This is a genomic window from Leucobacter sp. NPDC058333, from assembly GCF_042726155.1.
In the GTDB taxonomy this organism is placed as follows: domain Bacteria; phylum Actinomycetota; class Actinomycetes; order Actinomycetales; family Microbacteriaceae; genus Leucobacter.
This window is the reverse complement of the sequence record NZ_JBHXHV010000003.1, coordinates 1-57,671: the sequence shown is the minus strand read 5'-3', so window position 1 is coordinate 57,671 and position 57,671 is coordinate 1. Positions and strand designations below refer to the sequence as shown.

Below are 57,671 nucleotides of genomic sequence, written 5' to 3'. Positions count from 1 at the left end.
CGGCTTCGCCGCCTCGGCCCCGAGCCGCTCGATCTTATTCGCCTCGTACGCTTCGAAGTTGCCCTCGAACCAGTACCAGTTCGCCGGGTTCTCCTCGGTGCCCTCGTACGCAAGGATGTGCGTCGCGATGCGGTCGAGGAACCACCGGTCGTGAGTGATGACCACTGCGCAACCGGGGAACTCAAGTAGCGCGTTCTCAAGGCTCGAGAGCGTCTCGACATCGAGGTCGTTCGTGGGCTCGTCGAGCAGCAGCAGGTTGCCGCCCTGTTTCAGGGTCAGCGCCAGATTCAGTCGGTTGCGCTCGCCACCGGAGAGCACACCCGCTGGCTTCTGCTGATCCGGGCCCTTGAACCCGAACGTCGACACGTAGGCGCGGGACGGGATCTCCACGTTGCCGACCTTCATGTAGTCGAGTCCGTCGGAGACGACCTCCCACACGGTCTTCTTCGGGTCGATACCACCGCGGGTCTGGTCGACGTAACTGAGCTTGACGGTGTCGCCGATCTTCAGCTCACCACCGTCGAGCGGTTCGATACCGACGATCGTCTTGAAGAGCGTTGTCTTGCCGACGCCGTTCGGTCCAATGATGCCAACAATGCCGTTGCGCGGCAGCGAGAACGATAGGTCGTCGATGAGCGTGCGGCCGTCGAAGCCCTTGTTGAGCTTCTTCGCCTCGAGCACGACGTTCCCGAGGCGAGGGCCCGCGGGAATCTGGATCTCTTCGAAATCAAGCTTCCGCGTGCGCTCTGCCTCGGTTGCCATTTCTTCGTAACGAGCCAGACGCGCCTTAGACTTCGCCTGACGACCCTTGGCGTTCGTGCGCACCCACTCGAGCTCCTCTTTGAGGCGCTTCTGCAGCTTCTGATCCTTCTTGCCTTGAACCTCGAGGCGCGTCGCCTTCTGTTCAAGATACATCGAGTAGTTGCCCTCGTATGCGTAGAGGCGGCCGCGGTCGACCTCACAGATCCAGGTCGCGACGTGGTCGAGGAAGTACCGGTCGTGCGTCACAGCCATGACGGCGCCCGGGTACTTCGCGAGGTGCTGCTCGAGCCAGAGCACGCTCTCGGCGTCGAGGTGGTTGGTGGGCTCGTCAAGCAGCAGCAAATCGGGCTTCTCGAGCAGCAGCTTGCAGAGCGCGACGCGGCGCTTCTCGCCGCCAGAGAGGTTCGAGACAATGGCGTCGGCTGGCGGGCATCGCAGCGCGTCCATCGCCTGTTCGAGCTGGTTGTCGAGGTCCCAGCCGTCGACGGCGTCGATCGCTTCCTGCAGCTCACCCATCTCGGGAAGCAGCTTGTCGTAGTCGGCGTCGGGGCTCGCCATCTCGAGCGAGATTTCGTTGAAGCGATCAAGCTTCCCCTTGATCTCAGCGACGCCCTGCTGCACGTTCGCGAGCACCGTCGCGTCTTCGTCAAGCTCGGGCTCCTGCATCAGGATGCCGACGCTAAAGCCCGGAGTCAGCAGCGCCTCACCGTTCGACGGCGTATCGAGGCCCGCCATGATCTTCAGGATCGTCGACTTGCCGGCGCCGTTAGGACCGACCACGCCGATCTTTGCGCCCGGCAGGAACGCCATGGTCACATCATCGAGGATCACCTTGTCGCCGTGCGCCTTGCGCGCGCGAACCATTTGGTAAATGTACTCAGCCATAGACACACTCGGGCGCGAAGGCGCCCAGAACTCCCTTATTGGAACGATGGGTTGCGGATCGCCACCACTCTACCGCCCGGGAAGCCGCTTAGCTGATGGGCGCGGTTTTGCCGATAATGCAGATGTCTTTGTTCGGGCCAACGGCGGGCATATTTTTCGCCACAAACGTGCGGTCGGCTGCGACGACCTGGCCGACCAGGCAGTCGGCGCCAATGCGCACGGAAACAAAGATGTTGTCGGCTGGCAGGTTCGTCTTGCTCTCGTCAAAACTGACCTGCATCATCGACTTGTCAAACCCGGCCTCGGAGACAGCCTGGACGACGGGCGCACCCTGCACTGGCGACGTACCTTTGCTGAACTTGCGCAGTACCTCGGTGAAGTACGGCAGATTGTCGGCAGCGCTTCCGTCGGGCACGAACTCGGGTGCGACCTCGGGCTTGGGTGTCTCCGAGCGCTCAGGAGTCTGCGGCGTTGGCCCTTCGAGCAAGGCACACCCGTTCAGCAGGACTGCCCCGAGTGCGAGGGCGGCGACGGCAACGATCGGCGATTGGCGACGGGATGTCAGAGCAGCGGGCACCCGCCCAGTGTACGCATCCTGACCCTCAGCAATCTGTTCATTACCTGGAACGCGGCGCGACCAGGAGCGCGGCGATCTTCGCGCACATTTTCGGCGGCGACAGAAACGCTGCTTAACCGTCCACAGATCCCGACGGCAGCATCGGCGCGCGAGCGCCGTGACACAGGCTTTCTGTGAGCGGACGGTTCGGACCCCGCACGGCACGGCCGTCCGCTCGCCAATCACTCAATTCGCAAAAAACTTGCCCATCTCGGGCACGATCAGAGGAGTCAATTATGTCCACCACTGTTTGCGTCGTCGGCACTATCGCGACCGACCCGCGCACCATCACGTTCGCTGGGCGCGCAACGTTCAGCACGTTCCGGCTCGCCGCGACCGAGCGACGTTACGACCGCGACCGGGCTCAGTGGCTTGACGGCGATACCAACTGGTTCACGATCAACAGCTTTCGCGGGCTCGCCGAGCACGCGGGCGAGTCTTTCATGAAGGGTGATCGCGTCATCGTGCACGGCAGGCTCCGCATTCGCGCATGGGAGAACGAAGGCAAGTCCGGCACCGCGGTCGAGATCGAGGCCGACTCATTCGGACATGACCTCCGCTGGGGAACCTCGTCATTCACCAAGGATGCCTCGCGCGCTGCCGAACCGGTCGACGCTGGGTCGGTTGACACCGAGTCGACCGGTTCGGAGCCAAGCGAACCGGAACTGCATGGAACAGAGAGCGATCAGGCCGATGACGCCGAAGACACCGATGACGAACAGCTTGGCGCCGGCGATCACGATCTCGCGGGCATCAAGTTCTCATCCGGAGCTCTACTTCCGTCAGCGGCCTAGCGCAGGTACTGCGAGAAAGAGGCGCGCACCTTATTCACCTTGGGAACCGCTACGGCGAGGCAGTAGCCCTGGGTGGGGTTCTTCGCGAAGAAGTCCTGATGGTACTCCTCCGCGGGGAACACCTGCCCGAGCGGTTCGATCGTCGTGACGACCTCTGCCGGCCACAGCTCCCCCGCCCGCTCGCGGGCAGCCTCGAATATCTCCCGCTGCGCATCGTCTGCGGGGAACATGGCGGAGCGATATTGCGTTCCGACGTCGTTACCCTGGCGGTTGAGCTGAGTCGGGTCGTGCATGGTGAAGAACGCGTCCAAGATCACGTCGGACGGAATGGTCTCTGGATCGAAGGTGACGGCGACCGCTTCCGCGTGACCCGTAGACCCGGTGCACACCTGCTCATAGCTGGGGTGCGGCGCGTCACCTCCGGTGTAGCACGAGACGACATCGGTAACGCCGTTGAGTGCGCGGTAGGCGGCGTCGAGGCACCAAAAGCATCCTCCGGCAAGCACGTAAGTGGTGGTCATTTTTCTCCCTCTGCCGATTTCCACCAGGTGTCCCCCGGCGTGACGGGCGACCGTCGCTTGTGCTCGGTTGCCCGGTATCGGCGCTCAAGGTTCTCAACGGACTTCGGGTCGATCGTGTTCCCGGTCAAGTACGCGTCAATCTCGGTGTACGTTACGCCAAGGCTCGACTCGTCAGACTGGCCGGGCTGATCATCGAGCAAATCGGCAGTCGGCACCTTCTCCCAGAGCCGGGTCGGGGCGCCCAGTTCTCGAAGCATGGCAGCACCCTGGCTTTTTGTGAGTCCGGCGAGTGGCACCACGTCAGCGGCGCCATCACCGAACTTGGTGAAGAAGCCCGTCACCGCCTCGGCGGCGTGGTCCGTTCCCACGACGAGCAGACCACGGTCGCCCGCTATGGCGTATTGGGCAATCATGCGCATGCGGGCCTTCACGTTGCCGCGGTTGAAGTCCGTAATGGGCGCCCCCGCAGCCGCCACGGCGTCAGCGAGCGCGGATGTCGCGGGCTTGATGTCTACGGACAGCGACTCGTCTGGTGCGATGAACGACAGCGCGAGCTGCGCATCGGCCTCGTCCTGCTGCACACCGTGAGGCAGTCGTACAGCCACGAATGTCGCATCCCGTCCCTCGCTGCGCAACCGCTCCACGGCGAGTTGCACGAGGCGGCCGGCAAGCGACGAATCTTGACCTCCGGAGATGCCGAGCACAAAGCCCTTCACCCCCGGAATCGCTCTCGCGTAGTCCGCGAGGAATGTAACTCGACGTTCAATCTCAACGTCGGGGGTCGTATCGGCGGTCACGCCAAGGGCACTGATGATCTGCTGCTGCGTCTCACTCATACGCACACCCTACTCCGCACGGATTGCGTCCCGGTTACACCAGATCTTCAACCGGCAGCAGGCACCTCGGTCCGAGCAACCCTTTGAGTTCGCCAAAGAGGTCGGCGGTAATGCGCACCTGCAGAGGCAGCTCAAACACGCGAATCGAGGTGGCAGTCATGAGGTTCAGTCGCACTTCGCTGTCGCCGCGATGGCGACGCAACGTGTCACGCAGCTCCTCCATGAGTTTTTCCGTCGCACGGGAATCCGCAAACGAGATCATCAGCGTCGACGCGTCCTCCTGCGCCGAGACATCAATCGGTTTCACCCCGTAGGCGTGCATGGACATCCCGTCATCACGGGAGTTCATTTTGCCGCGCAGGGCGACGACGCTGTCGGGCTGCAGCAGGCTGCCGAACTCCTGGTAAGACCTGCCCATGAACAGCGCCTGCACCTCGCCAGTGAAGTCCTCAATGGTGACCATGCCGTAGAGGTTGCCCGATTTCGCGGTGCGGTGCTGCACGCTCGTGAGGAGGCCAGCGAGCGTCACGACCTCACCGTCGAAACTGGGGCTCGCGTCTGGGTTCGTGACCTGCTGCACGGTCGCGCTCGCCTCCTTGGCCAGCGCCGCGTCGAGTCCGCGAAGCGGGTGATCAGAGACATACAGCCCAAGCATCTCGCGCTCAAACGCGAGTTTGTCTTTCTTGGTCCACTCCGGTCGATCCGGCACCTGCGACACCGTCTCGGTACTGTTGCCCTGCGCCTCGGCGGCTTCAGCAAACAGGCTGTCGAAGTCGAAGCCGACGTTGCCGTTTTCGGCGTCACGCTTCTCTTTCACCGCGCTTTCAATGGCCGGTTCGTGGATCTCGAGCAGAGCGCGTCGCGTGCCGCCGAGTCCGTCGAACGCGCCCGCTTTGATGAGCGACTCCGTCGTGCGTTTGTTCAACGCGACAATGCCGACTTTTTTGAGGTAGTCGTGGAAGGTCTCGAACCGCCCCTTCGATTCGCGTGCCTCGCGCACGGCCTCGACGACGTTCGTGCCGACGTTGCGAATGGCGCCGAGCCCGAAGCGAATGTCAGAGCCGACCGCCGAGAAGTTCACGAATGACTCGTTCACGGCGGGCGGGAGCACCTTGATGCCCATGCGACGACACTCATTCAGGTAGATCGCGAGCTTATCTTTTGAATCGCCGACGCTCGTGAGCAACGCAGCCATGTACTCGGCCGGGTAGTGCTCCTTAAGGTACGCCGTCCAGTAGCTCACCACGCCATAAGCGGCGGAGTGAGCCTTGTTGAACGCGTAGTCAGAGAACGGCAGCAGAATGTCCCAGAGCGCTTTCACTGCCGCTTCTGAGTAACCCCGCTCTTTCATGCCGCCAGAGAAGCCGGCGTACTGCTTGTCGAGCTCCGACTTCTTTTTCTTACCCATTGCGCGCCGAAGAATGTCGGCCTGGCCGAGCGAGAACCCCGCGACCCGCTGAGCAATCGACATCACCTGCTCTTGATAGATGATGAGGCCATAGGTCGTTGACAGAATCTCGGCGAGCGGCTCTTCCAACTCGGGGTGAATCGGGGTGATCGGCTGCAGGCCGTTTTTGCGCAGCGCGTAGTTCGTGTGTGAATCAGCGCCCATCGGGCCCGGGCGGTAGAGGGCCAGCACCGCCGAAATGTCTTCGAAGTTGTCAGGCTTCATGAGTCGCAGCAGACCGCGCATGGGGCCGCCATCGAGCTGGAACACGCCGAGCGTGTCGCCACGCGCGAGCAACTCATACGACGGCGCGTCATCGAGTTCGAGGCGTTCAAGATCGAGCTCTTCCCCGCGGTTGAGACGAATGTTCTCGAGCGCATCGGAGATAATCGTGAGATTTCGAAGCCCCAAGAAGTCCATCTTGATGAGGCCGAGGCCCTCGCACGTCGGGTAATCGAACTGCGTGACGATCTGCCCGTCTTGCTCGCGCTTCTGCAGCGGAATGATGTCGATGAGCGGGTCGCTCGACATGATCACGCCAGCGGCGTGCACACCCCACTGACGCTTCAAGCCTTCGAGACCGAGTGCGGTTTCGTACACCGTCTTCGCGTCTGGATCTTCTTGGAGCACCGCGCGGAACTCGGCCGCTTCCTTGTACCGAGGGTGCTTCGCATCGGTGATACCCGCGAGCGGAATGTCTTTCGCCATCACGGCCGGAGGCATCGCCTTCGTGAGCTTTTCACCCATCCCGAATGGGAAGCCCAGCACGCGAGACGCGTCTTTCAGCGCCTGCTTTGACTTGATTGTGCCGTACGTCACAATCTGCGCGACGCGCTCATCGCCGTATTTTTCGGTCACGTACCGGATAACCTCGCCGCGACGACGATCATCGAAGTCGACATCGAAGTCGGGCATCGAGACGCGGTCGGGGTTCAGAAAGCGCTCGAAGATGAGGCCGTGCTGCAACGGGTCAAGATCGGTGATGCGCATGGCATACGCCACCATCGATCCAGCACCCGAGCCACGCCCCGGCCCCACTCGAATGCCGTTGTTCTTCGACCAGTTGATGAAGTCGGCGACCACAAGGAAGTAGCCGGGGAACCCCATCTGAGTGATGACGCCGATCTCGTATTCTGCCTGCTTTCGCACCGCGTCGGGAATACCGGCCGGATACCGGTACTGCAGGCCGACCTCGACCTCTTTCACAAACCAGCTGTCTTCGGTTTCGCCGTCGGGCACCGGGTACCGCGGCATGTAGTTAGCCGAGGTATTGAACTCAACATTGCAGCGCTCAGCGATGAGCAGTGTGTTGTCGCACGCCTCCGGGAAATCTCGGAAGATGTGCCGCATCTCGGCGGCGGTCTTGAGATAGTACCCCGAACCGTTGAACTGGAACCGATTCGGATCATCGAGCCGGGATCCTGACTGCACACAGAGCAGCGCGGAGTGCGCCTCCGCGTCGGCCTCGTGCACGTAGTGCAGGTCGTTCGTTGCGACCAGTGGGATCGAGAGGTCTCGGGCGATCTTCACGAGGTCAGTTTGCACGCGGCGCTCGATCTCGAGACCGTGGTCCATGAGCTCGCAGAAGAAGTTCTCTTTGCCGAAGATGTCTTGGAACTCGGCGGCGGCCTGGCGCGCCTCCTCGTACTGGCCAAGCCGCAGACGCGTCTGGATCTCGCCAGACGGGCAACCCGTCGTTGTGATGAGCCCCTTGCCGTAGGTCTGCAGCAGCTCACGGTCCATGCGCGGCTTAAAGTAGTACCCCTCGAGCGAGGCGTAACTCGACATGCGAAACAGGTTGTGCATGCCCTGCGTCGTCTCGGACAGCATCGTCATGTGGGTGTACGCACCTGACCCCGAGACGTCATCGCCGCCGCCATCACCCCACCGGATACGGGTCTTGTCCGTGCGATGCGTGCCCGGCGTCAAGTACGCCTCAATGCCGATGATGGGATTAAGCCCGTGATCCTTCGCCTGTTTCCAGAAATCGAAGGCGCCAAACGTATTGCCGTGGTCCGTCACCGCGATGGCCGGCATCCCCTGCGCCGCCGCGGCCTCCATCAGCGGCCCCACGCGGGCCGCGCCGTCGAGCATCGAGTACTCACTGTGCACGTGCAGGTGTACGAACCCGTCAGAATCTGCCACGGATGAAGCCCCTTTCGCCGCCCATCCAGGGTACCCCCCGCGACCGACAACGAGCTACGCGAGCACTCCGCGCACCCGCGGGCTTCGGCGCAACATCCACGATGCGCCCAGACTGAGCAAGCATGTGATCACGGTCAGCGCTGGCACGGTCACCCACAGCGGGGCGATCTCGGTTGTGATGCCGAATTGCCGGAGCGCCCAGAGAAACAGTGGGTGCACGAGGTAAATACCGAAGGATGCACCGCCGACGATTTCGATTACGCGACGCCACCGGTCCGAGAGACGATGCGCATCACCCCAGGACTTCGCGAGGGCGAACACGGCGACGGCGACCACAGCCACATTCAACGTGGTGAAGTCAAAGAACCGTTCATCAGTGTGCCCCGCGGCGCGCGACACGGCACTTGTACCGATGAACGTTACGACAACGCCAGCGATTGCAGCGAAGGTCCAGGCCACGAGGGCACGGCGCGAGAGCCTCATTGTGTGCAACAGATATCCGAGGACGAAGTACCCGGAGTATCCGAGCACCAGGTCGAAGCGCATCGTGCCCAGCACTGTGCCGAGCATCTCCCCCGCGAACGGCACCGCGACAAGCAACGGGAACACGGTGGCGAAGGGAACAGCGAGTGCGACGAAATACCAAGCGACGCGGCGCTCCGCCGTGACCAGCCGCAGAATCGGCGTGGCGAGGTTCAGGCCAATTAAGGCCAGGAGAAACCACAGATGGAAGTGCCCGGTAACGGTCGCCGAAATGAACTCGAGCGGGTCGCCCGAGCCGCCCGGACCGTAGACGGTGAGCGCTGCGTAGATGAGTGACCAGGTCAGATAGGCGATTGCAAGACGCGGGATACGCTTACGCAGCAGTGAGCCCACGCTGACCGGTCGATCAGGATCAAGAAACAGGGCTCCCGAAATCATGAAGAAGATCGGCACCGAGAAACGTAGTGCGCTGTTCACCCATGTCAGCGCCTCCCATCGCGATGCATCAACCGAAATTTCGTGCCATTCCGTGATCGCGACGTGAATCATCACGACCGCGACGATCGCGACGCAGCGCAGCACATCAAAGTACTCGACACGCCCGCCCGCACGCTGCGGCGAAGACACCTCGGCGTTCGCTGCGCTTCCCATGCCTGGAAATGCTAACAACCCCGACTGGGCCGCGTGCTCAGCGAGGGCCGGGCAGCTTCCTTTATGGTGCCCCGGATAGTGTGACAACTCCGCACCGCCCTGAGCCGCACAATCCAGAGCCGCACACACTGCGTCGCATCAATCAGCAGAGGAGAGCCGCCGTGACAGAGACCGCGCCCGTCGTAAGCATCGTAATCCCCGTGTACAACTCGATGCCGTATCTCACCGGCACCGTTGCATCGCTGCTTGCGCAGGAACTCACTAACTTTGAGATCATCGCGGTCAACGACGGATCCACGGATGGCTCAGGCGACGAACTTGACCGCGCCGCTGCCGACGACCCACGCATCACGGTGGTCCACCAGCCCAACAGTGGCTGGCCGGGGATGCCGCGCAATCGCGGACTCGACCTAGCGCGCGGCAAGTATGTGCTCTTCATGGATGCTGACGACACTGTCGCGCCTACGGCCCTAGCCGCAATGGTGCACCAGGCGGACGAGCACGACGCCGATGTGATCATTCCTAGGTTTGAGGGCGTGGGCGGACGTCACGTGCAAGCGCTCTTCGAGCGACACCCTGAGGGTCCCATAGAGCTCTCGCGCGCCATGGAGTCGCTTTCTCCGCAGAAGCTGTTTCGACGGGAAATGCTCGAAAACAACGGGCTCCGATTTCCCGAGGGTCGAGTACGTCTTGAAGACGGCATCTTCGTCACTCGCGCCTATGTGCTCGCACGCCGCATCATGTTCTGCGGCGCAACTCCGCTGTACTTTATCGCGTTGCGTGATGACGGGCAGAACATCTCGGGGCAGCGCATTGATCCCGACAACTACGTCGACTCGTGCCGACGCATTGCGGAGACGCTGATCGATGGCGTGAATGATCCCGTCCTGGCCCAGTTACTGGTGCGCCAATTCTTCGGAAGAAAAGGACTGCGCTTTTACACGCAGAAGCGCTGGGGACAGATGGATGACGCAGCGCGCCAGCGATGGGTCGATCTGCACCGTGCCTTTCTGCGTGATCTCATCGACCCCAACGGGGATGCCGACATTGTGCATCCGTCTGATCGGCGCAAGGTTGAACTCATTCGAGCTGGCGATGTCGCGGGGCTCGATCAGCTGATCACGAGCGCTGCCGCCCTCGAGCATGTTGCGCGCGTGAGTGATGTACGCAAGGTAGCCGGCGGCCTCGAGGTGACCGTTGAAGTGCGGCCGGCATCCCCGGATTCGAGTGCGCTCACGGCCGGCGACGGCATCCGCGTTCGCGTGGCGGATCGCCTCTATCGCACGCTCCGACCGCGACTCGACCAGCGCTTCGTGCGCGGCGCAAGCCGGCGCGCGGCGAGCGTGTTTGTCGGGCGTCGCACCGAGGCGACGCTACTGCTCGCTGGCCGGAAACGCGGTCGCGGCGTTGCAATTCCCGGCAGGATCGCGCCCCCGGCACCGAACTCCGACGCGTCCACCCGCGACAAGCAGCCGCGCTATAGGTTTGTCCTGCCGCACAGCCTGCTCAAGCGCTATCGAGGTGAGCGAGTCGATGCGTGGACGGTGCTTGAGGCCGGCCATCGATTCAGCGGTGACCGTTCGCGCGTAACCTGGCAGTGCGACGCTGACCGTCGCGTCGACGGAGTGCGGGTGTACGCCACCGACCGCGGCAACTTCAGCATGCAGTTCCGCGCGAAGTAGCGCCGCTCTCCAGGAACCTGCTCAGCTCAGTCCAGAGTGCTCAGCTCAACGCGGGTGAGGTCACTCACCGAGGACGTCGAGAGCGTGTTGCAACTCGCTCGGATACGAGCTCTCGAACATCACCGGCTCCCCTGTGCCCGGGTGGCGGAACCCAAGCCGCATGGCGTGCAACCACTGACGGGTCAGCTCAAGTCGATCTGACAGCTTCGGATCAGCCCCGTACATGCTGTCGCCCACGCACGGATGACGCTGCGCGGACATGTGTACGCGAATCTGATGCGTCCGCCCCGTTTCCAGTCGCACCTCGAGCAGGCTGGCGTACGGAAACGCCTCGAGCGTCGCATAGTGCGTGACTGAGGGCTTTCCGTCGTGGGTAACAGCAAACTTCCAGTCGTGCCCTGGATGGCGGCCGATCGGCCCCTCGATGGTTCCGGCGAGCGGATCCGGGTGCCCCTGTACGACCGCGTGGTAGATCTTTTCGACCTCGCGTTCCTTGAAGGCTCGCTTGAGCTCGGAGTACGCGTGTTCACTTTTCGCCACTACCATCAGGCCGCTCGTCCCGGCGTCGAGACGGTGCACGACCCCCTGCCGTTCCTGAGGGCCCGAGGTTGCGATCCGGTATCCGGCCCCGGCAAGTGCACCGAGCACGGTCGGCCCCTGCCAGCCGAGTGATGGATGGGCAGCGACCCCCGCGGGCTTGTCAACGACCACGAAGTCGTCGTCGTCGTACACGATTCCCAGGTCGGGGAGCACGACCGGAATAACCTCCGGCCCGCGCTTCTCCTCCCAGGAAACCTCGAGCCAGCCACCGGCGTTCAGGCGATCGGATTTGCCGAGCTGACGGCCGTCAAGTTGCACGCCACCCGCGCTCGCGATGTCGGCCGCGAAGCTCCGGGAAAACCCGAGCAGCTTTGCGAGCGCGGCGTCTACCCGTTCGCCGGCCAGGCCCTCGGGAACCGGAAAACTACGCTGTGGCATCGGAGTCCGTCTCAGGATCGGGATCGGGACTCGTCCGAGTCTGCGTACCCCGCGAGCGGGGGCTGGCATCAATGTTCACGCCCAACAGGGTGATGAGGATGAACAGCACCATCCCCGACACAATCGCGATGTCAGCGATATTGTAAATCGCTTCGTTGAACCCGAGCCACATCCACGGTGTCGAAATGAAGTCGATGACGTGGCCCTGCGGAAAACCGGGTTCGCGGGTGAGGCGGTCCGTCAGATTCCCGAGCACGCCGCCGAGCAGCAGGCCGAGGAACAGCGCCCACGGAATTGACCGTAGACGGCGAATCTGCCAGAGCACGACGAACACTACGACGACGGCGAGGATCGTGAAGATCCAGGTCGACCCGGTCGCAAACGAAAACGCGGCGCCAGGATTGCGCACGAAGTGCCAGCGCAGAAACTCGCCCCACACGGGCACGGTTTGACCCTCAACCAGATGGTCAACCACCCAGTTTTTCACGAGTTGGTCCGCCGCGAACACTACTGCCGCCACTCCCAGAAGGAGCAGCGGCACGAGTGCTCGACGGCGCGATCCCGAAGCGACTGGCGCGTTCGGTGAAGGAGCGTCGATCACGCTCCCGACTACTGCAGACCGTCGGGTGCGCCGGCGGGCTCAGGTGACCCGTCGAGACCGCGCAGCTGCGACTGGATGTAGGAGCGCAGGGTCGAGCGGTATTCGCTCTCGAACTGGCGGAGATCCTTGATCTTGAACTGCAGATCGCTGCGTTCTTCGCCCAGCAGACGCAGCTCCTCGGAGCGCTGCTTCTGAGCCTCATCGACGAGCTGCTTTGCGGTGCGCTCAGCGTCCTGGATCATCTGATCGCGCTTGGCTTCGGCCTCGGAGATCAGCTTGTCGCGGGTCGCTTCACCCTCGTGCACGTGCTTGTCGTGCAGCTCGAGCGCGAGCTGGAGCATGGCGCTGGACTTGACTGCGTCGGGCTGCGGAACAGCGTTGTTCTCAGCGACGACCTGGCTCGGAGCCTGTGTGGGCGCGACGACCTGCTGCGGGGCCGGAGCCTCAACAACGATGGTCTGCTCGGACGCGGCACCCTCGTCTTCATCTGCGTCAGCCGCGGCCGCGTTCGACGACGACGAAGCGCCTGCCTCAGCAGCGGCGAGCTTCGCGGTGAGATCTTCGATCTGCGCGCGCAGCTCCGCCTTCTCCTGCTCGTGCTGACGGAGCTCCTCGACGATTGTGTCCAGGAAATCATCGACTTGGTCGAGATCGTATCCGTCGCGGAACTTGGTGATCGTGAACTTCTGGTTCACGACATCTTCGGGAGTCAGGGCCATCGTTACGTCTCTTTCGCTTCGGGACCACTGACGTGGTCTAGAACAACGCTAGCAAATAAATTCAGGTTCGCGCAGTCGAGTCGGGGTCGGTTACCACGCTGACAATATCGCGATAAGGATCCAACAGGCGATCATTGTCAGCATCCAGCCAAGATCCAATGCGACTTGCCCGAGCCGGATGGGCGGGAAAACCTTACGGAACATACGGATAGGAGGGTCTGTGATGGTGTACACGAACTCCACCAAAACGGCCCAGAATCCCCGCGGGCGGAAATTCCGATTGAGCACCGTGATCCAGTCGAGCACGAACCGGGCCCAGAGCACAAACGTGTAGATCCTGAGAGCCAGCCGGAGGATGAAGGCGATCGCTGCGACGATCTCCACACTCAGGCCGACGGAGCGACGAAGAACGAACCGCTGTCGTTCTTCTGAGAGTTATCGCTACCCGACTCGATGTGCTCGGGTGACAGCAGGAATACCTTGCTGGTGACGCGCTCGATACGACCGTTCAGGCCCATGGTGAGGCCGCTCGCGAAATCAATCAATCGCTTCGCGTCGCTATCGGTCATGCGAGAAACATTCACGATGACGGGGATACCGTCACGGAAACTCTCAGCGATCACCCGCGCGTCAGAGTACGCGGTTGGGTGTACCGTCAAAATCTCATTCATCGGCTGGGCCGAAGGCTGACGCGTCGGGGTTACCCGGCGCAACGGTGTGACCGGTGCACGCTGGGCGGTTGCCCGCGCGGCTTCCGGCTTCGGTGCCGGTGCGGACTGCGCAGCACGCGGGGCTGCCGGCTGCGCCGACTCGGTGTTCTGGGCGTCGAGGTCTTCCTCGGCGAGGCCCAGGAACACCATGGTCTTCTTCAGCGGGTTGCTCATGTTTTCTCCCAACGGTGCGGTGGTTCGAGACTACCGGGGCTCCGGGCGTTTCCCGGTGATTGCGCTGCCGATTCTGAGGTGTGTCGCGCCCGCAGCAATGGCTTCTCGGTAGTCGTGGGTCATGCCAGCGGAGATCGCGACGGCGTCCGGCGCGATCGCGCGGACGCGGTCAGAGTAGGTGGCTAAGCGAGCGAAGGCGGCGGCTGGCGGTTCCTCGAGAGGCGCGACCGCCATCACGCCGCGCAACCGCAGCGAGGGGGCGGCGAGCGCGTGTTCCGCGAGACGCTCAAGCTCGGCGGGCGCAACTCCACCACGGGCGGGATCGTCGGTCATGTTGACCTGCAGAAACACGTCAACCGGTCTGTCAACGTCGGCAATAGCGTCGACCAATCGCTCGCGATCAATCGAGTGAATCGCGTGCGAATAGCGAGCTGCCTGCCGAGCTTTCTTCGTCTGTAGCTGGCCGATAAAGTGCCACCTGAGCTCGAGCGCCGCCAGCTCCTCGGCCTTGTGCTGCGCCTCCTGATGCCGGTTCTCCCCCACGTCGCGCACCCCGAGCTCAGCGAGAGCTGCGACGAGGCTTGCGGGGTGGAACTTCGTGACGACAATCAGGGTGACGTCCGTTGAGCTGCGACCGGCATCGCGGCACGCATCCGCAACGCCGGACTTCACGAGTTCGAGCCGTTCACCGAGCCCGGGATACGCCGGCGCCACTGACGCACTCGATTCGCGCGACTCTGACACGGAAATTACCTCAGGAATTCGGGAATGTCGAGATCATCGTCATCGTCACCGTCGAAGGCGGGATCCGAAATCTGCGCCTCGACGGGCGGGTTCGACAGCACCTCGCCGAACTGGCCGGTAGCCGGGTTCTTCGATCCTGCCTCGCTCGCCGAACCGAATCCGCCGTAGCCTGATCCCGTATTAGCGGCCGCACCGGCACCGACAGCAGCAGCTCCGGCCGCTGGCTCAGCAACCTGGTCGAGGCTCTCGACGTGGCTGCCGCGGCGGCCACGCTCGGGCGAGACCACGGGAGCCGGGGTCTCGTCGTCGAATCCGGCCGCGATCACCGTGACGCGCACCTCGTCGCCGAGGGTGTCATCGATCACGGTACCGAAGATGATGTTTGCCTCTGGGTGCACGACATCCTGCACGAGGGTCGAAGCCTCGTAGATCTCACTCAGCGCGAGGTTTGACGAACCCTGGATCGAGAGCAGCACGCCGTGCGCGCCCTCGACGGAGGCCTCGAGCAGCGGCGACGCGACAGCAAGCTCTGCTGCCTTGATGGCGCGATCGGCGCCGCGAGCGGAACCAATGCCCATCAGCGCGGCTCCAGCGCCCTGCATCACGGATTTCACGTCGGCAAAGTCGAGGTTAATGAGGCCGGGGGTAGTGATCAGGTCAGTGATACCCGAAACACCCGCGAGCAACACCTGATCGGCTGCCGCAAACGCCTCGATCATGCTGATGCCCGGCTCGCTGATATCGAGGAGGCGGTCGTTCGGAACGACGATGAGCGTGTCGACGGCCTCGCGCAGGGTGTGCACACCCGAGTCGGCCTGTGCGGCGCGGCGCTTGCCCTCGAAGCTGAACGGCCGGGTCACAACGCCGATGGTCAGCGCACCGATCGACTTTGCAATGCGTGCCACCACAGGGGCAGCGCCGGTGCCGGTGCCGCCACCCTCGCCCGCGGTCACGAAGACCATATCCGCGCCAGCGAGGGCTTCTTCAATCTCTTCTGCGTGATCTTCGGCAGCTCGGCGACCGACCTCGGGATCAGCGCCAGCGCCCAGGCCCCTGGTCAGTTCGCGTCCCACGTCCAGCTTGACGTCAGCGTCGCTGAGCAGCAACGCCTGCGCATCGGTATTGACGGCGATGAATTCGACACCGCGCAACCCGAGCTCAATCATGCGGTTGACGGCGTTTACGCCGCCGCCGCCGACGCCGACGACCTTGATCACTGCAAGGTAGTTCTGGTTCGCTGACACGTGGTTCCTCCGCCCCTAACCTTCAACCTCTAGTTCAAGTTAAAAGTTAGTATTGCCGTATACATTTCCTGCGCCCAACCGTATGGTGCGCACGGGCATCGCCGGGCCAGACACGCCGCGACGCGGGCGAAAGTTCGCTGCGCGAACGCGAACTTCGGCCTCGCGGCTACTCGTAGACCGGGGCCTCGGTCGACGAAACATCAATGCGGGTGATGGGCTGGCCTGCGAGGGAGGTCAAAATCGATTGCAGCACGACGGCCTTTCGTCGGCTGTCGTCCGCCTCCCCCCAGAGCACGGTAATGCCGCTGTCAAGCGTGAAGGTGACATCCTGCGCACTCGTCGCCGTTGCGGTGGTGATCTGCTTGCGCAGATCAACGGGCATGTCACGCAGCGCGCGGGACGCGGATCGGAACGCCGCGGAACCCAGGTCGGTGAGCGCACCTTCTCCGGTCGGCACCCCCGCGGGGGCATCCTTCACGGAGCCGAGCAATACACCCGCTGCGTCATAGAGCGAAACGCCGTCGGCTCCCGGCACAGAGATCACGGGCACCCGCTCTTCAATCTTGACCACGAGCGTGTGCGGCGGCACGCGCTCGACGGCATAGCGCTGAATCAGAGGGAACGGCTCAAGTGCGCGGTGCACCTCAGCATCGTCAACGAGAGCAAGAGGCGTCCCGTCAAACCGATTGAGCGCTGCCTGCACAGCAGCGGCGTCCACGCTCTTCGCTCCAACCACCTGAACCTCGCGCACCGCCATGAGCGGTGTGAACACGCCAGCTCCGACGAACAGCATCAGCGCCGCAACGGCCGAGATCACAATGATCCACTGCCGTCTGCGCCCGCGAGACTCAGCCGAGAATCTCCGCCGCTCACGGCGCTCCTGTTGTTTCCGCTGCTTCGCCGCCTTCGCCAAGCGGCGCTCGGCGACACGCACTGCATCTTCGTCATCGCCTCGAAAGCGGTCGAGCACGGAAGACTTTCGCTGTTCAAGAGCACTCAAGTCGACGGTCGGGTGCTCGTCGGCGGGAGAGACCCCCTCGACGCTCGATCCGCGCGCTGCTCGCACGTCACTCAGATCAACCGTCGGAGCAAGCGGGGCATCATCTGCTGTGTCGTCAATTGCGTCGGCCTGCTGCGCATCCAAGGTCTCAGCCTCGTCACCGTCTGCCGTGCTCCCGGCAGGCGACGTGCGCCGCGTCGCCCGGCTCAGCCGGGCACGCCACACTGAGTCGTCGCCGAGTGCGTTCTCCGCTGCCTGCGCGCCTCGATCGCCGACTGGCGTCGCATTTTGGCCACGCGGAAGTGGCTCCGGCTCCGGGCGAGGCGGCTCAGCACCCCGGTCGAAACCGTTCGGGCGTTTCACCGCGCCTCTGGCTCGAACCGGCCGCGCAGCGCTTCGACCACCTGCGGAATGATGCGATACACCGTACCGCAGCTCATCGTCACCATCACGTCACCCGGTCGGGCAATACCCGCGAGATACGCGGCGGCATCTTCCCACTCAGGCACGTACGCCACGTGATCGGCGTCGACAAAGTCGTTCGACACAAGCGCGCCGGTCACCTCGGGCACGGGGTCCTCACGCGCACCGTCGACGGCGAGCACCACAGTGTGATCGGCTCCCCGTTCAAGCACCTCCGCGAACTCACGATGAAACATGCGCGTCCGGCTGTATAGGTGCGGTTGGTGAATGGCAATGAGTCGCCCCTCTCCGACCACCGCGCGCGCCGAGTCGAGCAGTGCCGCGACCTCGGTCGGATGATGCGCATAGTCGTCATAGACGCGCACTCCCCCTACCTCGGCGTGGAACTCGAAGCGCCGCTTCGTGCCGCCGAACTCTGCGATTGCGGCCAGCGCGGCCGCTGGCTCGAATCCGAGGCCGGTCAGCACGGCGAGCGCGCCGACGGCGTTCACCGCGTTGTGCGTACCGTACACAGCAAGCTGCGCGTCGTACCGCGCACCGTCGATCTCAACGGCGAACCGCACGGGACCGGAGTCATCAATGTCAACGATGCGGACGTCTGCGTCAGCGCCCACCCCGAAGGTGCGCACCGGTGCGTGATCGCCGCGCTGCCGCAGCGACGCCAATACCTCGCGCGCGCCGGGGTCGTCGACAGAGATCACAATCTGCTCACGGGCACCAGCCATGAAGTCGACGAACGCCTCCATGAATGCCTCACGCGAGCCGTAGAAATCAAGGTGTTCGGGGTCGACGTTCGTGACGAGCGCGACCGCCGTGTCATAGAGCAAGAAAGACTTGTCAGACTCGTCCGCTTCGATCACGAAGAGATCATCGGCCCCGGGTCCCGAACTCACGCCGAGAGACTCAATGATGCCGCCGTTCACGAACGACGGATCAGCACCGAGCCCGAGCAGTCCGGTCACGATCATGCCTGTCGACGTTGTCTTGCCGTGTGCCCCGGCGACGGAGACGACACGCTTGCCCCGGGCGAGCCACGCGAGCGCCTGCGAGCGATGCAACACGGGCAACCCGCGCTCGAGTGCCAGCTGATACTCCGGGTTGTCTGTCCAGAGTGCCCCGGTCACTACGAGCGTGTCGGCGTCACCAACGTTGGCAGCGTCGTGCCCAATGCTGACGCGAATACCAAGCTCAGTCAGTGCTTCGGTGGAGTAGTTTGCGCTGCGATCAGAGCCGGTCACTGTCACGCCGGCCTGGTGCATCATGCGCGCGATACCGCTCATGCCCGAGCCGCCGATACCGACGAAATGGACCTGCCCGAGTTCCTCGGGGATCTCCAGTTCGAGATCGGGATAAATCATGGCGCCTCCTCAGCACGAATCGACAGTCAAGCGTACCGCGAGTTACCGCAGCGCCTCCCGCACAAAGTCCAGCAGTCGCTCGGTCCCGTCGAGCGAACCAGCTGACCGCGCTCGTTCACCCATGTCACGCAAGCGAGCATCATCGGTGAGCAATGGAATGAGCGTCTGGCGCACCCACTCCGGCGTGAGATCCTGGTCAGCAACGAGCACGGCGCCGCCCGCCTCCACGACTCCAGCGGCATTGAACCGCTGTTCCCCATTGCCTACCGCGTACGGCACGAGCACTGCGGGAATGCCCAGACCAGCAAGCTCGCTGACCGTCGTTGACCCAGCGCGAGACACCGCAAGATCGCACGCTGCGAACGCGAGATCCATCCGGTCGCAGTAGGGAAGGACGATGTATCCGGGCACGCCCGGATCTTCGAGCTCGGTGAGCCCTCCCCAGACGTGCAACACCTGCAGGCCCGCATCGACGAGTTCGCGGGCGGAGCCCGAAATACCTCGGTTGAGCGCGCGGGCTCCGAGCGATCCGCCAGTGACGAGCAGCGTACGGCGGGCCGGGTCAAGCCCAAAGTGCGTGCGTGCGTCGGCGCGTAGCGCTGCGCGATCTAGACCGGTGATTTCGGGACGCAGCGGCATCCCGGTCACGCGGGCACCCGCGATGGGGGTGCCAGCGAACGTCACGGCGACGTGCGGCGTGCTCCGCGCCCCGAGACGGTTCGCCATGCCAGGCTTCGCGTTCGCCTCATGAATCACCACGGGGATGCCCTGCTTCGCTCCTGCACGATAGGCAGGAGCCGAGGCGTAGCCTCCGAAGCCGACGACGACGTCGATGTTCCGATCCACAATTAACGTGCGTCCCTGGCGCACGGCCCGGGCGAAGCGCGCCGGAAACCGGAGTGCCGCGAGGTTCGGCCTGCGTGGGAAGGGCAAGCGTTCAATGTGCACGAGTTCGTATCCGCGTTCTGGCACCAGGCGCGCCTCGAGCCCCTCACGGGTGCCGAGCACAACGATTGACGCGTCGGGCTCCTCTTGGCGGATCAGGTCAGCCAGCGCGATCAGTGGATTCACATGGCCGGCGGTTCCCCCGCCAGCGAGCAAGTAGTTCGTCATGCCTGTCCGATTTCTTCCTGATACTTCGCCGCATCGCGCGCGATTGAAATGACGACGCCGATCGCGACGAGACACGCGATGAGGGCAGTGCCGCCCGAGCTGATGAGCGGCAGCGGGACGCCGAGAACCGGAAGCACGCCCACCACCACACCGATGTTCACGAATGCCTGGCCCACGATCCAGACCAGAATGCCACCGACGACCGCCCGCGCGAATCGATCGCGAGCGCGCGTAATGAGGCGCAGCATGACGACGGTGAGCACGATGAACAACACGACGACGAGCATTGCCCCAATGAGGCCAAGCTCCTCGCCAATGATCGCAAAGATGTAGTCATTGTCGGCCGCGGGCAACCACGACCACTTCGCCTTCGAGTTACCGAGCCCCACGCCGAAGAAACCGCCGCCGGCGAGCGCCCAAAGGCCATGAGTGGCTTGCCAGTCGATGCCGCTGTAGTCATCGGTACCACCAGCGTGGCTGAGCAAGCGAGCCATTCGGTTCGGGCTCGAAATCACGAAGAATGCAACGGCGAGGGCCGCCCCGAGCGCAGTTACGCCCAGGGTCTTCCAACTGATTCCCCCGAAGAACATTGCGCCGAACACGAGGGCGGCCATGATGAGCACGGTGCCGAGGTCGCGACCGAGCAACACAACGCCGAGCGCGATCAGCGAGCCAGGGATGATGATCGGGATGAGCTCGTGACGCATCTGCCCGAGCAGCGGCTCCTTGCGCTGCAGCACGGCGCCCACCCACACCACGAGCGCGAGCTTCAAGGCCTCCGATGGCTGGGCCGTAATAGATCCGAGCTGAATCCAGTTGCGGTTGCCGTAAATTTCGACGCCGAGCGGGGTGAACACGAGTAGCTGCAACACGATGCCAACGAAGAAGAACACCCAGGCGTAACGCTTCCAGAACGCCACCGGCATCGCCGCGGCAACGAGCATCAGCGGGATGCCGATGACGGCGAAGATGACCTGCCGCCAGAAGCCGCCAAAGAACCCCTCGTCAGCGAGATACGACGTGATCGACGACGACGAAAGCACCATGATCAGGCCGAAGCCGACGAGCAGCAGCGTCACGGTGTAGAGAGCGACGACCGTGCGATCTGAGCCAGGGCGCAGCATGCCACCCAGGCGAATCAACGCCTGAACGGGCGCCCTGCCTGGCTCGCGTTCACCTGTGCGCGCAGCCATCACTCCAGCTCTCGAACGGCGGCCTGGAAGCGCCGGCCGCGGTCACCGTAGCCCGTGAACTGGTCGAGGGACGCAGCCGCTGGCGACAGCAGCACGGTGTCGCCCGCCTGCCCGATTTCGAGGGCGCGGGCAACTGCCGCGGGCATCACTCCGTCGACCCCGACGGCCGCGTGGTCGATCTCGACCACCGGTCGCTCGCCGAGGTGTTCACGGAGCGCAGCGAGCACCGGCTCACGGTCGATCCCGATCACGACAGCGCCGCGCAGGCGGATGGCGTGGGCGCGCACGAGCTCGTCAATGTCGACACCCTTGAGCTGCCCACCCAGTATCCATACCACGTCGTGCATGGCTCGCAGTGATGCGTCAGCCGCGTGCGCGTTCGTCGCCTTTGAGTCGTCGATCCACACGAGACCACGCACGTCGCCGAGCAACTGGGCGCGGTGCGGATCGGGCTGAAAGCTCAGAATCGCGCGGGCAATCTCTGCGGGCTCCACGCCGCGCGAGCGCGCGAGGGCGCTGGCAGCGAGCACATTTTGCACCATGTGCGGAGCCGCAAGACCACGCTCGGCGAGCTCGTCGACGGTCACGAGTTCGTAGGCTTCCGTGCCCCGCTCAGCATGGAAGCCGCGGTCGACGAGGATTCCCTCGACGATGCCGAATCCGCTCGGCGGCGGGGTGTCGAGACCGAAGCTGATGGCACGGGCGCCCTCGACTACATCAGCCTCCTCGACCATTCGCTCGGTGGCCGAGTCGGCGCGGTTATAGACGCACGCGACCTGCGTGTGCTCGTACACCTTCGCCTTCGCGGCACGGTACGCTTCTGCGCTCCCGTGCCAATCAAGATGGTCATCTGCGATGTTCAGGCAGGCGCTCGCATACGGAGAGATCTCGCCCAGTCGATCGAGCTGAAAACTCGACAGCTCGACCACGACGGCGTCGTACCCCTGCGGATCGCGCATCGCGTCGAGAATCGGTGTGCCGATGTTGCCTGCGGGCGTCACTCGCAACCCGCCAGCGGTCAGCATGTGCGCGGTGAGCTGCGTCGTCGTGGTCTTGCCGTTGGTGCCGGTGATGCAGATCCAGTCGGCGATCCGACCCGTCTTGTCTCGCAACCGCCATCCGAGCTCAATATCACCCCAGACCGTGATGCCCCGCCCCTTGGCCCACGTGGTGAGTGGGTGGTCCGGCCGGTATCCGGGTGAGACGACGACCAGTTCAGGATCAAACTCTTCGAGGTCGGCGAGTTGCGCTGCGTTGTCCGCCGCGGCGAACCGCTCGGCGCCGATGACGTCGAGCAGTTGTTCACGCTCCTCGTCGGGCGCGCCGTAAATCACGCGTACCCGTGACCCCAGCTCCACGAGCGTGTCGGCGACAGAAAATCCGGTGACGCCGAGTCCCAGCACAGCGACGCGCAGGCCAGTCCAGTCGTGGTGCCAACTGGTGAGCGCGTCGACACGGTCTGCGACGAGCTTTGCGTAAATTGCGGCCTCTGCGCCGGTGCCGTTCACGTCTGCTCCCATCACGGCTGCTGCAGCAACCATTCGCCGTAGAAGGCACCCACACCGGCAATCACGAAGAGTGCGGCAATAATCCAGAACCGCACCACCACAGTGACCTCGGCCCAACCCTTGAGCTCGAAGTGGTGATGAATGGGACTCATCAGGAAGATTCGCTTGCCATGCGTGACCTTGAAGTACAGCCGCTGCACGATCACAGAGCCGGTCTCGATGATGAAGAGCCCGCCGATCAAAATGAGGAGAACTTCGGTGCGGCTGAGAATCGCGAGGGCGGCGATCGCGCCGCCGATACCCATCGAACCGGTATCGCCCATGAAAACGTGAGCGGGGTTGGTGTTCCACCACAGAAACCCACCGACGCCGCCGAGGAAGGCCGCCGCAATCACCGCGAGATCCATCGGATCACGCACCTCGTAGCAGCCGGCCTCGGACGCAGTGCTGACGCAGCTCTGCGCTGCCTGCCAGAATCCGATGACGAGATACGCGCCGAACGCAAAGATTGCGGCGCCGGCCGCCAGGCCGTCCAAGCCGTCGGTGACGTTGACGGCGTTCGTCGTGGCCGTCACGATGACCATCACCCAAATGACAACGAGGCCGATGCCGATGATCGGACCGAAGGTCATGAAATCGAACGGGAGGTCCCTGAACACCGAGATGTGCGTCGACACGGGCGTGATACCTGCCGCGTTGGCGAACTGGATACCCAGCAGCGCGAACGACACCGCGATGACCACCTGGCCGACGATCTTCGCCCAGCCGCCGAGACCGGCCGAGGCCTGCTGGCGGGTCTTCATGAAGTCGTCGATGAAGCCGACGAGGCCAGCGCCCACAGCCATCAGAATGACGAGGAGGGCCGAAGGCGACGGCTGCTCCCCCATCACGAGCTTGCCGACGAAGTAGGCAATGACCGAACCGGAAAGGAAGATCAGGCCACCCATGGTGGGGGTGCCGCGTTTCACCTCGTGCTCTTTCGGGCCGTCGACGCGAATGGGCTGCCCCCACCGCAGACGGTTGAAGCCACGCACAAAGAGCGGCGTCAGCAGCAGCGAGTACAGCAGCGAAAAGCCACCCGCGATCAACAGCGCGATCATGCGTGCGCCTCCCCGAGCCGGTCGCCGAGTCGTTGCAGACCGGCGGCGTTCGACGACTTCACGAGCACTGTATCGTCAGGCTGGAGGGTCTCGCTCAGGTACTCGAACGCTTCGTCCTGGGTCTCGAAGAACTTACTCTCGCCATCCCAGGCGCCCTCGTTGATCGCGCTGATGTGCAGCTGCCGGGCTTCGGTCCCGACTACGACGAGCTCGGAAATACGCAGGCGCACGGCCTGCAGGCCGATGCGACGATGCTCTTCAATTGAATACTCACCGAGTTCGCTCATTGCGCCAAGCACGGCGACCGAGCGGCCGTTGGGTTTGCGAATCTGGGCGAGAGTCCGCAGCGCGGCGCTCATCGAATCGGGGCTCGCATTGTAGGCATCGTTAATGATGGTGATGCCGTCGCGACCGCCCAGCACCTCCATGCGGCCGGGGGCCGCGAGCGTCGCGGCTTCGAGCGTCTCGACGATTTCGCTGAGCGGCAACCCGAGCGCGCGGCCAATGGCGGCAGCGGCGAGAGCGTTCATCACGTGGTGTTCGCCCAGCACGTGGAAGCTGACGGGAAGCGATTCGCCATCTGCATGGATCGTGAAGCGAGTGTCGGTGGCCGACGATTCGATGTCGGTGGCGCGCACGTCGGCCGAGTCGCTCAGGCCGAACCAGTGCACCTGGGCGCGTGTCAGCTCCTGCATCTTCGCCACGCGCGGATCATCGCGGTTCAGTACCGCAATAGCGGTCTCGGGTAAGTCCCGCACCATTTCGCTCTTCGTGCGGAACGTGGTCTCTATCCCGCCGAACTCACCGGCGTGGGCGAGCCCTACGGTCAGCACGACGCCAATGTGCGGCGGGGCCATCGCGGTCAATCGGGCGATCTCGCCCTCGGCGCTCGCGCCCATCTCTGCGACGAGCGTGCGGGTATCGGCTGCAACCCGCAGCATCGTCAGCGGTCCGCCGACCTCGTTGTTGAATGATTTTGCCGAAGCGACGGTGGCACCGATACGCTCCGCCATCGCGGCGACGAGATTCTTCGTGGTTGTCTTGCCGTTCGAGCCGGTGATTCCGACGATCGTCAGGTTGCCCGCGTCGCGTACACGGCGAACGACCTCGGTCGCGAGGGCACCGAGCGCGACAGTGCTGTCGTCGACAACGATCTGCGCGACGCGGTCATCGACCTTGCGCTCGACGACCAGCGCTGCGGCACCGGCGTCAACCGCGCGGTCGGCAAAGTTGTGGCCGTCCGTCTCTTCTCCTTCGCGAGCGAAGAAGATCTGGCCGGGTGCGACCTCGCGGGAGTCCGTCTGCGACTCTCCAGCGACAATCGTCTCGGGCCCCGATCCGTCGGCCCCAGGAATCAAGCGACCGCGGATGGCGGTCGCGATTTCGGCCAGTGTTAGTGCAATCACGGGAGCAATCCTGCCTCGCGGAGGGCACCGCGCACTTCGTCACGCGCCGAGTACGGAAGAAACTGTCCGGCGACTTCTTGGTGATCCTCGTGTCCGGGACCGGCATACAGAATAACGTCACCGGGACCCGCCAGTGAAATAGCGCGGCGAACCGCGGCGCGCGGGTCTGCCTCCTCGATGACCTCGGCGTGGTTGGCCGAGCGCGCGCCCGCGAGCAGTTGCGCGCGAATCGCCTCCGGGGGTTCTGAGCGCGGGTGGTAGTCGCAAATAATGACGGTGTCTGCACCCGCCCCCGCGATCCTGCCCATTTCTTCACGCTTCGTCGTGTCGCGATCGCCGTCGGCGCCAAACATAAAAATGATCTTGCCGGGCGCGACCTCGCCGAGAGCGTCAAGCATCGCCTCAAATGCGCCGGGCGTGTGACCGTAATCGACGTAGAAGCGGGGTCCAGCGCTGCCCGGCTCGGTGATCTGCTCGAGCCGTCCGGGAATGAACACCGGAATACGTCCGCGATCGAGCCCGGCCGACACCTGATCCAGAGAGATACCGGCCTCGTGCAGCATGATGAGCGAGAGCGCAGCGTTCTCTGCCATGAACTTGCCGAACAGCGGAACGCTGCCTCGGAAGTGCGCGCCAGCGGGCCCCTGCAACACGAACGATACCCCGTCGAGCCCCTGATGCGTCACTGCGAGGTGCCAATCGGCGCCCTGCCCGTACTCCGTTGCGAGACGGGTAACGGGAATGCGCGACTCGCGCGCAATGCGCTGACCCCAGGAAGAATCAACCACGACGACACCGCGCTCTGCGTGCTCTGGCGCGAACAACGCGAGCTTCGCGGCGAAGTACGTTTCGAGGTCCCCGAACTCGTCGAGATGATCCTGCGAGAAGTTGTTGAACGCCACCACGTCGAAGTGCAGACCGTCCAGACGATGGCGCACGACCGCTTGAGCGGAGACCTCGATGGCAACACCCTCAACGCCGACCTCGGCCATGCGCGCGAGCAGACCGTGCAACTCTGAGGCCTCGGGGCTCGTGAGGTTGCTCACAATCACCTCGTCGCCGATGCGGCGCTCGGCGGTAGAGCTCAGCCCCGCGGTGATGCCGGCGGCCCGCAGCAGCTCGGCGATGATGTAAACGATGCTCGTCTTGCCGTTCGTCCCTGTGACTCCGAACGTCTTCGCGGTGAAGTCGGCGGTGCCGTACACGACAGATGCGACATCGCCGAGGATCTCGCGGGGGTGCTTCTCAGACACGAGTACCGGAAGGGCAACGCCCGCCTCTGCGGCGATCCGTTCACCGGCGGCATCGGTCAGCATGGCAACCGCGCCGAGCGCGGCCGCCTGCGCCGCGAAATCCGCGCCGTGGCGCTTCGCACCTGGCACGCCGAAGTACAGATCTCCTGGGCGCACATCGCGAGAGTCCAGAGACACACCGGTGGCAGACAGGCCCGGGGGAACCGCGGCCGCGCGCACTGCGAACCGCTCGACGAGCACATCAAGCGGAACGGGAACGGGCTGGTGCGGGCGAATGCTCAAGGCATCTCCGGTACTCACGACTGTGGGCCTCCTGGGCGTGTTTAGTATTCGGTGGGGAGCGGCTGGAACTCCCCCGTGGACGGCGGTATGTGGAATGTGCGGATCGTCGCTTCCGCGACTGACCGGAATGCGGTGAGCGCTGCGACGCCGCCATCTCCCGACGTCGGGAACGCAATCGATGCTACCGCGACGTACTGGGGATCGTCGGCCGGGAAGATCCCCGCGAACGAGTGCACGTAGTCGGTGCGATAGAGCCCGGTCGCCGGGTCGACCTGCTCGGCGGTACCGGTCTTCCCGGCGATGCGGTAACCGGGAATCGCGATGAGGTCCTTGAACCAACCCTCGGTGGTCACCGTTTCGAGCATCGCCATGACCTCTGCGGAGGTCTCCTTCGAGACGGCCTTCACCTTGTCGCCGTGGTCGGGAGTCGTTTTCGTGCCGTCGGCGGCAACGCAGTCTTTCACGATGCTCGGCGGCACGCGCACACCCTGATTCGCGATCGTCTGGTAGACCCCAGCGGTCTGCACAACCGTTGACGACAGCCCCTGGCCGAACATCGTGTTGTACGAGGTCTGGCGGTCCCACTGGTCCGGCGGGTACAGCAAGCCGGCATCTTCTGCGGGCATGCCAGCTTCCGTCGCCGTGCCGATGCCGAACTTCCGCAGGTAGTCGTAGCGAACCTCGGGGCTGAGCTGGTTGCCGAGCATCGACGTGCCGACGTTGGACGACTGGGTGAGGATACCCGTGAGCGTCCACGGCATATCGGGGTGGTTGAACGCGTCACCGAACCGCACGCCCGGCTCCGGCTCAAGGTAATCGGGGGTCAGATTCTGCGACAGCGGCGTCGACACCCCTTGATCAATGAGCGCAGATGCCGTGATGGTCTTGAAGGTCGAGCCGGGCTCGTAGGGCGATGTGAAGGATCGCGCTTCGCGCTTGGCGGGGTCAGACGCGTCCACATCATTGGGGTCGACCGAACCGTCCTCGGCAACGGCGACGAGTTCGCCGGTCTTGGCGTTTATCACGGTCAGGTATCCGTAGGCGGCGCCCACAGACTGCACCTGCTGATTAATGGCCTGCTGCGCCTCCCACTGCAGGTCGCGGTCGATGGTGAGTTCAACGGTGCCGCCGTCTTTCACCTTGCGCGTGACAACGACACTGCCGGGAAGTGGCACGCCGTCTTCGCTGCGCTCGTAGGTCTCGGTGCCGTCGACGCCGGTGAGGCACGTGTCTTGCGACAGTTCAACGCCGGCCTGCGGCACGTCGTCTTGCCCGGAGAAGCCGATGATGTTGCCGCCGACGGCGCCGTTCGGGTATGTGCGCGTGTGCTTGCTCTCGAACGTGAGCCACGGGATCTCGAGCGCTTTCAGCGCGTTGAGCTGAGTCAGGTCGATCGAGCGCTTGACGTACGCGAAGTCGGACTTCGGATTGTCTGCGAGCGCGTCGTCGACCAGCTTTTGAATGTCTTCGGCGCTCTGGCCGGTGATCTCGCCGATCTCGCCGAACGCCTGCTTCGCGGTCACCTCTACAGTTCCCACCCCGCGGTCGAGGTCGGCTCGATAGAAGACTCCCTTATTCAGCTTCGTGTTTTTCGGAGAGAGCTGCACGTCGTAGCGCTCATCCGTCGTGGCGAGCACCTCGCCGTCGCGGTCGACGATGTCGCCGCGCACGCTCGGAATCGCGACGGGCACCGCGCGCTTGTCTTTGGCGTCCTCGTTCAGCGCGGCGGCCGACACAACCTGCACATCAACGAGCCGAACCAGGAAGACGATCGAGGCGATAATGATGATGCCGAGCGCGATAGCTCGGCGCAGCGACGAGCCGCGCAAACTGATCATCCGATTCCTCCCGGAGCTTCGCAGCCGCCTAGTGCGTGTCGGGGGCCGGCAGCTTGCCCGTCCACCGTACCGGCGGTTTCATGTCTGCGGCCTGAGCCCCCGCGGCCTGTCCGGTGTTCCGCGGCACCAACAGGCCAGCGGCGTCGACGACGGGCATGCTCTCGAGGGTCGCGTTGGGAATCAGGTTGCCCGAGGCTGCCGTGGTCTCCGACTGCAACGCGCCGAGCACGGCGCCGTCGCTGAGCCTCAGTGTCGCCGGTCGCGAGTTCTGCACCATGCCGAGAGCCGCGGCATTTTCCGCGAGGTTCTGAGGCGATGCGAGCTTGTCGACGTTTTGTGACAGCACACGTTCCACGCGCCCGAGGTCGCGCTGCTCGACCTCGAGGGCGCGAGACTCGTACGCGCCCTGCGAGATCGCGATGCTGAGCCCGAGCTGAGTCGCGAAAATCGCGAGTACGACGCCGACCGCGATGAGCGCCCCCATCAGAGGGCTGCGCTTCGCGCGCTGCGCCGGTCGCGCGTTCGGGACCGGGCGCAGGTGACGGTCGGGCTGCGAGACATCAGGCAGGCCCGCGGGCGCTCCCCGAAGCGCCGATGCGTCAAAATTCATCGGAAGCGTGGTGCTCATCGCACGTCCCTCACTCGTTCGGCGGCGCGGAGCCGCACAGGGATCGCCCGCGGATTGCGGGCGCGTTCAGCATCGTCAGCGAGTTCGGCGCCGCGGGTCAGCAGGCGGAACTCGGGGCGGTGCTCGGGAAGCTCGACTGGCAAGCCAGCCGGGGCAGTCGAAGCGACGCGGCGCGCGAATTCACGCTTCACGAAGCGATCTTCGAGCGATTGGTACGACATGATGACGGCGCGGCCGTCGACCTTCAGTAGATCGAGCGCCGCCGGAATCGCGCGTTCAAGAACGGCCAGCTCAGCGTTGACCTCGATACGCAGGGCCTGAAAGACGCGCTTGGCCGGGTGCCGCTGATCGCGCACGGCGGCCGGCGTCGCCGTTTGCAGCACGTCGACGAGCTGACCGCTGCGCAGAATTGGCTCCTCGGCGCGGGCGGCGACAATAGCGCGAGCGTATCGCCCGGCCAGCGGTTCCTCGCCGTAGCGCTCGAAGATGGCCCGCAGGCGCCCTTCGGGTGCGACCGCAATCACATCCGCTGCCGTCTCACCGCTGCTCTGGTCCATGCGCATGTCGAGCGGCGCGTCTTTCGCGTAGGCAAATCCGCGGTCTGCCTCGTCGAGCTGCAACGATGACACGCCGAGGTCAAAGAGCACACCATCGATGCGCGAGAAACCGCTCTCGGTGACGGCGCGTTCGATGTCGTCGTAGACCGCGTGCACGCGAATGGCGCGGTCGCCGAAGCGGGCCAGGCGCGATCCGGCGAGTTCAAGCGCCTCGGTATCGCGGTCAAGACCAATGATCGTGAGATTCGGGAACCGCTCAAGCAGCGCCTCGCTGTGACCCCCCATGCCGAGAGTCGCATCAACGATCACCGGGGTTTCGCCCAGGGCAACCGCCTCCGCCACCGGCGCGAGCAGTTCGATGCAGCGTTCGAGCAGCACTGGCGTGTGCAGGGCGCTCGGATCGCGTGAGTTGTCGTGTGTCATAGGGATACCGGGCTAGAACATGCCCGGAATCACCTCCTCCTCGATTTCGGAGAACGCTGCTTCCTGCGCCGCCAGGTAGGTCTGCCAAGCTTCCGCATCCCAGATCTCCGCGCGCGAACCAGCGCCAATGACGGCGAGTTCACGGTCGAGCCCCGCGTATTCGCGGAGGTTCTGCGGGATGGTGATGCGGCTCTGCTTGTCGGGTGTTTCGGGGTGCGCCCCGGAAAGAAAAACGCGGAGGTAGTTGCGTGCCTGCTTCGAAGCGAGCGGAGCGTGACGCACGCGGTCGTGCATCTCGGCGAACTCGGTCTCGCTGAACACGTAGAGGCAGCGCTCCTGGCCGCGGGTGATCACGAGGCCGTCGGCGAGTTCGTCACGGAACTTCGAGGGGAGGATCAGCCGACCCTTTTCGTCGAGTCGCGGCGTGAAGGTGCCCAGAAACAATGGGACCTCCTTTCGCTGACTCGTCCCCGAATCCCAGTTTACTCCACTTTCCTCCACTTCACTGGACGCGGACACCACTTTATTCCCGCTTCGGCCACATTTCGCATGATTGCGGGAGCGATTGACGTGTCCGATCGGGAGAGCCAGCGCCCTGGCCGCCTCAGTGCGCGACCGACCCAGTGCACCACTTCCCCGCGTTGATGCGGATTTCAGCCCGCCATGACCACCGTGGGCTCCCAGGTGGAGCAAAGTGGAGCGAGTTTGAAGTGAAACTGCGTCTCTCCCACGAAGGTGTGCAGTAAAGCGAATTCGCTGTGAACTACGCGCACAAAAAAGGCGCCGAGCGAAACGCTCGACGCCTGTCTATTCAGGGGGTGTAGATGGGAGGGTTACCGCTCTCCACCCATTCGCTGGTCCCAGCGGCGCTCCATGCGCTCACTAAATGATTCGCGCGGTGCACGAGAGGACTTGGGATCTGAGCCGGCTGACGTGATGTCTTCAACGGTGAGGGTGTCAGCGGAGCGACGCGACAGCATCAGCATGACGCCGCCGAGCATCACTGCGAAAGCGATGAGGCCCAGCCACAGCTGCTGCGCGGCCACGCCCGCGACGAGCACACCGATACCGATGACGACCACAACGATACCGAGCACCAGCGACCGGAGATTGAGGCGGCGATGCTGCGAGGGACCCGCCTGCATCACGTCTGCTTCGCTCTGGTAGAAGCCGCGCTCCATCTCGTCAAGCAACCGCTGTTCGTGTTCTGACAGCGCCATGACGACCTCCCGGCTCAGTGAAAACTATATACACGTCAGTCTACGACCCGTTGCCGTGAGTAGGCTAGGCGCGTGGAAGAAACGACGCGACTCGCAGGCCTCGTACAGGAGCGCATCAGCGACATTCTCGATCAGCATCGCAGCCAGGTTGAGCCGCTCGGCACCGATATTCTGCCTCTGCTCGACGAGGCCGAGCGCTTCCTCTCCGGAGGCAAGCGGTTCCGCGCGCAGTTCGCTGTGCTTGGTTTTCGGTCGGTGCGTGAACTTGACCTCACCGACAGCGTCGAGGGCTTGGGTGACGCGGTGCTTGATGCCGCCTGTGCACTCGAGTTCTTTCACGCCGCGGCACTCATTCACGATGACATCATCGACCGCTCCGACACTCGCCGCGGGCGCCCGGCTACGCACCGCGCGTTCGAACGTATCCACGCCGATGGCCAGTGGATGGGTTCGTCCGAGCACTTCGGTGTCGCTGGAGCAATTTTGCTCGGCGACCTTTTGCAGTCTTGGGCAGACGAGCTCATGCACGCAGCATGCTCAGCAATCGCGGACACCGATGCGGCGCAGTCGGCCCGCACGCACTTCAATCGCATGCGCAGCGAGGTAGCGCTTGGCCAGTATCTCGACGTGCTCGAAGAACAACAGCCGGTGTTCGCGGCGCACGACGTCCAGCTCGAACGCTCTACACGCGTACTCGTCTACAAATCGGCAAAGTACAGCGTCGAAGCGCCCCTGCTTATTGGCGCAGCGCTCGCGGGCGCAGACGATCAGCAAGAGCAGGCACTGCGCAATTACGGACTGCCGATCGGGGTCGCGTTTCAGCTCCGCGACGACCTGCTCGGCGTCTTCGGAGATGCTTCGGTGACCGGCAAGCCCACCGGAGACGACCTCGTTGAGGGCAAGCGAACTGTACTCGTGACGCTTGCGCGCGAGAACCTGCCCAACACGCAGCGACGCATCTTCGACGACCTACTCGGCAACGATCTCGATGGCGAGCAGGTCGCCATCTTGCAGCGCACCATCCGCGAAAGTGGCGCAGTTGATCAGGTCGAAGCGATGATCGCGCGGAATGTCGAACGCGCAATCTCGTCTCTCAGCGGGTCTCCGCTGCGGCGCGACGCGAGTGACGCGCTCACACGCTTGGCGGATCGCGCCTCTCGCCGCGATTTCTAATCGCTTTTGGCGGTGCCCAGCGTCGCCCTCGAGGCCGATCGGGCACTGCTCTTAGAACGCGAGTGCTTGTGTGGCGCGGCGCACCGCGCTCTTCTGGCCACGCTGCAGCATGTCGACCGGGCGCTCTCCCAGCTCATCATTCAGCGACAACATCCAGACCACGGCCTGTTCTTCCGTAAGCCCCGCATCGTGGAGCGCGAGCAGCGTTCCTCGCAGCGGAGGCAACGGCTCATCACCCTGCAGAAACTCTGCGGGAACTCGCAGCGATCCCTGCACGCGCACGGACGCGAGGTGGTGATCCTCAATGAGTCGATGCACGCGTCCGGGGGTGACGCCCAGGCGGTCAACTAGCTCGGCGACGCTCAGCATCGGTGCGGTGTTCAACGGGTTGCTCTCAGCGGAGGTGTTCTCTGGCACGGGTCCACTCTGCCAGCGGCCTGGCGAGAGCGCAATCTCTCCACACTCGGCGCGCATCCCGGGCTGGGAACTGAATCTTCCGTAGACTTTCGGGGTGACCACTGTGCCCACAGACCCGCTCATCGGGCAAACGCTCGACGGACGATACGCGATCCGGTCGCGCATTGCCCGTGGCGGTATGGCCATGGTCTACCTCGCTACCGATCTGCGCCTTGAGCGCCGTGTCGCCGTCAAAGTGATGCACGAGCACCTTGCGGAAGACGAGAACTTCACCCGTCGCTTTGAACAGGAGGCGCGCAGCGCTGCGCGGCTGTCGCACCCGAACCTGGTGAACGTGTTTGACCAGGGGCACGACCTTGGCCGCACGTACCTCGTGATGGAGTACCTGCCGAGCATCACACTGCGAGAGCTGTTGAAGCAGCAGCGACACCTCACCGCCGAGCAGTCCCTGGAGATCGGTGACGCGGTACTCGCCGGCCTCGCGGCTGCTCACGGCGCCGACATCGTGCACCGCGACCTCAAGCCCGAAAATGTGATGCTCGCCGACGACGGCCGCATCAAGCTCGGCGATTTCGGCCTGGCTCGGGCGGTGAGCGCGAACACGACTACCGGCCAAGCGCTGCTCGGCACCATCGCCTATCTCTCCCCCGAGCTGGTCACCCGCGGCGTCGCCGACGCGCGCAGCGACATTTACGCGTTCGGCATCATGCTCTACGAAATGCTGACGGGAACGCAGCCGTTCGTCGGCGAACAGCCCATGCAGATCGCATATCAGCACGCGCACTCAGATGTACCCGCGCCGTCGCTCAAGAGTAGCGAGGCGAGCCCCGCGCTCGACGATCTCGTGCTGTGGACAACGCGGCGCGAGCCCGACGACCGGCCCCGAGATGCAAGCGAGGCGCTCGCATCCCTTCGCGCGATCACGCGCGGCGAAGCGCCCGCTGGCGCCACACGAGTACTTCCACGCGTGACTGACGAGGGCCAGCCCACGCCCTCAACGTCGGTGCTGGATCCCGCGCAGCAGTGGGCTGTGAGTGCGGGTGACGCCTCGGCCACAACGGTCGCCCCTGAGATCAGCGACGCTCCAGCCACCACTCCGCCCGCGACCTCGATCGATCGCGCCGGCACCGCGGCGAGCGTTCGCCGCCGCCGCGGTCGGCTCGTGGCGCTCGTCGTCATCGTATTGATCGCCGCTGCCGGAGGGCTCGGCTGGTGGTTCGGTCAGGGGCCCGGGTCGCAGGTCAGCGTGCCAGAGGTGGCTGGCCAAGAGATCGCTGCTGCACAGGCCGCACTCGAGGAGCGTTCGCTGGTCGCCGCTGTCACGGAGTGCTCAAGCCTCGACTTCCCCGCGGGGCAGGCATCGAAGACAGACCCAGAACCAGGCACACGCGTCGACCGTGGCACGACGGTACAGCTCTGCCAGTCGACGGGGCCGCAGGCGATGCCAGTACCGACGCTGGTCGGACTGTCGCTTGACGATGCGAAAGCCGCAATCACACATGCTCGCTTCACGGTTGGCGACGTGGTTGAGAAGCGCTTCTCCGACGACCAGCCCGACACCGTGCTCGCGGCGCTTGGCAGCAACGGCGACGCGCTCGGCGACACCTACCCGGAACAGGGCACTGTCGACCTCATCGTGTCGGCGGGCGCCGTGCCAGACGTAGTCGGGCTCACAGCCGACGCTGCCACGAAGCGCCTCGCCGACAGCTCGCTGACCGTCGATCCATCACTCGGAAGCGAGTCGCACAGCGATGACGTTGAGAAGGGCTCGGTCATTGCGATGCTGCCGCAGAGTGATCCGATGCGTCCGGGCGATACCGTCGGCCTCGAGATATCCCTCGGACCAGAGCTCTTCCCCGTGCCCGATGTCGCGAATATGGGCTTGCAGGAGGCAATGGACACGCTGACCGCCGCTGGGTTTACCCCGACGACGCTCGTGCCCGACGCACTCCGCAGCTTCGCGAAGGCCACTGGAACAGATCCCGCCGCCGGGCAAGAGGTTCCGGCTGGCACCGAGATCAGGGTACGCAGCACAATATCGCTCTAACGAGCCGTGGGGCAACTCCCGCGATGCAGTCGCGCGAGCTGCCCCACAGGCAGGTGGGCCCGCGGGCCGCGCTTGAGCGGCCCGCAAGCGCCACTATGAGATCTTCTTGAGCTCCTCGGCGACCTGGAACGCGAGCTCCAGCGACTGCATGTGGTTCAGTCGCGGGTCGCAGACCGATTCGTAACGCGTTGCGAGCGTTGCCTCATCGATGTTCTCCGAGCCGCCGAGGCACTCGGTGACGTCGTCGCCCGTGAGCTCGATGTGAATGCCTCCGGGGTTCGTGCCGACCTCGCGGTGCGCCTCGAAGAAGCCGCGCAGCTCGTCCATGACGTCGTCGAAGCGGCGCGTCTTGTACCCGGTTGCGGTGGTCATGCCATTGCCGTGCATCGGGTCAGTGACCCAGAGCGGCGTCGCGCCTGCGTCGCGCACCCCGGCAAGCAGGCCGGGCAACACGTCGCGAATCTTTCCCGCGCCCATCCGCGTAATGAACGTCAGGCGGCCCGGCTCGCGCTCGGGGTCGAGCTTGTCAATGAGGCGGAGCGCGTCGTCGACGGAAGCCGTGGGGCCGAGCTTCACGCCGATCGGATTGCGCACGTGCGACAGGAACTCGACGTGTGCGCCGTCGAGATCACGGGTGCGCTCGCCGATCCAGAGCATGTGCCCCGAGGTGTCGTACAGCTCACCCGTCCGCGAATCGACTCGCGTGAGCGGACGCTCGTAGTCGAGCAGCAGCGCCTCGTGGCTGACGTAGAACTCGGTCTGCGTCAGCGCCGCGTTATCGACGCCGCAGGCAGCCATGAACTTCAGAGCACGATCGATTTCGCCCGCGAGCGATTCGTAGCGCTGGTTCGCGGGGTTCGAGACGAAGCCCTGATTCCAGGCGTGCACCTGACGCAGATCGGCGAAGCCGCCCTGCGTGAACGCACGAATGAGGTTGAGGGTCGACGCAGACACGTGGTAGCCCTGCACCAGGCGCGACGGGTCAGCCGTGCGCGTTTCGGTCGTAAAGTCGTAGCCATTGACGAGGTCGCCGCGGTACGCCGGGAGCGTCACTCCGTCGCGCGTCTCATCGTTGCTTGACCGAGGCTTGGCGAACTGCCCGGCCATGCGGCCGACCTTGATCACGGGCATCGAGGCACCGTAGGTCAGCACCACAGCCATCTGCAGCAGCGTCTTCACGCGGTCGCGAATCTTGTCGGCGGTCGCGGCCGTGAACGTCTCGGCACAATCGCCCCCCTGCAGCAGGAAGGCCTCGCCGCGCGCGGCAGCAGCGAGTCGCGCGCGCAGTTGATCGGCTTCACCGGCGAACACGAGCGGCGGCTGCGATTCAAGCTCGCGCCTCGCCGACGTCACCGCTTCGGGATCCGGCCAGACCGGCTGCTGCTTGGCCTCGAGCGCCTGATAGGCGTCGAGCTCCGCGAACGCTCGTTCGGCAGCAGTCTCGTGAATCTGGCTCGTCATGTCGATCCCTTGCATGAAAGTGGTCGTGAAAAGTAGGTACAGAAAGGCCGCGACCAGCGGCCGCGACCCTGTCAGCCTAGTGCCTCACGGAGTCAAGCTCGTGTTGAGCGCCGACGCCCGCAGCGAACGCAGACGCCGCTAGCGGTTGCGCACGCTCGACGCGTACACATCAACGTACGTCTGCCCACTGAGTTTCTGAATCTCGAGCATGATCTCATCGGTCACGCTGCGCAGCACGAACCTGTCCGCGCTCATGCCAGAGAACCGGCTGAAATCGAGCGGCTTACCGACGACGGTGCCGATGCGTCGAATCTTCGGAATCTTGGCGCCAATGGGCATTGCCTTCTCAGTGTCGATCATCACGATTGGCACAACGACCGCTCCCGATTCAACGACGAGGCGTGCCACACCGGTGCGACCGCGATAGAGGCGCGCATCGGGGCTGCGCGTGCCCTCGGGGTAAATTCCGAGCACGTCGCCGCGATCTAGCACCCCGAGACCAGTATTCAGCGAGGCCTCCGACGCTTTGCCGCCCGAGCGATCAATAGGAAGCTGACCCACCGCGGTCATGAACGACTTCACGAGCCAGCCACGCAGGCCTTTCCCCGTGAAATAGTCGCTCTTCGCAAGAAAGTACACGCGCCGGTCGATCATCGACGGCATGAAGAAGGAATCGATCACCGAGAGGTGATTTCCTACAAGGATCACGGGTCCGGTCGTCGGAATGTTTTCGGCACCCTCCACCCACGGGCGGAAGATCGTTTTTAAGATCGGCCCGATGATCAGGTGTTTAAAAATCCAGTAGAGCACAGCCCACGATTCCTCTCGACTGAGAACACCCTACCCGAGGCGGGGGTGCCAAGCGGGTATGCATATAGGCTTGCAGAACTAGGTGCGACGCTGAACTCTGTGTCGCGTACGACGGATACATGAGTATCGAAGGAGCTGCCGTGAATCAGTCCGAGACCCCGATCCTTGTTCCGCCGGTGCCGGAAGACAACATCACGGACCTCCTGGAACAGCGCGTGCAAGCGACGCCGGATCGCCCGCTGTTCTCCGTGCCTGACGGTGAGGGCTGGCGCGACATCAGCGCGAGCGCGTTCCGCGCCGATGTCATCGCAATTGCGAAGGGCTTTGCGGCAACCGGGGTCGAGCCGGGCGATCGCGTGGCGCTCATGTGCAAGACCAGCTACCAGTGGACGCTCATCGACTTCGCGCTGCACTACGCGGGTGCCGTCATGGTGCCAGTGTACGAGACCTCTTCGCCGCTTCAGTTGCACTGGGTCCTCGAAGATTCCGGCGCACGGGGCATGATCTCTGAGTCTCCCGACATCGCGGCACGCTTTGACGAGGTCAGAGACGACCTCCCCGCGGTGGCATTGACCTGGCGGCTCGATCAGGGCGCACTCGATGATCTTCGTACGCGCGGCGCCGAGGTCGCAGACAGCGAGATCGAGCGTCGCCGTGGACTCGCCGTTGGATCAGACATCGCGACACTGATCTACACCTCGGGTTCAACGGGAAGGCCAAAGGGGTGCGTGCTCACCCACTCGAACTTCGTCGACCTCTCGCGCAACGCATCTGCCGCACTGTCAGAGGTCGTGCAGCAGCAGGGGGCCTCGACCCTGCTGTTCGTGACGCTCGCCCACGTGTTCGCGCGATTCATCTCGGTGATGTCGGTCAACGCCGGCGTGCGGGTCGGACATCAGGCCGACACGAGCCAGCTGTTGCCGGCGCTCGGTTCATTCAAACCGAGCTTTCTGCTCGCCGTGCCGCGCGTATTTGAGAAGGTCTACAACTCGGCCGAGCAAAAGACCGAAGCTGAGGGCAAGGGCAAGATCTTCCGCGCCGCATCCAAGGTCGCCGTCGCGCACTCTGAAGCGCTCGACGCGGGCAAGGTGCCGTTCATGCTCGCACTGAAGTTCCGCGTCTTCGACAAGCTCGTGTACAGCAAGCTTCGCGAGCGTCTCGGCGGCAACGTGCAGTTCGCAGTCTCAGGGTCCGCTCCGCTCAGCCACTTCCTGGGTCACTTCTACCGGAGCCTCGGCGTCAAGATCCTTGAGGGGTATGGCCTCACGGAGACGACCGCCCCGGTGACTGTGAATCTGCCGCAGCGGTTCAAGATCGGCACCGTGGGCCCTGCGCTGCCCGGCCACACCGTGCGCATCGCTGAAGACGGCGAGATCGAGGTCAAGGGCATCGACATCTTCAAGGAGTACTGGAACAACCCGGAGGCGACTCGGCAGGCGTTCACCGATGACGGCTTCTTCCGTACCGGGGATCTCGGTTCACTCGACTCTGACGGCTACCTGTCGATCACCGGACGCAAGAAAGAAATCATCGTCACCGCCGGCGGAAAGAATGTCGCGCCCGCGGCCCTTGAAGACCCGATCCGGTCGAACACCATCATTGGTCAGGTCGTGGTCGTTGGCGACCAGAAACCGTTCATTTCGGCGCTTGTGACGCTCGACCCGGAGATGCTTCCGGCGTGGCTCAAAAACAACGGTGAAGATCCCGGCATGACTCTCGAAGAGGCTGCGATTCACCCGAAGGTGCTGGCAGAGGTGCAGAGCGCCATTGACGCGGGCAACAAGTACGTCTCGCGCGCTGAGTCGATCCGCAAGTTCGTGATCCTCCCGACGGAGTTCATTGAGGCGAACGGGCATCTGACGCCGAAAATGAGCATCCGGCGCGACAATATTCTGCGGGACTTCGCGGGCGAGATCGCCAATCTCTACGGCGAGAACCCGCAGACCGAGACCGTGACTGTTCGCCGTTAAAACCAGCTCGACGTGCGTATCTGACGCATCGCCTCGCCGCGGGACTCGCGGTCGAGGCGAGACAGGTACAGCTTGCCATCGAGGTGATCGCACTCGTGCTGCAGCGCCTGCGCCATGAGACCCTCGCCCGAGATCTCGATCTCGTTCCCGTCGAGGTCGATGCCGCGCACGGTAGCGCGGGGGTAACGCAGCACATCGAACCAGAGCTCCGGCACGGAGAGGCAGCCCTCGCCGGTGAGCACCGGCTCCCCCGCGAGCTCAACGATCTCCGGGTTCAACACGTAACTGACCTCGCCGTCGATGTTGAGGCTGAACGCGCGCAGCGTGTGACCGATTTGCGTCGAGGCGAGGCCGGCCCGACCGTCCATATCGACCGTGTCGACGAGGTCTTGCACGAGTGCCCGTACGCCCTCGTCGATCTCCGTCACGGGGTCGCACACAGTGCGGAGCACGGGATCGCCAAAGACCCTGATTTCTCGAATCGCCATGACACACGAGCCTAGTGCCTCGCTGCGTCCAAGTAGGCGCAGCGAGGCACTCAGCTGTTCAGGGGTATACCCTAACTCCCGGCGATAACGGCGATCAGGTCACCCGATTCGAGCCCGCGAGTACCCGCGAACACGATCCGCTCGACGCGGCCTGAAACCGGCGCCGTGATAGCGGCCTCCATCTTCATCGCTTCGATGGACGCGACCGGCTGGCCAGCCTCGACCGTGTCACCCACCTCGACTTTGACCGTCACGGTGCCCGAGAACGGCGCGGAGACGTGCCCCGGAACCGTACGGTCAGCCTTCTCGGCGAGCACCGCCTCGACCTTCACAGATTCGTCCTTCACGAATACCTGACGGAGTTGCCCGTTGACACGCACCATCACGGTGCGCACGCCCTTCGGGTCGGCTTCACCGATCGCTTCGAGCCCCACGTACAGGCGTACACCACGCGAGAGATCAATCGCGTGCTCGTGCCCGGACTCAAGCCCGTAGAGGTAGTCCGTGGTGTCGAGCACCGAAACGTCACCGAACTGATCACGCGCATCCAGGAACAGGCGGGTGGGATGCGGAAACAGGAGTCGGTTCAGCGTGTGCCGGCGCTCATCGCTCGAACCGTCGAGCCGGGCTTGATCGTCAGCTGACACCGGGGCGACGTCGATGTTCACCGTGCGCCCAGCGAGCACCTTCGATCGGAATGGCTCCGGCCAGCCTCCGGGGATCTCCCCCAGCTCCCCCGCGAGGAAGCCGACGACCGAATCAGGAATGTCGTACTTCTCGGGGTGGGCTTCAAAATCAGCAGGGTCCGCGTCCACGGCCGATAGGTGCAGCGCGAGGTCACCAACGACCTTCGACGACGGCGTCACCTTCGGAATTCGGCCAAGAATTCGATCGGCAGCGGCGTACAGATCTTCGATCTTCTCGAAATTGTCGGCGAGACCCAGCGCGATCGCTTGCTGGCGCAGGTTGGAAAGCTGACCACCCGGAATCTCGTGCGTATACACACGACCCGTGGGCGACGGCAGCCCCGATTCGAAGGGCTTGTACACAGTGCGCACCGCGTCCCAGTACGGTTCCAACGCGTACACCGAATCTGCGTTGAGCCCGGTATCGCGCTCCGTGTCAGCGAGTGACGCGACGAGCGCAGACAGCGAAGGCTGGCTCGTCGTACCCGACATTGGCGCGGAGGCCGCATCGACCGCGTCGACGCCCGCAGCGGAGGCCGCAAGCAGGGTCGCAAGCTGGCCACCCGGAGTGTCGTGCGTGTGCAGGTGCACGGGTAGCGCAAATCGTTCGCGCAGCGCCGTCACCAACTTCGCGGCGGCGGCGGGCCTCAGCAGGCCTGCCATGTCCTTGATGGCGAGCACGTGCGCGCCAGCATCGACGATCTGCTCGGCAAGTCGTAGGTAATAGTCGAGCGTGTACTTGTCTTCCGCGGGCGAAAGCAGGTTGCCGGTGTACGACATCGCGACCTCGGCAACGGCGGTGCCCGTCTCGCGCACGGCATCGATCGCGACGCGCATCTGGTTGACATCGTTCAGGGCGTCAAAGATGCGGAACACATCAACACCCGTTGACGCCGCCTCACGCACGAACGCCTGCGCGACCTGCGCGGGGTACGGGGTGTAGCCGACCGTGTTCTGCCCGCGCAGCAGCATCTGGATCGGCACATTGGGCAGCGCTTCGCGTAGCGTGGCGAGCCGCTCCCACGGGTCTTCGCCCAAGAACCGGAGCGCGACGTCGTAGGTTGCCCCTCCCCACGCTTCAACGGACCACAGTTCGGGCGTCATACGCGCAACATACGGAGCGACCCGAGCGAGGTCTTTTGTACGCACCCGCGTGGCGAGCAGCGACTGGTGGGCATCCCGGAATGTCGTATCGGTCACCGCGAGCGCCGTCTGTTCGCGAAGCGCGCGAGCATACGCATCGGGGCCAACTTCAAGCAGTAGCTGCCGGTTGCCCGCGGGCGCCGGGTGACTGAGATCAAGCTTCGGGAGCTTCACCTCGGGGTCAACGTGCCCCGGGCGCGGACCGTGCGGCTGGTTCACCGTGACGTTCGCGATGTGCTGCAGCAGGCGCGTCGCACGATCCTTCGGCTTGTTCATCTGCAGCAGCTCCGGCCGATCCTCGATGAACTGTGTCGACACGTCGCCCGCTTGGAACGCGTCGTCCGCGAGCACGGCCTGCAGGAACGGAATGTTCGTCGCAACGCCGCGAATACGGAACTCCGCGAGCGCGCGCCTCGCCCGGCGCACCGCATCCTCGAACGAGCGGCCGCGGCAGGTCAACTTCGCGAGCATGGAGTCAAAGTGCGGGCTGATCTGCGCGCCGACGTCGATCGTGCCGCCGTCGAGGCGCACGCCACCACCACCCGGCGAACGATACGCCGTGATGCGACCGAGGTCGGGGCGGAACCCGTTTGACGGGTCCTCAGTCGTGATGCGGCACTGCAGCGCAAAGCCGCGCAACTGGATTCGATCCTGCGTGAGCTCGAGGTCCGCAAGCGTCGCCCCGGCCGCAATCAGCATCTGCGAACGCACGAGATCAACATCCGTGACCTCCTCTGTGACCGTGTGCTCGACCTGGATACGAGGATTCATCTCGATGAACACGTGCTCGCCCGCGCGCTCACCAGCGGTGTCGAGCAAGAACTCGACCGTGCCGGCGTTCTCATACCCGATCGACTGCGCGAAGGCGATCGCGTCGCGCGTCAACAGGTCGCGCTGATCCTGCGTCAGATTCGGCGCCGGCGCGATTTCCACAACCTTCTGATGCCGACGCTGCACCGAGCAATCACGCTCGAACAAGTGCACGACGGCACCCGTCGAGTCGGCCAGCACCTGCACCTCGATATGACGGGGCCGCAGCACTGCCTGCTCGATAAACATTGTCGCGTCACCGAACGCAGACTCCGCCTCCCGCATCGCCGCCTCGAGTGCATCGCGCAGGTCTTCGACCCGCTCCACACGTCGCATGCCGCGACCACCGCCGCCAGCTACAGCCTTCGCGAACACCGGAAAGCCGATACCCGTCGCGCCCTCGATCAGTTCATCAATGTCGGTCGACGGCGGCGTCGACCGCAACACCGGCACCCCGGCCTTGATCGCGTGCTCCTTCGCAGCGACCTTATTACCGGCCATTTCGAGTGCCAACTTGCCAGGCCCAATAAACCGAATGCCCGCGGCGTCAGCAGCGGCCGCCAGATCAGGGTTCTCCGAAAGGAATCCGTAGCCGGGGTAGATCGCGTCTGCGCCAGCCTCTACCGCGACCCGAACGATCTCCGCGACATCGAGATACGCGCGCACGGGGTGCCCCACGGATCCAATCAGGTAGGCCTCGTCCGCCTTCAATCGATGCAACGAATTGCGGTCCTCGTATGGGAACACCGCGACTGTTTGAGCACCCAACTCATGAGCCGCACGAAACGCGCGAATCGCAATCTCACCACGATTCGCCACCAAGATCTTCCGGAACACTCCGCCTCCTTGCTACTGTTCTCGCCGCCGGGTGCCCACACCGTCGAACTGGTTCGATATCAAGATACATGGTCACCCGACTCCAGCGCCCTATATATCCGAATGAACCGTGGAGCGACGCGCTCTTCTCCCGGTTTTCCGTTCGCCGATAACGAAGTCAGGCGACGCACTGCGTGAATCCACTAAACTTGCCACGTGCATGTATTGAGTGTGAGTTCCCTCAAGGGCGGCGTCGGCAAGACGACCGTGACGCTCGGCCTCGCCTCGGCCGCATTTTCCCGCGGTCTGCGGACGCTGGTCGTGGATTTCGATCCGCAGTCCGACGTCTCAACCGGCCTGGCCGTGAACCCCGAGGGGTTCGCGAACGTCGCGAATGTGCTCGAGAGCCCAAAAGAAAAGACGGTGCGCAGCGCGATCGCGCACAGCGGCTGGAACGATTACCACGAGGGCGGCACGATCGACCTCCTGGTCGGCAGCCCCTCGGCCATCAACTTCGACGGACCGCACCCCTCGACTCGCGACATTTGGAAGCTTGAGGAGGCTCTCGCGATCGTCGAGGCCGAGTACGATCTCGTGCTCGTCGACTGCGCTCCCTCATTGAACGCGCTCACCCGCACCGCCTGGGCCGCGAGTGACCGAGTGCTCGTCGTTGCAGAGCCGAGCCTGTTCGCCGTCGCCGCAACCGACCGCGCCCTGCGCGCCATTGAAGAGATTCGACGTGGTGTCAGCCCTCGGTTGCAGCCGCTCGGCATCCTGATCAACCGCACGCAGCCCCAGTCGATGGAACACCAGTTCCGCATTCGCGAACTGCGCGAAATGTTCGGCCCGCTTGTGCTCAACCCGCAGCTGCCAGAGCGGCTGTCGCTGCAGCAGGCGCAGGGTGCGGCGAAGCCCGTGCACATGTGGCCGGGCGAAGCCTCGCAAGAAATGGCCGCGAATTTCGACCTCGTGCTCGACCGGATCCTCCGCTCAGCGGGTATGGATGCCGCTCGGGCCGGTGCCTCAAGCGCTCCGACCGCGACCGTCGTCGAGGGCTAATAGCCTCGCCGGGCCCGGTAGTTGACCGCTGAAGCGCGGCGGCGCTGACACACGGTAGCGCTGACACACGGCAGTGCTGAACCGCCTGAGCCGACTACGAGATCTTGCGGGTCTTCCGACGCACCGCGAGTTCGTCTACCGATGACTCCGGAAGGGTTTCTTCACGGTGCTCATCCATGTCGACTAGCGACGTTTCAACCTCGCGCAGCACCTTGCCGACGGCGATGCCGAACACGCCCTGGCCACGGCTGACGAGGTCGATGACCTCGTCGCTCGAGGTACACAGGTAGACGCTCGCGCCGTCGCTCATGAGCGTCGTCTGCGAAAGATCGTGCACGCCGGCTTCGTGGAGCTGGGAGACCGCGGTGCGAATTTGCTGCAGTGAAATACCGGTGTCGAGTAGGCGCTTTACGAGCTTCAATACCAGGATGTCGCGGAAGCCGTAGAGGCGCTGAGACCCCGAGCCCTGCGCGCCGCGCACGGTGGGCTCAACGAGGCCCGTGCGGGCCCAATAATCCAGCTGACGGTAGGTGATGCCAGCGGCGCGAGCCGCAGTCGCGCCTTTGAAGCCGCCGTTCTGGTTCGGTCGCGGCAGGCCATCGTCGAAGAGCACGTCGGCGTCGATAGACAGTGGGGTGAAGGCTTCTGGATTGGACACGATCCCCGCGTCGGAGAGCGCCTGCGCCGATGGAGTCGCCGCGTCGCCGTCCGGCTGCTGAGTGTGCTCCATCGTGTTCCTTTCACATCGGCGCGCACAGGGAGGGGCGCCGAACTTCACCAACGCTATCGAGCGCATCGTCCCCGCGCAACGACCGTCGAGTGTCAATTATGGCGTGTCGACTTCAGGTAGAACTTGAAGGTTGAAATCACGCCGATTCCACCGCGATTACGCGGTTCCAATTCGCCGACGCAACACGCCGGAGCGCACCGTGTCGAAGTAGTCAGCGAGCTCGAGCGAACCCTCGGCGGCCGCCGGCGACGACGCCTTGACGCCTCGCGTCGACACTGCGTGGGCAATCAATTCGGCCTCACGCTCTGCAGCAACGCGCAACGGACGCAGGTGACGCGGCGTAATGCCGTGCTCAGCGAGTTTCAGCAGCGCCGTTACCTGCGCGACTGCGTCGTGGGGAAACACCTCAGCGGCGGGCAGCAGACCAGCGGCAATCGCCTCGCCAATAAAGCGCGGGCTCGCGCCGGTGAGACGCCGCAGTTCGTCGCTGCTCAGAACACGCTTCGGCGCCAAGATGCTCGAGGCGCTGCGCGGTGCCGCTCCCGGAATGATTGGATCGCGTCCGTCATCGAGCTCGTCGAGCACCTCGGCGATAACCTTCAGCGGCAGGTAGTGGTCGCGCTGCAGCGTCAAGATCAGTCGAAGTCGCTCAATGTGCTCCTGCGAGAACTTGCGATACCCCGACTTTGTGCGCTCGGGAGTAACGAGACCCTGCTCTTCGAGAAACCGCAGCTTCGAGGGGGTGAGATCAGCGAAGTCGTCTTGCAGCCTCGCGAGGACTTGGCCAATGCTGAGGAGACCGGGAGCGTGCTGACGAGCCCGCGCGGTCGCCACGCTAGTTCTCCTCGGCGAGATCGAATCGCGAGGCGAAGAAGGTGAACCGGAATTTGCCGACCTGCACCTCGGCGCCATCTGCAAGCGCAACGGAGCCTTCGATGCGAGCACCGTCGCAGAACGTTCCGTTCAGGGAGCCGAGATCAGCGACGGAAAACGCGGTGCCGCTGCGATGGAACTCTGCGTGGCGGCGGGAGACAGTGACATCGTCCAGGAAGATGTCCACTGCGGGGTGTCGCCCGGCGACAGTGACGTCTTGATCGAGCAGGAATCGTGCGCCCTGATCGGGCCCGCGACGCACAACGAGCAACGCCGCACCGGACGGAAGTGCCTCGACGGCCTCGCGCTCATCGATCGTGAGATCGGTTGCGCGCGTGCGAATGAGCGCCCCGAGATCTTCACGGAACTGCTGGGTCGATCGAACCTCGGTGCTGTCGGCGCGACGGGCATGATTTTCACTGCTCATGTCCTCACCCATTTCTACGGTTGGAGCCTCGACGAGTCATTCGACTCGGTACTTCTACGCTATCGCAGGCGGGGGCGCCCGCGCATCTTGCGAGCCCGATTTGTGCGCTTACTCAGCGTTGCGCTGGGAATGTTCTCGCTATTCGTGTGATTCGAGGAATGCGTAGACCTCGTGAGCGTCCACTCCAGGGAACGTTCCGGTGGGAAGCGCGGCAAGCAGGCTCGTCGGGGTCGCCGCTTCTGGCCACGCCGCGGCCTCCCATTTCTTCGTCAGCTCGCCCGACGCTTGCCGGCAGCACCGGTCGTCCGGGCAGAACGACTGCGAGCGGTGCGCGGTCTCGCGACCGCGAAACCACTTCACGTCGGCGAACCGCACTCCGACACTTACCGAATACTGCCCCTCTTTCGCCTTTTCGACCCGAGAGGTGCACCAGTAGGTGCCGCCGGCTGCCATGTCGGTGTATTGATACCACGGGTTAAACCGGTCGGGCTGGCCGAACACGGTGCGCGCCGTCCAGTTACGGCAGACCATCGCGCCCTCAAAGTTCCCGAGCGCGTCAGACGGAAACCGCACGCCGTCGTTCTCGTATGCCTTAATCAGAGTTCCCGACTCGTGCGCCTTCATGAAGTGCACCTCAAGCCCGAGGCGCTCACTCGCGAGGTTCGTAAACCGGTGCGCCGCCATTTCGTAGGAGACCCCAAACGCATCGCGCAGATCCTCCATTGAAATTTGCCGCTGCTGCTTCGCCTCGGCGAGCAGCGGAACCGCGGCCGCCTCGGGCAGCAGCACGGCTCCCGCAAGATAGTTCGCTTCGACCCGCTGCCGCAGAAACTCGCCGTAGCTGCTCGGCTCTTCGTGCCCGCAGACCACGCTCGCAAGCGCTCGCAGAATCGGCGCGCGGGCGTCACGCGACGGTACCGCCCCGCCCAGATACACGCGCCCGTTGCGCCGGTCGATGACTGATCGCGTCGAGTGCGGCATGTCAGAGACATAGTGCAGGCTGAACCCGAGCCGCTCCGCGATGTTCGCGATCGTCTGCTGAGACACCGGGCCGCCCGAGTACCCCACGCTGTCGAGCAGCCGGGTCGCGGCCGCCTCGAGGTCGGCGAAGTAGTTCCCCGCGGTACGCATCTCAGCCCGCAGCTCGGTGTTCGCCCGCCTTGCTTCTTCTGGCGTCGCTGCGCGCTCGCGGTGCAGCCGCTCGACCTCCTGGTGGAGCCCGAGAATTGCCTGCAGAGTTTCGTCGCTCGCTGCCTTCGAGACGCGGATCGGCTGCAACCCGAGCGATTGGAAGACCGGGCCCCGCTGCGCCCGCTCGACGGCAATCTCAAGTGCGGCGCGCGCAGAGGGCGCCTCGGACACCAGCAACTCGTCGACCGTCACGCCGAGTGCGCCCGCGAGAGCCCGCAGCATCGGCAACCGCGGCTCCCGCTTGCCGTTCTCAATTGCCGAGAGTTGCGACGGCGCGCGATCGACGGCCTGCGCCAGCTGTTCGAGCGTGAGTCCGCGCTGTGCGCGCAGGGCACGGATACGTCGACCGAGCGTCAGCGCGTCACCCTCGTCTTCGTGCTCAGCGTCGCCGGCGAATGTCGTATCGGTGGTCAGCAGCGTCATGGAGACATCCTCGCAGCTCCGGTTTCTTCCGACAAGTAGAAATTTTGCGTTTTTTCACCCCCGAAATACGGGCACTCCCCCTCGTGCCGCACCTCAAGATGGAACTACACAGCAATCCACGCCCTCGGGCATGACCACAGGAGTCATCGTGACCAACGACGCATCGCAGACACCCGCCACCGCTGAGCAGCTCGCCTGGGACTGGGAGAACGACCCGCGCTGGGAAGGCATCACCCGCGACTACGCCGCCGAAGACGTCGTGCGACTGCGTGGCCGAGTGCAGGAGGAGCACACGCTCGCTCGCCGTGGTTCCGAGAAGCTGTGGAACCAGCTCACGAGTGAGACGCCCACCGGCGGCTACACCAACGCGCTCGGAGCACTCACCGGCAATCAGGCAGTGCAACAGGTGAAGGCGGGTCTCCGTGCGATCTACCTGTCGGGCTGGCAGGTTGCCGCCGACGCGAACATCGCGGGCCAGACCTACCCTGACCAGTCGCTCTACCCGGCGAACTCGGTGCCGCAGGTCGTGCGTCGCATCAACAACGCGCTGCTGCGTGCCGACCAGATTGAGCACTCAGAGGGCATCCAGACCGTCGAGGACTGGCTCGTCCCGATCGTCGCAGACGCCGAGGCCGGATTCGGCGGACCGCTGAACGCGTACGAGCTGATGAAGTCGATGATCGCCTCGGGCGCTGCGGGCGTGCACTGGGAAGATCAGCTCGCGAGCGAGAAGAAGTGCGGTCACCTCGGGGGCAAGGTGCTCATTCCGACGCAGCAGCACGTGCGCACGCTGAACGCGGCTCGCCTCGCGGCAGACGTCGCCGGGGTGCCGAGCGTCATCATCGCTCGCACCGACGCGGAGGCAGCAACCCTGATCACCTCCGACGTGGACGAGCGCGACCAGCCGTTCGTCACCGGTGAACGCACCGCCGAGGGCTTCTACAAGGTGCAGAACGGGCTCGCGCCGTGCATCGCCCGCGCTAAGGCATACGCCCCCTACTCAGACCTCATCTGGATGGAGACCGGCACCCCCGATCTCGAACTCGCTCGCAAGTTTGCCGAGGGCGTCAAGGCTGAGTTCCCCGATCAGATGCTCGCGTACAACTGCTCGCCGTCGTTCAACTGGAAGCAGCACCTCGACGACGCAACGATCGCGAAGTTCCAGCGCGAACTGGGTGCAATGGGCTTCTCGTTCCAGTTCATCACGCTCGCGGGCTTCCACGCACTGAACTCGTCAATGTTCGACCTGGCTCACGGGTACGCTCGCGACGGCATGGCTGCCTACGTCGAGTTGCAGGAGCGCGAGTTCGCTGACGAGGCCCGCGGTTACACCGCGACCAAGCACCAGCGTGAGGTCGGCACCGGCTACTTCGACGCGATCTCGACGGCGCTGAACCCCGACGCCTCGACGCTCGCCCTCGTGGGTTCGACCGAAGAGGGCCAGTTCCACTAACGGGAAACAGGCTCCCGCCTTCTCGCACGCGCTCACACACGCACACTCACGCAGGATTACACACGCACCATGACACACGCACAGGAGCAGATCATGACGACAACTCATGCGGCACCGCAGCACGACACCGCCTCCACTGAACGCACTCCCTCGGCGAGCACCGCTCGCTTCGAGGTCCTCGGGCGCCCGTTCGACCGCAGCGACGAGATTCTCACTCCTCAGGCGCTTGCGTTCCTGACGGAGCTGCACGACCGCTTCGCCAGCACTCGACACGAGCGGCTGGCCGATCGCCAGCGGCGTCGCTACGAGATCGGTAACGGGCGCGACCCGAAGTTCCGTGACGATACGCGGGCGATCCGTGAAGACGCGAGCTGGCGGGTAGCCGGTGCGGGCCCGGGTCTTGAAGATCGCCGGGTCGAGATCACCGGCCCCACGGATCCGAAGATGACCATCAACGCAATGAATTCGGGCGCGCGCGTCTGGCTTGCCGACCAGGAGGACGCAACAAGCCCGACCTGGCACAACGTCATCGGTGGCCAACTTTCACTGTTTGATGCAATTCGCGATCAGCTCTCGTTCACGAGTCCCGAGGGCAAGGAGTACCGGGTCACCGCGGAGCAGACGCCGACGATTGTAATGCGCCCGCGCGGCTGGCACCTCGTTGAGAAGCACCTGCGCTTCACCGACACCCACGGCCGGTCAGGCGCAGCCTCAGGCAGCCTCGTCGACTTTGGACTCTACGCGTTCCACAATGCGCAGGAGCTCGTGGCGCGCGGGCGCGGTCCGTACTTCTACATCGCCAAGCTCGAATCGAGCGAGGAAGCGAAGCTGTGGGACGACATCTTTACCTTCACCGAGGCGGTGCTGGGACTCCCCCACGGCACCATTCGCGCCACTGTGCTCATCGAGACGCTGCCAGCGGCATTCGAAATGGACGAGATTCTCTATGTGATGCGGGACCACATTGCCGGGCTCAACGCTGGCCGCTGGGACTACATATTCTCGATCATCAAGAACTACCGTGGCCGCGGCGCCCGATTCGTCTTGCCTGATCGCAGTGAGGTCACCATGACCGTGCCGTTCATGCGCGCCTACACCGAACTTCTCGTGCAGACCTGCCACAAGCGGGGCGCGCACGCGATCGGCGGCATGAGCGCCTTCATTCCAAACCGCCGCGACCCCGAGGTCACAGCGCGCGCGGAAGAAAAGGTACGGGCAGACAAGCACCGCGAAGCTGGCGACGGCTTCGACGGCACGTGGGTCGCGCACCCCGACCTCATTCCGGTCGCGCGGGCCGAGTTTGATGCGGTACTGGGCGATCGCCCGAACCAGGTCGAGCGTCAGCGTGACGATGTCACGGTGACGGCCGCTCAGCTGCTCGACGTACACATCGGCCGCGAAATTACCGAGGCGGGCGTTCGCGAAAACGTCTCGATCGGCATTCGCTACATCGAGGCCTGGCTGCGAGGCTTCGGAGCGGTCGCGATCGACAACCTCATGGAGGATGCGGCGACCGCGGAGATCAGCCGCTCGCAGATCTGGCAGTGGATCCACCAGGATCAGTCGACGGCAGAGGGCACGCGCATCACTCGCGAGTGGGTCGCGGACCTCGTCTCGAGCGCTGTCGCAGGCTTCGAGCGCTTTACGGGCGACCGCTTCGACGACGCGGCTGAACTGTTCGCCGACGTAGCGTTGGGTGACGACTTTCCCACGTTCCTGACGGTTCCCGCCTACAGCCGGTACCTCGTCGACGCCTAAGCGATCCGGCGCATTCGAAGGGGCGGGTTCACCACGGTGAGCCCGCCCCTTCGGCGTGCCCTGTTCTGTTAGGCCGCCGTCGGTGAATCGGAATCTGCCTTCGGCTCCGCTCGCTGCAAGCGATCGGGCAGTCGCGGGCCGTACAGATCGCTTCGCTCAATTGCGGGCCCGAGCTCGTCGACAACCAGGGTGGCGGTATCGAGCTGGCCTGTGCGGTACGCCGCACGACCAACCATGTGCGCGGCGACGGGCGCGGTAAGCGACTGGAAGACAAAGACCGGAATCAGGGCGAGCAGCGTGGCGAACGAGCGCTGGTCGAGCGCAATCGCGGTGATGGTGAGCAGCAGCCCGAATATCTGCGGCTTCGTTGCCGCGTGCAACCGGCTGAGCGCATCGGGAAACCGCAGGATGCCGATTCCCGCCGCCACTGAGAGCACAGCGGCAAGAAAGATACAGACGGCAGCGGCCAAATCAAGGAGGTCATCAAACATGTCCGGTCTCCTTTGGCTGCTGGTGGGCGGGCTGCTCGGCCCGTCGCTTCACGAAACGTGCCACAACGATGGTCGCAAGCGTAGCTGTTGCAGCGATCACGGTCATGAGCGGGATCGTGTCAGTGTGTCCACGCGCGACCATGTCCGCTCCGATTGCGAGCATCAGAGTCGTGAGCAGCACATCCGAGGCGATCATGCGATCGAGGATCGTGGGCCCGCGCACGATGCGCACGATAGCGGCAAGCGCGGTTACCGTCAGACCGGCCCCGGCCGCAATCAGGAGTGCGCTCGTGATCAGGTTCATTTCATCGCCTGCAATTCTTGCTTCGAGCCGACTGCGTGCACGAGCAGACGTTCGATCGTGCGCACCTCACGACGCATCTTCGTCAGTTCGCGCTGTGTCGGAGTGTTCAGCACGTGCAGGTACAGCGTGGACTCGAACCGGTCGATCTCAGCAACGAGCGAGCCGGGAATGAGCGAGTTCGTGAGCCCGACCATCGTCATGATGAAATCGGAACGCGTCGCGAGCTTCACGGCGATGATAGAGGTCTTTGGCGGCGGGCCGGGGCGCACTGCGAGCCACGCGACTCCCCACGAGGCACGCGCCAGGTGCCAGAGGAAGTAGGCGAGGTACTTCAGCGCCCACCAGAAGTTGAATCGTCCCGCGAGCTCGACGGGTGGCAGGTAGAACAGCCGCATCACGAAAACTGCGACGATCAGACCACTCAATGCGGAGAGCAGCGAGACTTCGTGCCAGAGCATCATCCACAGCACGATCAGTCCGATGAGGAGCGGCAGCTCGTGCAGGCGCACGCCAAATTCGCGTCGCCGCGCCTCGCGCGGGGTGTCAGAGAGTTGTTCACTCATGCGATTCCCCCTCGTGCAGAGTCGTGCTTCCGCTTCCTCCGCCAGGCCCGCCGCTCCCCGCACCAGTGCCGTCCCCGAGCACCTGTTCGACAACGACTCCCGGGTGCGCCAAATCTTCACCGGCGCGAGTTGCATAAGCATACAGCGGGCCCGCAAACACTGTCAGTGCGATACTGACGACGACCATGCCTGTCGTCGCCCCGAACATGAGCTTCGGGATCGCCTTTTGTTCGGCCATCGGTTGCGCGTCCGGTGCATCGTGCAGGCGCTCGAACAGCGCGCGCTCGCGGTCCCGCAGCACGAGCGCTTCAGTGCTCGCGGGCTTCGTCGCCTTCGTCTCGGCGCGCGCGGGCGTGCGCCAGAACGCGAGCACCCAGGCACGGGCGAGCGCGTACAGCGTAAGCAACGAGACGAGCGCACCGATGCCCATGAGCCAATAGGCCTCTGGGGTACCGAGATCAGCAGCGACCGTAAAGAGCCCAAGCTTTCCGATGAATCCAGAGAACGGCGGGATGCCCCCGAGGTTCAGCATCGGGATAAAGAACAGCACCGCGATAAACGGCGCACTGCGCATCAGACCGCCGAGCCCAGAGATCGAGGTGGTGCCGCCCTGGCGCTCAACGAGACCGACCGCGAGAAACAGCGTCGTCTGCACGATGATGTGGTGGGCAATGTAGTAGATCGTGGCAGCGAAGCCCGCCGCGTTTGCCATGCCAATGCCGAAAATCATGTAGCCGATGTGGCTGATCAGCGTGAACGACAACAGCCGCTTGATATCGAGCTGAGACACCGCGCCGAGAATGCCGACGAGCAGCGTCAATCCAGCGACAATCAGCAGTAACCGATCGATGCTCGAGTTCGGGAAGAGCTGGGTCTGCGTTCGAATGATCGCGTAGACGCCCACCTTCGTGAGAAGACCAGCAAACACCGCGGTCACCGGGGCTGGCGCCGTCGGATACGAATCGGGCAACCAGAACGCGAGCGGGAAAACCGCCGCCTTGATGCCAAACGCAATGAGCAACGCAAGATTGAGCAGCAGCTGAATCTCGCTCGGCAGTTCGGCAATGCGCACTGTCAGCTGCGCCATGTTTACGGTGCCGGTAGCGCCGTAAATCAAACCGATCGCAGCGAGGAAGAGCACGGACGAGACCAGCGACACGATGACGTAGGTGACGCCAGCGCGAATGCGCTGGGCGGTACCGCCCAGAGTGATGAGCACGTAGCTCGCCACCAGTAGGATCTCAAAACCGACGTACAGATTGAACAGGTCGCCCGCGATGAACGCGTTGAACACACCTGCACCCAGCACGAGATACGTCGGGTAGTAGATCGAGACGGGGGTATCCTCGTCGCCGTCAGCGAGGCCCTGCCCGAGTGAAAACAAGAACACCCCGAGCAGCACTACGGAGGACACCACGAGCATCAGCGCGGAGACGCGATCCACGACCAGGGCGATACCAAACGGGGCGGCCCACCCACCCACTTCCATCACGAGCGTGCCGTGTGCGTCGACCAGATACATGAGCACGCCGCTGAGCACCACGACCGCGCTCAGCGCGACGAGCGTAATGCCCTGCTGCAGCTTGCGGTGACCCGGCACCGCAAGCGCAAGGGCCGCGCCAGCGAGCGGAATGAGCACGGCGAGCGGAACGAGTTGTATCACGGTGCCGTCTCCCCGTCTTCGTCGTCGTACTCCTGCGTACCCTCGAGGTCTTCGTCGGTGACCTCGGTCGCCGCGAGCGCACGGGTTGTCGCGATCTCCTGATCCGACTCGTCATCTTCGAGGCGATCGTCGTGATCGTGAGCGAGACGCCACGACCGGTAAATGAGGGCAAGCAGGAAGGCGCTGACACCGAAGGTGATCACGATGGCGGTCAAAATAAACGCTTGGGGAAGCGGATCGCTCATGTCTTCCGCCGGCGTATCGCCCGAGATCGGGGCCGACCCAAACGATCCCGACATCAGAAAAATCAGCAGGTTCGTGGCGTTTCCCACGAGCAGGAAGCCGAGCAGCAACCGCGTCAGCGAGCGATCGAGCATGAGATACACGCCGCAGGTGTAGAGCACGATCATCACGGCGACCAGTACGAGAGGCATCGTCATCGTGCGCTCACCTCCTCTTCCTCGAACGAGGCAATGTCGGCTTCTTCGTGCTCATCGATTTCGGCGCCCAGGCTACGCAGCACATCGAGAATCAAGCCGAACACCACCAGGTAGACGCCAATGTCGAAGATCGTCGAGGTGACGAGCGGGAGCGATCCGAAGATGCCGAGATCGAGGTCGACCCAGGCCGACGCAAGCGCAGACTGACCGAACAGCATCGGAATGAAGGCCATAGACACCGCGAGCGCGAGCCCGGTGCCGAGAATGCGCCCGGCGTCGAGTGGCACAGTGGCGCCGAGCTCGTGGCGACCTCCCGCCAGGTACCGCGCCACAAGCGCGAGGCCCGCGACGAGGCCGCCGGCGAACCCTCCGCCAGGCGAATTGTGACCGGTGAGCAGCAGGTAGATCGAAAGAATAATGAGCGCGTGGAACACCAACCGCACGACGACCTCGAGCAGGATCGAGCGTCGCGCTGGATCGAGGTGACGACCCGCGAGCAACCAGGTGTTGCGGCGAGCCGGATCGTTCGGGTCAGCGACGCGCAGCAGGTGCTCGCGAGCGGCGAATCGTGCATCGCGCCTACTGAGCTTCGGCTTCGTGTCTACCCGGGTGCTCAAGAAGACGAGCGAGGCGACACCGGTGGCCGCCGCGAGAATGACCGAGAGCTCCCCCATCGTGTCCCACCCGCGAATGTCAACGAGCATCACGTTCACCACGTTGCTGCCGTGGCCGCCAGCGTAGGCGAGCTCCGGCAGTTGCAGTGAGATTGGGTCGGCGATGCGCGATCCGAGCGCGATCACGGCGAGCGTCCCGAACACCAGGCCTACTCCGAGCCCGATACCGAGTCGGAGCAGGCGCTTCGGGCGCGAGGCGCGGTGCCCGATGCGCTGCGGGAGGCGACGGATGACGAGCACGAAGGCGATCAGCGTGACCGTTTCAACGAGCGCCTGGGTGAGCGCTAAGTCGGGGGCGCCGTGCATCGCGAAAATCGCCGCCATCCCGTAGCCGGTGATACCTACGAGAACCACAGACTGGAACCGGGTACGAGCACGAAGCGAGAACAAGGCCGCGATGATCATGACGATTGCGATCGGGATCTGGACAGGTGACGTAAAGAACACCCACTCGCTTGGCCACTCGCCGGTCGCCAGCACAGTGCCGCCGAGCGTCCCGATGAGCACAATCAAGATCACCGCGAGATAGAACGGAAGCGAACCGCGCTGGGTGACCGATGTCAGTTTCACCGCGACGAAGTCAACGAAGTGCGTCACGACCCAGTAAGCGTGCGAAGCCGAGAAGCGTTCGGCCGGAGGCGCCATCGTTCGGGTCGTTCGACTGAGCAGCCAGGCGAGCAGCGAGCCCGCTATCCAAACCGCAGCCGATGCGAGCAGCGCTGGGGTCACGCCGTGCCAGAGGGCGAGATGCTCAATCTTGATGCCCGGTGCGCGATCCACAATGAGTGGCTGCAGCACCGCATCCGCTTGGGAGGACGCGAAGCCGACAGCGAGCGTCGCGAGCGCGAACGCCGCCGGGGCAATGAGGATCGAGCGACCCGGTTCGTGCAAAACTGCACAGATGGTGACGTCCCGCTTTGTCGCAAACGCGCCCCACAGGAATCGTCCCATGTAGGCGACGGTCAGCACACTCCCGATGACCGCGACAATGAACGCGACCATCGCGAGCGGCTGCTCATGGGCGACCTCGAGCAGTTCGGTGAAGGCCGACTCTTTGGCGACAAATCCGAAAAACGGCGGGAAACCCGCCATCGAGGCAGCAGCAAGCACCGTAATGACCGTGAGAACCGGCATTTTTCGCCCGAGACCGCTCAGTTTGCGGAGGTCGCGCGTACCGGCGGAGTGGTCGATGATGCCGACTGATAGAAACAGCGGCGCTTTTGCGAGCGCGTGAGCGAACACGAGAGCGAGACCCGCGAAGCTCGCTCGGGGATCGCCGACGCCAAACACCATCACCAGGAGACCGAGCTGGCTGACCGTGCCGTGCGCCACAATCAACTTGATATCAAACTGGCGGAGTGCGCGGATACCGCCGTTGATCATGGTGATCGCGCCGAGCACCACAAGGGTCTCGCGGTACCCGGGCACATCGCCGAACGCGGGCGTGATGCGCGCAATCAGGTAGATGCCCGCCTTCACCATCGCTGCCGCATGCAGGTAGGCGCTCACTGGCGTCGGGGCCGCCATCGCGCCGGGCAACCAGAAGTGGAACGGGAAAATCGCAGACTTTGAGAGGGCGCCGGCGAGAACAAGGAACACGGCAGTAACGCCAACCGCGCCCTCGGGCGGCTGCGCCACGATGTCGGACAGCAGCGAACTACCCACCCGATTGGAAAGCAGCACGAGTCCGACAAGCATCGCGAGGCCACCGAGTGTCGTCACCATGAGCGCCTGCAGCGCTGCTGCCGTGGAGGTGCGCAACCGCGTGAGGTGGCCGATCAGCAGGAAGGAGAAGATCGTCGTGCCTTCCCAGAACACGAACAGCAGATAGACGTCGTCAGCGAGCACCAGTCCGAGCATCGACGCGGCGAATCCCATGAACACCGCGGCAAATCGTTCGAGGCCGGGTTCCCGCACTTCGAAGTAGCGTGTGCAGTACAGCAGCACGAGGGATCCGGCGCCAGTGACGAGCAAGGCGAACAGCGCAGACATCTCGTCGAGCCGGAACGTCAGCGAAAGATCGAGTTGCGGAACCCACGCGAACGTCTCGACAATCGGATCTCCGCGGTAGACCTGGACGGCCAGCACGCCGAACACAACGGATATCACCGCAAGCAAGGCGGCAAAAAGACCAAACACTCTACGGCCCAGGAGGCGCGCGAGGGGGTGGGCGCCGATTGCGGCGACAGCGAGGATGAGCAGCACACTCATCATCGCTCCCATAGGCGGCCCACTTCCGGTTCGGTCGTCGTTTGGTTCTGAGAACAGTCTACCGGAAACGGGTTCGCCGATTCGCTGGATGCGCCAGGGGCGAACTCCAGATCAACCCGGCAATCTGCGAGAAATAGGGCACAAAAAGGTAGAGGCCCGTGTTTCGGGAACCACCATCATGGTGATCCCGAAACACGGGCCTCTGTAAAAGGTGTCCGGCGGTGTCCTACTCTCCCACAAGGTCCCCCTTGCAGTACCATCGGCGCAATCAGTCTTAGCTTCCGGGTTCGGAATGT

At 64.1% G+C, this 57,671-nt stretch carries 49 protein-coding genes and 1 rRNA gene (1 of these 50 running past the window's edge); 8 read left to right on the top strand and 42 right to left on the bottom strand.

Going from position 1 to position 57,671, the window contains the following annotated elements; all coding sequences use genetic code 11:
* On the bottom strand, positions 1-1,647 hold the 5' portion of the coding sequence (gene ettA / locus ACFWHR_RS10730; protein ID WP_382448299.1) for an energy-dependent translational throttle protein EttA. The gene continues 36 nt to the left of window position 1, outside the view; 1,647 of the gene's 1,683 nt are visible here — the first part of the coding sequence; it begins with the start codon at positions 1,645-1,647; its stop codon lies beyond the left edge, outside the window.
* Positions 1,648-1,735: 88 nt separating this feature from the next.
* Positions 1,736-2,224, bottom strand: coding sequence for a DUF6993 domain-containing protein (locus ACFWHR_RS10725; protein WP_382448298.1), 489 nt, complete (start codon positions 2,222-2,224; stop codon positions 1,736-1,738).
* Positions 2,225-2,499: 275 nt separating this feature from the next.
* On the opposite strand from ACFWHR_RS10725, the gene ACFWHR_RS10720 reads away from it, so the two are divergent.
* Positions 2,500-3,057, top strand: a complete 558-nt coding sequence (locus ACFWHR_RS10720) for a single-stranded DNA-binding protein (protein WP_382448297.1) — start codon at positions 2,500-2,502, stop codon at positions 3,055-3,057.
* On the opposite strand, the gene msrA is transcribed toward ACFWHR_RS10720, so the two are convergent.
* From msrA to ACFWHR_RS10700, 4 genes are all read right to left on the bottom strand, one after another.
* Entirely contained in the window at positions 3,054-3,578 is a 525-nt protein-coding gene (msrA, locus tag ACFWHR_RS10715) for a peptide-methionine (S)-S-oxide reductase MsrA (protein ID WP_382448296.1), read from the bottom strand. The genes ACFWHR_RS10720 and msrA overlap by 4 nt on opposite strands.
* Positions 3,575-4,414: an ammonia-dependent NAD(+) synthetase gene (gene nadE / locus ACFWHR_RS10710; protein WP_382448295.1), complete on the bottom strand. Its 840-nt coding sequence runs from the start codon at positions 4,412-4,414 to the stop codon at positions 3,575-3,577. The genes msrA and nadE overlap by 4 nt, the downstream gene beginning before the upstream one ends.
* A gap of 34 nt (positions 4,415-4,448) precedes the next feature.
* Complete coding sequence (gene dnaE / locus ACFWHR_RS10705) at positions 4,449-7,955, bottom strand: DNA polymerase III subunit alpha (RefSeq protein ID WP_382448703.1); 3,507 nt, start codon at positions 7,953-7,955, stop codon at positions 4,449-4,451.
* A gap of 105 nt (positions 7,956-8,060) precedes the next feature.
* A complete protein-coding gene (locus tag ACFWHR_RS10700) occupies positions 8,061-9,140 on the bottom strand; it encodes an acyltransferase (RefSeq protein WP_382448294.1) in 1,080 nt (359 codons plus the stop codon).
* Positions 9,141-9,301: 161 nt separating this feature from the next.
* Between ACFWHR_RS10700 and ACFWHR_RS10695 the strand changes: the two genes are divergently transcribed.
* Complete coding sequence (locus ACFWHR_RS10695; RefSeq protein WP_382448293.1) at positions 9,302-10,822, top strand: glycosyltransferase family 2 protein; 1,521 nt, start codon at positions 9,302-9,304, stop codon at positions 10,820-10,822.
* A gap of 60 nt (positions 10,823-10,882) precedes the next feature.
* Here ACFWHR_RS10695 and ACFWHR_RS10690 read toward each other — a convergent pair whose 3' ends face one another.
* From ACFWHR_RS10690 to ACFWHR_RS10595, 20 genes are all read right to left on the bottom strand, one after another.
* Positions 10,883-11,800, bottom strand: coding sequence for an RluA family pseudouridine synthase (locus tag ACFWHR_RS10690; RefSeq protein WP_382448292.1), 918 nt, complete (start codon positions 11,798-11,800; stop codon positions 10,883-10,885).
* A complete protein-coding gene (gene lspA, locus ACFWHR_RS10685) occupies positions 11,787-12,401 on the bottom strand; it encodes a signal peptidase II (protein WP_382448291.1) in 615 nt (204 codons plus the stop codon). The genes ACFWHR_RS10690 and lspA overlap by 14 nt, the downstream gene beginning before the upstream one ends.
* Positions 12,402-12,409: 8 nt before the next feature.
* Entirely contained in the window at positions 12,410-13,120 is a 711-nt protein-coding gene (locus ACFWHR_RS10680) for a DivIVA domain-containing protein (RefSeq protein WP_382448290.1), read from the bottom strand.
* 90 nt (positions 13,121-13,210) lie between these two features.
* Positions 13,211-13,504 (bottom strand): YggT family protein, encoded by a 294-nt coding sequence (locus ACFWHR_RS10675; protein WP_382448289.1) that lies wholly within the window; start codon positions 13,502-13,504, stop codon positions 13,211-13,213.
* A gap of 2 nt (positions 13,505-13,506) precedes the next feature.
* The gene (locus ACFWHR_RS10670; RefSeq protein WP_382448288.1) at positions 13,507-14,004 is read right to left on the bottom strand and encodes a cell division protein SepF; all 498 of its coding nucleotides are present in this window, start codon (positions 14,002-14,004) and stop codon (positions 13,507-13,509) included.
* Between the two features lie 30 nt (positions 14,005-14,034).
* Positions 14,035-14,748, bottom strand: a complete 714-nt coding sequence (locus ACFWHR_RS10665; protein ID WP_382448287.1) for a YggS family pyridoxal phosphate-dependent enzyme — start codon at positions 14,746-14,748, stop codon at positions 14,035-14,037.
* Between the two features lie 5 nt (positions 14,749-14,753).
* On the bottom strand, positions 14,754-15,992 hold the full coding sequence (gene ftsZ, locus ACFWHR_RS10660; RefSeq protein ID WP_382448286.1) for a cell division protein FtsZ: 1,239 nt from the start codon (positions 15,990-15,992) through the stop codon (positions 14,754-14,756).
* A gap of 166 nt (positions 15,993-16,158) precedes the next feature.
* Positions 16,159-17,355, bottom strand: a complete 1,197-nt coding sequence (locus ACFWHR_RS10655) for an FtsQ-type POTRA domain-containing protein (RefSeq protein ID WP_382448285.1) — start codon at positions 17,353-17,355, stop codon at positions 16,159-16,161.
* A complete protein-coding gene (gene murC, locus ACFWHR_RS10650) occupies positions 17,352-18,773 on the bottom strand; it encodes a UDP-N-acetylmuramate--L-alanine ligase (RefSeq protein WP_382448284.1) in 1,422 nt (473 codons plus the stop codon). The genes ACFWHR_RS10655 and murC overlap by 4 nt, the downstream gene beginning before the upstream one ends.
* A gap of 42 nt (positions 18,774-18,815) precedes the next feature.
* On the bottom strand, positions 18,816-19,886 hold the full coding sequence (locus ACFWHR_RS10645) for a glycosyltransferase (RefSeq protein ID WP_382448283.1): 1,071 nt from the start codon (positions 19,884-19,886) through the stop codon (positions 18,816-18,818).
* Positions 19,883-21,010: a putative lipid II flippase FtsW gene (ftsW, locus tag ACFWHR_RS10640; RefSeq protein WP_382448282.1), complete on the bottom strand. Its 1,128-nt coding sequence runs from the start codon at positions 21,008-21,010 to the stop codon at positions 19,883-19,885. The genes ACFWHR_RS10645 and ftsW overlap by 4 nt, the downstream gene beginning before the upstream one ends.
* 68 nt (positions 21,011-21,078) lie before the next feature.
* Positions 21,079-22,599 carry a UDP-N-acetylmuramoyl-L-alanine--D-glutamate ligase gene (gene murD, locus ACFWHR_RS10635; RefSeq protein ID WP_382448702.1) on the bottom strand — a complete coding sequence of 507 codons (1,521 nt, stop codon included), beginning with the start codon at positions 22,597-22,599 and terminating at the stop codon, positions 21,079-21,081.
* Positions 22,599-23,687: a phospho-N-acetylmuramoyl-pentapeptide-transferase gene (gene mraY / locus ACFWHR_RS10630; protein ID WP_382448281.1), complete on the bottom strand. Its 1,089-nt coding sequence runs from the start codon at positions 23,685-23,687 to the stop codon at positions 22,599-22,601. The genes murD and mraY overlap by 1 nt, the downstream gene beginning before the upstream one ends.
* The gene (gene murF, locus ACFWHR_RS10625) at positions 23,684-25,093 is read right to left on the bottom strand and encodes a UDP-N-acetylmuramoyl-tripeptide--D-alanyl-D-alanine ligase (protein ID WP_382448280.1); all 1,410 of its coding nucleotides are present in this window, start codon (positions 25,091-25,093) and stop codon (positions 23,684-23,686) included. The genes mraY and murF overlap by 4 nt, the downstream gene beginning before the upstream one ends.
* On the bottom strand, positions 25,090-26,646 hold the full coding sequence (locus tag ACFWHR_RS10620) for a Mur ligase family protein (RefSeq protein WP_382448279.1): 1,557 nt from the start codon (positions 26,644-26,646) through the stop codon (positions 25,090-25,092). Before ACFWHR_RS10620 ends, murF begins: the two co-directional genes overlap by 4 nt.
* A gap of 23 nt (positions 26,647-26,669) precedes the next feature.
* Positions 26,670-28,466: a peptidoglycan D,D-transpeptidase FtsI family protein gene (locus ACFWHR_RS10615; RefSeq protein WP_382448278.1), complete on the bottom strand. Its 1,797-nt coding sequence runs from the start codon at positions 28,464-28,466 to the stop codon at positions 26,670-26,672.
* A 28-nt stretch (positions 28,467-28,494) separates the two neighbouring features.
* On the bottom strand, positions 28,495-29,094 hold the full coding sequence (locus tag ACFWHR_RS10610; RefSeq protein ID WP_382448277.1) for a hypothetical protein: 600 nt from the start codon (positions 29,092-29,094) through the stop codon (positions 28,495-28,497).
* Positions 29,091-30,074, bottom strand: coding sequence for a 16S rRNA (cytosine(1402)-N(4))-methyltransferase RsmH (rsmH, locus tag ACFWHR_RS10605; RefSeq protein WP_382448276.1), 984 nt, complete (start codon positions 30,072-30,074; stop codon positions 29,091-29,093). The genes ACFWHR_RS10610 and rsmH overlap by 4 nt, the downstream gene beginning before the upstream one ends.
* Before the next feature lie 12 nt (positions 30,075-30,086).
* A complete protein-coding gene (gene mraZ, locus ACFWHR_RS10600; RefSeq protein ID WP_382448275.1) occupies positions 30,087-30,518 on the bottom strand; it encodes a division/cell wall cluster transcriptional repressor MraZ in 432 nt (143 codons plus the stop codon).
* Positions 30,519-30,907: 389 nt separating this feature from the next.
* Positions 30,908-31,294 (bottom strand): DUF3040 domain-containing protein, encoded by a 387-nt coding sequence (locus tag ACFWHR_RS10595; protein WP_382448274.1) that lies wholly within the window; start codon positions 31,292-31,294, stop codon positions 30,908-30,910.
* A gap of 72 nt (positions 31,295-31,366) precedes the next feature.
* Here ACFWHR_RS10595 and ACFWHR_RS10590 point away from each other — a divergent pair, with 72 nt between their 5' ends.
* The gene (locus ACFWHR_RS10590) at positions 31,367-32,467 is read left to right on the top strand and encodes a polyprenyl synthetase family protein (protein ID WP_382448273.1); all 1,101 of its coding nucleotides are present in this window, start codon (positions 31,367-31,369) and stop codon (positions 32,465-32,467) included.
* A gap of 51 nt (positions 32,468-32,518) precedes the next feature.
* On the opposite strand, the gene ACFWHR_RS10585 is transcribed toward ACFWHR_RS10590, so the two are convergent.
* Positions 32,519-32,884 (bottom strand): Rv2175c family DNA-binding protein, encoded by a 366-nt coding sequence (locus tag ACFWHR_RS10585; protein WP_382448272.1) that lies wholly within the window; start codon positions 32,882-32,884, stop codon positions 32,519-32,521.
* A gap of 94 nt (positions 32,885-32,978) precedes the next feature.
* Here ACFWHR_RS10585 and pknB point away from each other — a divergent pair, with 94 nt between their 5' ends.
* Positions 32,979-34,931: a Stk1 family PASTA domain-containing Ser/Thr kinase gene (gene pknB / locus ACFWHR_RS10580; protein WP_382448271.1), complete on the top strand. Its 1,953-nt coding sequence runs from the start codon at positions 32,979-32,981 to the stop codon at positions 34,929-34,931.
* Positions 34,932-35,024: 93 nt separating this feature from the next.
* Here the strand turns inward: pknB and ACFWHR_RS10575 are convergent, their stop codons facing one another.
* Together ACFWHR_RS10575 and ACFWHR_RS10570 are read right to left on the bottom strand one after the other, a co-directional pair.
* Positions 35,025-36,392, bottom strand: coding sequence for a class II 3-deoxy-7-phosphoheptulonate synthase (locus ACFWHR_RS10575; RefSeq protein WP_382448270.1), 1,368 nt, complete (start codon positions 36,390-36,392; stop codon positions 35,025-35,027).
* Positions 36,393-36,530: 138 nt separating this feature from the next.
* The gene (locus tag ACFWHR_RS10570) at positions 36,531-37,202 is read right to left on the bottom strand and encodes a lysophospholipid acyltransferase family protein (protein WP_382448269.1); all 672 of its coding nucleotides are present in this window, start codon (positions 37,200-37,202) and stop codon (positions 36,531-36,533) included.
* A gap of 119 nt (positions 37,203-37,321) precedes the next feature.
* On the opposite strand from ACFWHR_RS10570, the gene ACFWHR_RS10565 reads away from it, so the two are divergent.
* Entirely contained in the window at positions 37,322-39,172 is a 1,851-nt protein-coding gene (locus tag ACFWHR_RS10565; protein WP_382448268.1) for an AMP-dependent synthetase/ligase, read from the top strand.
* Here the strand turns inward: ACFWHR_RS10565 and def are convergent.
* Positions 39,169-39,660 carry a peptide deformylase gene (def, locus tag ACFWHR_RS10560; protein WP_382448267.1) on the bottom strand — a complete coding sequence of 164 codons (492 nt, stop codon included), beginning with the start codon at positions 39,658-39,660 and terminating at the stop codon, positions 39,169-39,171. The two genes, ACFWHR_RS10565 and def, sit on opposite strands and share 4 nt — an antisense overlap.
* Before the next feature lie 71 nt (positions 39,661-39,731).
* The gene (locus tag ACFWHR_RS10555) at positions 39,732-43,136 is read right to left on the bottom strand and encodes a pyruvate carboxylase (protein WP_382448266.1); all 3,405 of its coding nucleotides are present in this window, start codon (positions 43,134-43,136) and stop codon (positions 39,732-39,734) included.
* A 195-nt stretch (positions 43,137-43,331) separates the two neighbouring features.
* Here ACFWHR_RS10555 and ACFWHR_RS10550 point away from each other — a divergent pair, with 195 nt between their 5' ends.
* Entirely contained in the window at positions 43,332-44,174 is an 843-nt protein-coding gene (locus ACFWHR_RS10550; protein WP_382448265.1) for a ParA family protein, read from the top strand.
* Positions 44,175-44,268: 94 nt separating this feature from the next.
* Here the strand turns inward: ACFWHR_RS10550 and ACFWHR_RS10545 are convergent, their stop codons facing one another.
* From ACFWHR_RS10545 to ACFWHR_RS10530, 4 genes are all read right to left on the bottom strand, one after another.
* A complete protein-coding gene (locus ACFWHR_RS10545; RefSeq protein WP_382448264.1) occupies positions 44,269-44,904 on the bottom strand; it encodes a MerR family transcriptional regulator in 636 nt (211 codons plus the stop codon).
* A 156-nt stretch (positions 44,905-45,060) separates the two neighbouring features.
* Positions 45,061-45,738, bottom strand: coding sequence for a MerR family transcriptional regulator (locus tag ACFWHR_RS10540; RefSeq protein WP_382448263.1), 678 nt, complete (start codon positions 45,736-45,738; stop codon positions 45,061-45,063).
* A 1-nt stretch (position 45,739) separates the two neighbouring features.
* Entirely contained in the window at positions 45,740-46,204 is a 465-nt protein-coding gene (locus ACFWHR_RS10535; RefSeq protein ID WP_382448262.1) for an FHA domain-containing protein, read from the bottom strand.
* 138 nt (positions 46,205-46,342) lie between these two features.
* The gene (locus ACFWHR_RS10530) at positions 46,343-47,818 is read right to left on the bottom strand and encodes a helix-turn-helix domain-containing protein (protein ID WP_382448261.1); all 1,476 of its coding nucleotides are present in this window, start codon (positions 47,816-47,818) and stop codon (positions 46,343-46,345) included.
* Positions 47,819-47,948: 130 nt separating this feature from the next.
* Between ACFWHR_RS10530 and aceA the strand changes: the two genes are divergently transcribed.
* Together aceA and aceB are read left to right on the top strand one after the other, a co-directional pair.
* Positions 47,949-49,271 (top strand): isocitrate lyase, encoded by a 1,323-nt coding sequence (gene aceA / locus ACFWHR_RS10525; RefSeq protein WP_382448260.1) that lies wholly within the window; start codon positions 47,949-47,951, stop codon positions 49,269-49,271.
* Between the two features lie 93 nt (positions 49,272-49,364).
* Positions 49,365-51,029, top strand: coding sequence for a malate synthase A (gene aceB / locus ACFWHR_RS10520; protein ID WP_382448701.1), 1,665 nt, complete (start codon positions 49,365-49,367; stop codon positions 51,027-51,029).
* A gap of 68 nt (positions 51,030-51,097) precedes the next feature.
* Here aceB and mnhG read toward each other — a convergent pair whose 3' ends face one another.
* From mnhG to rrf, 7 genes are all read right to left on the bottom strand, one after another.
* Positions 51,098-51,520: a monovalent cation/H(+) antiporter subunit G gene (gene mnhG, locus ACFWHR_RS10515; protein WP_382448259.1), complete on the bottom strand. Its 423-nt coding sequence runs from the start codon at positions 51,518-51,520 to the stop codon at positions 51,098-51,100.
* Positions 51,513-51,824, bottom strand: a complete 312-nt coding sequence (locus ACFWHR_RS10510; protein WP_382448258.1) for a monovalent cation/H+ antiporter complex subunit F — start codon at positions 51,822-51,824, stop codon at positions 51,513-51,515. The genes mnhG and ACFWHR_RS10510 overlap by 8 nt, the downstream gene beginning before the upstream one ends.
* A complete protein-coding gene (locus tag ACFWHR_RS10505; RefSeq protein ID WP_382448257.1) occupies positions 51,821-52,387 on the bottom strand; it encodes a Na+/H+ antiporter subunit E in 567 nt (188 codons plus the stop codon). The genes ACFWHR_RS10510 and ACFWHR_RS10505 overlap by 4 nt, the downstream gene beginning before the upstream one ends.
* A complete protein-coding gene (locus ACFWHR_RS10500; RefSeq protein ID WP_382448256.1) occupies positions 52,380-54,050 on the bottom strand; it encodes a Na+/H+ antiporter subunit D in 1,671 nt (556 codons plus the stop codon). The genes ACFWHR_RS10505 and ACFWHR_RS10500 overlap by 8 nt, the downstream gene beginning before the upstream one ends.
* The gene (locus ACFWHR_RS10495; RefSeq protein ID WP_382448255.1) at positions 54,047-54,490 is read right to left on the bottom strand and encodes a Na(+)/H(+) antiporter subunit C; all 444 of its coding nucleotides are present in this window, start codon (positions 54,488-54,490) and stop codon (positions 54,047-54,049) included. Before ACFWHR_RS10495 ends, ACFWHR_RS10500 begins: the two co-directional genes overlap by 4 nt.
* On the bottom strand, positions 54,487-57,378 hold the full coding sequence (locus tag ACFWHR_RS10490) for a Na+/H+ antiporter subunit A (protein WP_382448700.1): 2,892 nt from the start codon (positions 57,376-57,378) through the stop codon (positions 54,487-54,489). The genes ACFWHR_RS10495 and ACFWHR_RS10490 overlap by 4 nt, the downstream gene beginning before the upstream one ends.
* Before the next feature lie 210 nt (positions 57,379-57,588).
* Positions 57,589-57,671 (bottom strand): 5S ribosomal RNA (rrf, locus tag ACFWHR_RS10485); the annotation flags it as partial.

Bases quoted from the DNA above. Each gene is read 5' to 3' on its own strand.
- ACFWHR_RS10720 (WP_382448297.1), top strand. From the start codon at position 2,500: ATGTCCACCACTGTTTGCGTCGTCGGCACTATCGCGACCGACCCGCGC.
- msrA (WP_382448296.1), bottom strand. From the start codon at position 3,578: ATGACCACCACTTACGTGCTTGCCGGAGGATGCTTTTGGTGCCTCGAC.
- nadE (WP_382448295.1), bottom strand. From the start codon at position 4,414: ATGAGTGAGACGCAGCAGCAGATCATCAGTGCCCTTGGCGTGACCGCC.
- dnaE (WP_382448703.1), bottom strand. From the start codon at position 7,955: ATGCTCGACGGCGCGGCCCGCGTGGGGCCGCTGATGGAGGCCGCGGCG.
- ACFWHR_RS10700 (WP_382448294.1), bottom strand. From the start codon at position 9,140: ATGGGAAGCGCAGCGAACGCCGAGGTGTCTTCGCCGCAGCGTGCGGGC.
- ACFWHR_RS10690 (WP_382448292.1), bottom strand. From the start codon at position 11,800: ATGCCACAGCGTAGTTTTCCGGTTCCCGAGGGCCTGGCCGGCGAACGG.
- ACFWHR_RS10680 (WP_382448290.1), bottom strand. From the start codon at position 13,120: ATGGCCCTGACTCCCGAAGATGTCGTGAACCAGAAGTTCACGATCACC.
- ACFWHR_RS10670 (WP_382448288.1), bottom strand. From the start codon at position 14,004: ATGAGCAACCCGCTGAAGAAGACCATGGTGTTCCTGGGCCTCGCCGAG.
- murC (WP_382448284.1), bottom strand. From the start codon at position 18,773: ATGATTTATCCCGATCTCGAACTGGAGATCCCCGAGGAACTCGGGCAG.
- ACFWHR_RS10645 (WP_382448283.1), bottom strand. From the start codon at position 19,886: ATGACGAACTACTTGCTCGCTGGCGGGGGAACCGCCGGCCATGTGAAT.
- ftsW (WP_382448282.1), bottom strand. From the start codon at position 21,010: ATGCTGCGCCCTGGCTCAGATCGCACGGTCGTCGCTCTCTACACCGTG.
- murD (WP_382448702.1), bottom strand. From the start codon at position 22,599: ATGGGAGCAGACGTGAACGGCACCGGCGCAGAGGCCGCAATTTACGCA.
- mraY (WP_382448281.1), bottom strand. From the start codon at position 23,687: ATGATCGCGCTGTTGATCGCGGGTGGCTTTTCGCTGCTGTACTCGCTG.
- ACFWHR_RS10615 (WP_382448278.1), bottom strand. From the start codon at position 28,466: ATGATCAGTTTGCGCGGCTCGTCGCTGCGCCGAGCTATCGCGCTCGGC.
- ACFWHR_RS10610 (WP_382448277.1), bottom strand. From the start codon at position 29,094: ATGAGCACCACGCTTCCGATGAATTTTGACGCATCGGCGCTTCGGGGA.
- rsmH (WP_382448276.1), bottom strand. From the start codon at position 30,074: ATGACACACGACAACTCACGCGATCCGAGCGCCCTGCACACGCCAGTG.
- ACFWHR_RS10595 (WP_382448274.1), bottom strand. From the start codon at position 31,294: ATGGCGCTGTCAGAACACGAACAGCGGTTGCTTGACGAGATGGAGCGC.
- ACFWHR_RS10575 (WP_382448270.1), bottom strand. From the start codon at position 36,392: ATGACGAGCCAGATTCACGAGACTGCTGCCGAACGAGCGTTCGCGGAG.
- ACFWHR_RS10565 (WP_382448268.1), top strand. From the start codon at position 37,322: ATGAGTATCGAAGGAGCTGCCGTGAATCAGTCCGAGACCCCGATCCTT.
- def (WP_382448267.1), bottom strand. From the start codon at position 39,660: ATGGCGATTCGAGAAATCAGGGTCTTTGGCGATCCCGTGCTCCGCACT.
- ACFWHR_RS10545 (WP_382448264.1), bottom strand. From the start codon at position 44,904: ATGGAGCACACTCAGCAGCCGGACGGCGACGCGGCGACTCCATCGGCG.
- ACFWHR_RS10535 (WP_382448262.1), bottom strand. From the start codon at position 46,204: ATGAGCAGTGAAAATCATGCCCGTCGCGCCGACAGCACCGAGGTTCGA.
- ACFWHR_RS10530 (WP_382448261.1), bottom strand. From the start codon at position 47,818: ATGACGCTGCTGACCACCGATACGACATTCGCCGGCGACGCTGAGCAC.
- aceA (WP_382448260.1), top strand. From the start codon at position 47,949: ATGACCACAGGAGTCATCGTGACCAACGACGCATCGCAGACACCCGCC.
- aceB (WP_382448701.1), top strand. From the start codon at position 49,365: ATGACGACAACTCATGCGGCACCGCAGCACGACACCGCCTCCACTGAA.
- mnhG (WP_382448259.1), bottom strand. From the start codon at position 51,520: ATGTTTGATGACCTCCTTGATTTGGCCGCTGCCGTCTGTATCTTTCTT.
- ACFWHR_RS10510 (WP_382448258.1), bottom strand. From the start codon at position 51,824: ATGAACCTGATCACGAGCGCACTCCTGATTGCGGCCGGGGCCGGTCTG.
- ACFWHR_RS10505 (WP_382448257.1), bottom strand. From the start codon at position 52,387: ATGAGTGAACAACTCTCTGACACCCCGCGCGAGGCGCGGCGACGCGAA.
- ACFWHR_RS10495 (WP_382448255.1), bottom strand. From the start codon at position 54,490: ATGACGATGCCTCTCGTACTGGTCGCCGTGATGATCGTGCTCTACACC.
- ACFWHR_RS10490 (WP_382448700.1), bottom strand. From the start codon at position 57,378: ATGATGAGTGTGCTGCTCATCCTCGCTGTCGCCGCAATCGGCGCCCAC.